Source organism: Streptomyces viridochromogenes, assembly GCF_001270495.1.
Classification (GTDB): domain Bacteria; phylum Actinomycetota; class Actinomycetes; order Streptomycetales; family Streptomycetaceae; genus Streptomyces; species Streptomyces viridochromogenes_A.
Genome location: NZ_LGUR01000002.1, coordinates 2633 through 60303 on the forward strand (window position 1 = coordinate 2633; position 57671 = coordinate 60303).

The window sequence follows — 57671 nt, forward strand, 5'->3', positions numbered from 1 at the left end:
CGTCAACATCACCCGCAGCCGCCTCGGACGCCTCACCCGCCAAGGCTTCCTCACCCAACCCGGACGAGGCCGCTACCAGAAACGGACTTAACACCCACTGAGAGGGCGGTATGAGACTAGATAGGAGTTTTGTCGTCACCTGAATGTGTGGCGGTGTGGCATCCCGGCCGGTCGGCGGCCATGGGCATGTTGGGCTGGGCACCGTGAGCGAGCGCAAGCCCTACAAGACCGACGTGAGCGACGAGCAGTGGGCGCTGGTCGAGCCGGTGATCGCCGCGTGGAAGGCCGCGCATCCCTCGGTCAGCGGCCATCAGGGCCGGTACGCGATGCGGGAGATCGTCAACGCGCTGCTCTACTAGGGCCGCACCGGCTGTCAGTGGGAACTACTCCCGCACGATTTTCCGCCGGCCGGCGCGGTGAAGTACTACTTCTACACCTGGCGTGACGACGGCATCGACCAGACCATTCACGACCTGCTGCGCTGGCAGGTGCGGGAAATGGCGCGTCGGAAGGCGGACCCGAGCCTGGTGGTGCTCGACACCCAGAGCGTGCACGCGGCGGCCGGGGTGCCCGCGCAGTCGACGGGGCGTGATGCGGCAAAAAAAGTACCGGGCCGCAAGCGCGGCCTGGCCGTTGACGTTATGGGACTGGTGATCGCGGTAGTCGTGGCGGCCGCCTCTGCGCACGAGAACGCCGTCGGCATCACACTGCTGGACAAGGTCGCTGCCGACACCGACACCGTGCAGAAGGCCCTGGTCGACCAGGGCTTCAAGAACGCCGTCGTCGCGCACGGTCAAAAGGTGGGCATCGAGGTGGAGATCGTCGAGCGCGATCCCACGCAGACCGGGTTCGTTCCCCAGGCCAGGCGGTGGGTCGTGGAACGCGCCTATGGGATCTTGATGCTGCACCGCAGGCTGGTGCGCGACTAGGAGCACCTGCCCCGCAGTTCGGAGTCGCGGGTGTACTGGGCGATGACCGCGGTGATACTGCGACGGCTGACCGCGGCGACCATACCCGCCTGGCGCACCGCATGACCGGCGGGGAGCTGACGCTCGGCGCAGTGCTGGCACGACTGGAGGAGCGGGAACGCGAGATCGCCGCGCAGGCCGAGACGACGCGGGAACAGATCACGCAGCTGACCGCCCAGCTCGACGAACTCGGCCGGGCCGCCGAAGAAGTCCGGATCACCCGCAAGACGCTGCTGGCGCTGCCGGACCCGCAACCGCCCGCGCCGCCGGCGCTGAAACTGCCGGACCACCCGGCCTACCGGCAGATCATGACGGTGTTCACCGCGGCCGACCATCCGCTGCGTGCGCGGCAGGTGTGCGAGGCGATGGACCTGGAGATCGCGCCCAACAACGTCCGCCTCAAGCTCAAGCGGCTGGCCGACCGCCGAATCCTGGCCGAAACCGAGCCAGGACTGTTCACCAGACCACGACAGCAATCGCCCGGAATTCAGCCCTGACCAGCACGCCTACTCGAGGGCCATGGCCGAGTCGGCCGATGCCTCACAGCCCATCGCCTCGGACGGCGCGGTCTTGATGCTGCCCGGAGCCCAGCCGAGGAGTTCCTCGAAGCTTCGGGCAACGGTCGGGGTGGGCAGGTCCCCACGGCCGCGTTCGAAGGTCCTGATGGTCGCCTCACTCAGCCAGGTGCGGCGCGCGAGTTCACGCTCCGAGATGCCTTCGGCTTCACGGAACTCGATGAGGGCTCTCGCCAGCCGTGTCGAATCCTCTCCACTCATGACCGCAGTATGTCGCCGAACCCGGGCCGGGATGGCCCTCTTGCTCGGTCCCATGCCAGGGCACCGGTCCGCGGCAACACGCCCACCAGGCCGAATCCCAGTCGATTTTTTCGCCCTCGCCTTGCAACCGGCACTCGTTAACAGCCCTGATCTGCACGCCAATCCCCTAGCAGAGTAGATACAAGGCAAAAACTCGCATACCGCCCTCTAAGTGGGTGGTTCGTAAGGCGATGTCCTTTTCTGGCTGAGGTGGGAGCAAGGCGGCTGGTGGAGGTTGTGTCGGCTATTGCTTCCGGGTGAAGTTGCCGGTGTCGGCCTCGGCAAGGATCCCGAGTTTGACCAGGCGTTTCAGCTTGGCGCGGGTGCCTTCGACGTTCTTCGGCAGCAGTTCGTGGCCGAGGGCTTCGCAGACGTCCTTGGCCCGTAGCGGCCCGGTCGCGTGGTTGAAGGCGGCGAGGATGCGGGGGTAGTCCGGATGCTCGGGCAGCTCCGGCGCGACGGCCGGGAGCCGGTCGGCGAGGCCGGTGACGGTCTTGCGGGTGATCGCGAGGTGCTCCAGGTGGGTCTCGGCCTCCCGCAGCCTGGTCTGCAGGTCGTCGATCTGTGCGCGGAGTTCGTCGGCCAGGGCCCGGGCGGCGTCTTCCTGGAGGTCCAGGGCGTCGAGCAGGGGCCGGAGGTTCACGCGGGCACCGCCTGCGGCTCGCGCCAGGTGGGTGCGTTCGCGCCGGTGAGGCGTCGGGTCATGACGTGGGTCATCGCCCAGTAGACGCGGGAGGCGGAGGAGGATGAGCGGTGCTCGTAGTCGCGGACCAGGCGCCGGTGCAGTATCAGGATCCCGTAGGTCTGCTCGACCCTCCACCGCTTCGGCTGTGGCACGAACCCCTTGACCTGCGGGTTGCGTTGGACGATCTCGACGTCGATCCCCAGGCCGGCGCCGTGTGCGACGACCTGGTTCTTGAAGCCCTGGTCGACCAGGGCTTTGCGGACGGTTCCGCCGGCGTGCTCGGCGACCTGGTCCAGCAGGAGATTTCCCGCGGCGTTGTCGTGGGTGTTCGCAGCGAGGACGACGACCGCGATGACCAGGCCGAGGACGTCCACGGCAAGGCCCCGCTTGCGGCCGGGCACCCGCTTGGCCGGATCATGGCCACTCGTGGAGACGGGGACCCCGGCGGCCACATGGACACTCTGGGTGTCCAGCACCACCAGGGTCGGGTCCTCTAATCGTCGGGCGCGTTCGCGGACCTGGCAGCGCAGGAGTTCATGGATGACCTGGTCGGTCCCGTCGTCCCGCCAGGCGGCGAAGTAGTAGTACGTCGCGCTCTTCTGCGGCAGGTCGTGCGGGAGATAGGCCCACTGGCAACCGGTCCGTCCCTGATAGAGGATCGCGTTCACGATCTCCCGCATGTCGTAGGCGCCCTGATGGCCGCTGACCGAGCGGTGCCGGTCCTTCCACGCGGTGATCACCGGCTCGACCAACGACCACTGCTCGTCCGATAAGTCACTCGGGTACGACTTGCGTTCACTCACCCGGCCACATCAGCAGATCACCAACCGCGGACCGGCAGATTCCGCCCCGCCGCCACACGATCAGGCGACAGCAGATCCCATCAAAGACTCACGAACCGCCCACTAAGACCACCAACGCCAACACCACGAACAACACACTGCTCTACGAGTACGACGACCTCGGCCGCAAGACCGGCATGTGGCAGACCGACAAAACGGATACCAACAAGCTGGCGGCCTGGACATTCGACACACTCGCCAAGGGACAGCCAGACACGTCCGTCCGTTACGACGGCGGATTGGCAGGCAAGGCCTACACCCAGAAGGTCACCGCATACGACAACCTGTACCAGGCCACCGGAAGCCAGCTGCTCCTGCCAGACACCGATCCACTGGTGACCGCGGGCGTACCCAAGACGCTGTCCTTCACCACGGGCTACAACCTGGACGGGACCGTCAGCCAGTCCGGCGCACCGGCTGCGGCAGGCCTCGCGGCGGAGACCGTCTCCTACACATACAACGCCCTCGGGCAGCAGCTCACTTCCAAGGGCAACACCGGCTACCTCCAGGCCGCCGCCTTCTCCCCCCAGGGCGACCTGCGCCAGCTCACCCTGGGCATGGACGGCACTACGTCGGCGAAGAAGGCGTACCTCACCTGGATCTATGAGAACGGCACCCGCCGCCTCACCCGGGCCCAGACCACGGACGACGTCCACAGCTACCCGATCCAGGACCTGAACTTTACTCAGGACGACGCGGGCAACGTCACCTCCATCTTCGACATCACCACCCTGGGCGGCACGGCCAAGGCCGACTCCCAATGCTTCGCCTACGACGGCCACCGCCGTCTGACAGAGGCTTGGACCCCGAAGACCGCAGACTGCTCCGCCTCCGGCCGCGTGATGTCCAACATCGACGGAGTGGCTCCGTACTGGACGTCGTTCACCTACAACGGGGCCGGCCAACGCACGACGGAGACGCAGCACAAGCCCTCGGGCGACGAGCTCACCACGCTCGCGTACAACGAAGCGACGGACAACAGACAGCACACGCTGGACAAGACGACCGGTGCCCGATCCGGAAGCTACATCTACGACAACAGCGGCAATACGATCTCCCGCCCCGGTCCCAGCGCCGAACAGACGCTGGCCTGGAACACCGAGGGGAAGCTGAGCAAGCTCGTCGAAAGCACGAAGGAGACCAACTACCTCTACGACGCGGGCGGCGAACTGCTGATCCGTAGGGCCAAGGGAGATGGCGACACTGTCCTTTACGTGGGCGGCACGGAGGTGCGCCTGACGGTCAAGGGCACGACGAAGACGCTCTCCGGAACGCGTTACTACACCGCCAACGGACAGACAATCGCCGTGCGCACGGCCGTCTCGGGCACGTCGGGCACCAAGCTGAGCTTCCTGGCCGCCGACCACCACGGCACATCCAGCGTCGCTCTGGATGCGAGCACGTACGCGGTCACCAAGCGCTACAGCACGCCGTTCGGTGAGTCACGAGGCACGAAGGCGACGAACTGGCCCGACGACAAGGCATTCCTGGGCAAGCCGGCCGATGGCTCGACAGGGCTGACGCATGTGGGAGCACGCGAATACGATCCGGCGATCGGCCAATTCATCAGCGTTGACCCCCTGCTTGAGGTCGACAGGCACCAGACGCTGAATGGATACAGTTACGGTGCTCAGAGCCCCATCACCGAGTCCGACCCCACCGGTATGGGACTCGCATGCGGAGGCGAATTCCCGGCCTGCCCGACGCACCCTGACGGGACACCAGGCAACGGCCAGCCCATCGAGACTGTCGACAACGACAATGGTACCGCCGGCACGGCCAGCACCAGCAGCTCCGGGAACACCAACAGCGGCGACGACGCTGGGTGTTGGCCGATTTATACCTGCGGCGCGCAGGAAGGTCCGGCTGACAACGTCAACAACATGGGCAATGGCGGACCCGATATTCCATCCTTCTGGGATAATCTTGCGGCTTCCTTTTCTCAGGGACCACTAGCCGCTCTTCTTTCGGGAGACCCTGATGAGGCTTGGGATCGTCTTAACCCGACGTGCCCTAATCCCGCTGTATGCGAGCCAGCCACCGGTACAGTCGATGTCGGGTTCGGACCCTCACTACTCGCCAGGACAGCCACCAAGGCGACCTCCAAGCAACTCGCAGCGCAGGTAGAAGTCCTGTTCCTGAAGAAAATTGCAGGCAAGGGCCGAGCCGCCCTGGCTGGATCGTTGGAATTGGAAGGAAGATCGCCGATGCTACTGCTGGCGACAAGCGGGACGCACCAGCAGACGGGACTCGTTCCCATAGTAGGAGGGAAGGGAAACCCAGCCCGCTACAAGGCCACTGCTACTGGTAATAACCCCCGCACAAATGACACCGAATATAAGATGCTCACCTACATAGCCAATCAACTGGGTGAACCATCAAGCATCAAGGGCAGTCTCACGCTTCACTCATCACAACAGGCCTGCACATCCTGCACGCCGGTAATCGGACAATTCAGTCAGGAATTCCCGAACATTCGGATAAATTACACATCCGGTAGATCGTAGGGGTCAAATTCTGGAGGTCTCGATCGAGACCTCCAGAATTCATGTATAATGGCAAAGTGACAACAGACATAAAAAACCTGTGGAGCCCTGCTCACCAGGCCGTTGAAGATGGAGACGCGGTCGAGTTGGCTCGACTTTTGGATTCCGGCGTGAATCCGGATGAAGTTTGCTGCGGAATGACGCTATTGGCTCATGCTGTTGACTATGAAGCCGACACGGCCATCCAGTCCGGTCAGGAAATGGAGGTCACCCTTATTGCTATTCTCCTGGCATACGGAGCATCTCCGCGAATTTCGATTGACGCAGGGAAAACTCCCTTGGAGCTGGCGAACGAATATCAGCACGCGGCAGCCAGGAGACTGCTTCAACGCTTCATGTAACGATGTGACCGGTCAAGATGTGGAGCTTGGCCCCGGGTTTGGACCAGTCGATCGCCCCTACGGCGCCCAGCCGGTCGAGGACTTCGTTGTGGAGGCGCCGCCACAAGCCGGCTCTTGTCCAGGCGGCAAACCGGCGGGGCGCAGTGGCCGGGCTCACGCCAAAGCAGGGCGGCAGGCGACGCCAAGCACACGACGTGGTCAGCGCATACACGATCGCGCAGAACACTTTACGGTCCGCCACCGGAGCTGTTCCGCCGCCCTGCCGACGCGGCTGGAACGGTGGTATCAGCGGCGCCGCAATCTCCCACAGCCCGTCAGGAACGAGATCGCGCTCAAGATCCACAGCCATGGTTGGCGATCATGCCTCACAGTGGCTACGCCCGATGTCGGCCCGTCCGAGAGCGGCAGCTGCCCAGCCCGGTCTTCTAACTGGCTGTTCGCTATCCGCTCGCGTGGTCGGCGGGGTTCGAACAGCATGCTGATTCGGGTGAGTTGGCCGGTCGGCAGGCATGGAAGAAGGGCCTCTTGGTAGCTCGCGGTTGTCGAGTCCAGCGAGAAGCAAGAGGCCCTGTTGTCGAAGTGTCGCGTGGTCAGCGTTGCCGGGTCCAGTCCGTCCACTCCTGGGTGTGACTGTCTCGCCCACAGGTTCGGGAACGCGGCCGACCGGCCGGATCGCCGGCCCCGATACGGCTCGGACATGAGCGATGCCGAGTGGTTCCTGGTGCGGGATCTGCTGCCGGTTCCGGGTTGGCTGGCGGGTCGGGGCGGCCGTCCGGAGGGGTACTGCCACCGGCAGATGATCGACGCAGTGCGTTACGTCGTCGACAACGGCATCAAGTGGCGGGCGATGCCCGCGGACTTCCCGCCCTGGCCTCGGGTGTATGCCTTCTTCGCCCGCTGGCGGGATACGGGGCTGGTGAGCGAACTGCATGAACGCCTGCACCAGGCGGTCCGCCGGGCAGAGGGCCGGGCACCGGAGCCGAGTGCGGCGGTCATCGATTCCCAGTCGGTGAAGGGGGATGCCACCGTGGCTTACGGCTCACGGGGCTTCGATGCTGGGAAGAAGATCAACGGGCGCAAGCGGCACCTGCTCACCGACACCCTCGGACTCCTGCTGGACGTAGCTGTCACGCCGGCGTCCACCACCGACCGGGATGCTGCCCGCATCCTGCTGCCCACGGCGAGGAGCCGTTTGCGACGGCTTTCGAAGATCTGGGCGGACGGCGGTTACCGCGGCCACCTCCAGGACTGGGCTGCCCAGCACCTCGGACTCGTCCTCGACGTCGTCCGCCGCCACGAAGACGTCCAAGGTTTTCAGGTCTTGCCCCGCCGCTGGGTCGTGGAAAGATCCTTCGCCTGGCTCCTGCGCAGCCGACGCCTGGTCCGGGACTACGAACGACGCACCGACACCAGCGAAGCCGTCATCCGGTGGTCGATGATCGCACTCATGAACCGCCGCCTGGCCGTCCGACAGCGTCAGCATCCTGGGTCTGCTCCGATGCCGACAGCGTGAACCGTCCCGGCTTCATCTCCACCAGCCGGCCCCGTTCCACCAGCCTCTTCAGACGTGCTCTCGCGCCCTCGACGCGGGAAGCGGACGCGCTGTCCCAGCCGAGCACCACCGCTGCCCGCCGGGCACCGAGCCCATCGGCTCCCGCGTCCCCCGCGGCGGCCATTACCGCCTGGTAGTCCACCGACAGGTCCTCGACCCCGGCCGCGTTCTCCCGGTGCGGCACCGCCCGTCGCGGCCCGACCGGCCTCCTGCGCGACACGACGGTCACCTCCGCGGGCCTCTCCTCCTCGGCCAGTGCCTCCAGATACTGCTCGAGACCGATCACCCGGCGCCTGAGTGCGTGTTTCTGATCCCCAGGTCCGAGTGACCTTGGGTCCTACGCTGGCGTGGTGTCCGAGGACGCCAGACAGACCGGGGAGAGGATCTGCGGTGGCTGCGGTGAACGGCTGAGGCCGGAAGCCCAGCCCCGGGCTGTCTTCTGCTCGTCGGCCTGTCGGGCCAGGCAGTGGCGGACTGCACAGCGGTTGCGCAGGCGCCTGGCGGCCGTCCGGAGCGGTGTCGGCGAGGCGGAGTGTCCGGAGTGCGGAGTGCGGTGGGTGGCAGAAGTCGATCGCCGATCGGACGCCCTGTACTGCTCGCCACGGTGTCGTACGAGGGCTTGGCGCAAGAGGCAGGCTGCGTTCGCGTAGGCGTCACCGTGACGGCTTCGCGAACGCCGCACCGGAGACGTCCTGATCGTCCGTCAACTACCTTCCAGTAAGGCTTGTTTAGCCGGAATCGGAGGGTCCAGACTGGCGCCACTTCGCATGCCGGTGTCACCGTCGGCGTCAGCCGCCCCCGGCATGCAGGGGTGGTGATCGCCATGCCCAGCATGATCGGGTCGGTCAGCCAGACCCGCTACGAGCAGATCGTCGCCGAACTGCGTGAAGTCGTCGAACAGCAGAGCCGGGGCTCGTTCACGATCGGTGACCGCGCCCTGGAAGTCGAGCCGGTCAGGCCCAGCGGGGGCGTCCCGGACGCCGAATGGACGATCAAGCAGTCCCTGATGCGGCTGGCCGAGGACATCGGCCTGACGTTCAGCACGGTCAAGAACGCCAGGTGGGCCGCATCACGCTGGCCGAAAGAGCAGCGTCAGACGGGTGTGTCGTTCTCGATCCACCGCATCCTGGCGCGGATCGAGGATGACGAGGAGCGGTTCGCAGCGGTCAAGACCCCGCCCGAGGGCAGACCACGGTGGACAGCAGACGACGCGAAGCGGCGCGTAGGGTGGACGGTCGACAGCCCGGAGACGCCACAGGAGAAGATCACCGCCATTCACCACCTGGCCCAGGACGAGGAAGTGGCCGCGACGGTGACCACCGATTTCCTGAAGCGTCCGCAGGTCGCGGCGAAAGTCTCCACGGAGAACAAAGTCCGGGCGGTGGAGGAGTTCACGCGGGACGAGAAGGTCGCGGCGACCGCCGCGACCAGCCTGCTGCGCAGGCCCGACATCGCGTTCAAGGCGATGGGCGACGACACCGCCCGCTACCAGGTCAACCATGCCCAGAACGAACGCAGCCGACAGGCCCGCGAGGACTTCGACCACACCAGCCCCGTCGCTCCGGCGGTGAGGCACATCGAGCGGAGCATGGAGTTCCTGGACCTGGTCACGGCCCTCCACTCCTTCGTCGCGGCCGCCGGCCGGATCGTCCCGAGCCTGCGCAACCACGTCTTCGGCGACGACGAGCGCACGATCGTGCACGAGAACGTCGCCCGCTGCCGCGCGACCCTCGACTGGGTCGAGACGGCCGTGGACACGGGCAAGGTCGACGTCGATGACGAACTGGCGCGTCTGCTGAAGGATGAGTAAGCATGCCCCGCGCCTCACGGCGGCGGGGCGACGCAGCCAGACGCCACGCGGACACCGTCCGGTTCGTGCTGTTCGAGGCCAGACCCGTCGGCCTTGAGTTCCGGCAGCTGGTGCGCGCCAGCGACCTTTCACCCAGTCAGGTCCGTGCCGGACTGGCGGCGTTGAAGGAGCAGGCGGCGGAGAAGGGCTGGCCCCCGCTGACCTGGACCAGGGAGGCCGGCTACCAGCTGGGGGCGGAGCAGGCGGTGCTGGAGGCATACGAACGGGCGGTGGTCAGGGAGAAGCTGACCGAGTTCCGCAGGTTCATCACCGGCACCGTCGTCCCGCACGCTGCCGCTCACCCGGGCGACAAGTGGATCCGCCACATCGTCGCCCAGCTCAACTCGATCGAGTCCACTCTCGACCTCATCGCCAGCTCCTGACCTGCGGTGGGGCGTCCTGCGGGCGGCCCCGCCGCACTAGTTCGAAGGCACCCTGCCATGCGTCGCCGTCGCTACCCCTCGGACACCACCAATGCCGAATGGGCATTGCTCGAAGGGCTGCTTCCCACCCCGGCCTGCGAGACCAGCAGGGGCGGCCGGCCGGAGAAGCATCCCCCGCCGCGAGATCGTCGACGCGATCCGCTACGTCGTCGACACCGGCTGCAAGTGGCGGGCCCTTCCCTCCGACTACCCGCCCTGGCGCACGGTCTGGGGATTCATGGCCCGCTGGGCCGCGGCCGGGATCATCGGCCAGATCCGGGACCAGTTGGCAAGCCGGATCCGCCGGGACATAGGCAAAGGCCCCCGAGCAGTTGCCACCGTCATCGACTCCCAGAGCGTGAAAGCCGCCGAGACCGTCTCCAAGGCCACCCGCGGCTACGACGCAGGCAAGAAAATCAACGGCCGCAAGCGCCACCTGGTCGTCGACACCCGCGGCCTGCCCCTCATGGTCATGGTCACCCCCGCCGACCTGCACGACGCCGCAGCCGCCAAGGAAGTCCTCTTCCGCCTGCGGCTGATGCACCCCGAGATCACGATCGTTTGGGCCGACTCCGCATACGCCGGAAAGCTCGTCGGCTGGGCGAAACAGCACCTCAACCTCACCATCAAACCCGTCAGCCGCCCCAAGGACGCCTCCGGCTTCGTCGTGCTGCCCCGCCGCTGGGTCGTCGAACGGAGCCTTGCCTGGATGATGCACGCCCGCCGCCACGCGAGGGACTACGAACGCCTCATCCAGCACTCCGAAACACTGATCACCTGGGCTGCCATCACCCTCATGACCAGGCGTCTCGCACGCAAAGGCGCCACCCCGAGCTGGCCGAGGAACCATGCGCCGACCGACGTCTGAGCGAGTTCCGATTCCTGGTCAGGAGACCCATGATCTCGGCGCTGCATTTCGTCCCGGACGCAAGCAGCCGGGCATCCAGACCGGGAGGGAGCCGGGAAGGAACTGTGGTGAGCTGATCACCTCGAGACTCCGCAACTCTGCGCCAAGTGGCGCGGTGGAGGTGTAGCACCCGCGAGCGCCGCCGCGCCACTCGGCATGGCGTTGGCGACCGTCAAGCGCAGCGACGACCAGATGGGCTTCGTCGTGCTGCCGCGCCCAGACAGTCGATGTGGCCGTCGACCTTGACCGGCCTTTCTTTAGCTGCCACATTTGTGCTGCATTCCATAATCCAGCACAGTGTGCCACAATCCGGCACGGAACTTTATGGGAGGAATGTTCGTGGCAGTCACGGCAGGCCCCGCCGGGTGGTGTCCTGCTCACCCCGCAGCGGTGGCAGCCGTTCTTCGTCGGCGGCGCCAGCCGCATCCGGGCGTGTGCAGCGGGGCACGCCGGGCGAACCTGGCTCTCCTCAAGCAGCACCACCTCATGGGGCGGGGCACCGAACTCCAAGGCATGCACCACGCAGTCCAGATGCTCTCGACCCGTCCACTGGTCGCCGGAGTACACCGCGAGCCCGGGTTACCCGTCAGCGTCCGCCTTCGATCGGACACGCCAGCCCTCGCCTGAGTGCGGGCCGCCCGTCCTGATCCGCGTCATTCACGACCATCCCGCACATAGGCACGCAGTTGAAGACGTGCACGCCTGTGTCGCCGCGATGCACACCCCTCGATGAACAACAGCGCACAAAGGCTCGGAGACATGTCCCGCTTGACTCATCTGACCAGCCCCTTCCAACTCGGGAAGCTCACAGTGCGCAATCGCATCGTGAGCACCCCGCACACCACGCGCTTTCCTCGGGATGGCTACATCACCGACGACTACATCGATTACTACAGGGAGAAGGCGCGCGGCGGTGTTGGCCTGCTCCAGTGCTTTGGCAGCATGACCGTGCACCCCTCCTCCCCGTACCAGGACTGGGGCACCGTCAAGAACTGGGACGACTCCTCGCTGCCGACCTTCGAGAAGTTCGCCGAGGAGATGCACCGCTGGGGCGCGAAGGTGATGGCCCAGATCACACACCGCGGCCGCCGTGGCAACGGATCGGTCACGGAGCAGGCGCTGGTGGCCCCCTCCCCCGTTCCGGAGAAAGTCAGCCGTACGGTGCCGAGAGCCCTGCGGGTCGACGAGATCAGGGAGATCGTGGCCGCGTACGCCGCAGCCGCCCGCCGGCTGCAACGGGCAGGGTTCGACGGCGCGGAGATCTCCGGCTACGCCAGGCACCTCATCGACCAGTTCTGGTCGCCGCAGATCAACCAGCGTGACGATGAGTACGGTGGCTCGTTCGTCAACCGGATGCGTTTCGGCGTCGAGGTCATCGAATCGGTGCGGGAAGCCGTCGGCAGCGATTTCACCGTCGGACTGCGGATCAGCGGCGACGAGCTGATTCCGGGGGGCAGAGGCATCGAGGGCGCCAAGGAAATCGTCGCCTACCTCGACCAGCTCGGCTGCCTCGACTACTTCAGCGTGGCGGGTGCGACAGGGGAACCGGTGAGCATCGGGCACAGGGTGATCCCCGCGTTCGACGCACCTCAGGGCGTGTACGCCCAGTACGCCGCCGAAGTGAGGAAGGCGACCGACCTGCCGGTGCTCTACACCGGCAGGGTCAGCGACCCCGAGTTCGCCGACAGCCTCATCGCCGACGGCATCTGCGATCTGGTGGGCATGACCAGAGCGCTGATCGCGGACCCGCATCTGCCGAACAAGGTTGCCGCGGATGCCCTCCAGGACGTCAAGCCATGTGTCGCCATGCAGCAGGGATGCGTCGGCCGGGGGCCACAGGGCCTCTACACCGGCTGCACGCACAACCCCGTCATCGGACGCGAGAAGGAACTCGTAGACATCGCACCCGCCCGGACGACCCGGCGTGTCCTCGTCATCGGTGGCGGGCCCGGCGGACTGGAGGCCGCACGGGTGGCGAGTTCGCGGGGACACCAAGTGACCCTGCTGGAGGCACGGCCGTTCCTCGGCGGGCGGGTGGCCATCAGCTCACGCGCACCGATGCGCCCCGAGTGGGGCCACTCGATCGACTGGCTGGTGCGCCAGGTGCGCGAGGCCGGCGTCGAGGTGCGCACGGGTGTTGAAGCCAACGCGAGGTTGGTCGCCGAGTTCGATCCCGACGCTGTCGTCGTCGCGACCGGCAGCACGCCGCACCTCCCGCAGCTTCCAGGCGCTGATCTGCTGGGAGTGATCACCGCCGAGGACGTGTTCGCCCATCCGCCGCAGCTGGCCACGGGCGCATCCTGCCTCGTGATCGACCTGTTCGGGAACGCCGAGGCCGGCCTGGCGGCGCACGCACTGGCCGTCACCGGCAGCCGCGTGCGCATCCTCACCCCGTATCACATGATCGCCGAGATGGAGGAGAAGTCCACGCGCGAACCTGTGTACGACAACCTCTGTCGTGCGGGCGTGGAGATCATCACTGATCAGGAAGTCGTCGCCATCCGACCGGGCGACTCGCTCACTGTGGATCTTGAGCAGGTCTACACGAGGGACGCCGGCAGCATCGAGGGACTGGAGCTGGTCGTTTTCAGCGACGGCGCCAGGCCGCGCGATGGTCTGTACGAGGAACTGAGGCCAGGGCCGTGGGAAACCCATCTCGTCGGGGACGCCGTGGCTCCGCGGGGCATCCTCGAAGCGATGCTGGAGGCGACCAGGGTCGCGCGCCAGCTGTGACATGCGGTGCCCCAGGCCGACACGGATATCTCTACGGCCGATGCGTGGCCCGGTATGTGCCTGGTGCCGTGAGGTGTGGCTGGGCTGAGGCCGAAAGCAGGTCGCGGGTGGTGTCGTGGGAAGGCTCGTTGTCAGACCCCGCGCCTAGCCTTACAGCTACAGGTCGGTTTCGGCGCATGGGGGTTGCGTGGCATTCGACGGTGGGCGGGTCGCTGCTCGCGGGTTCCAGTATCAGTATCTGCGCACGGTCGAGGCACTGCTGGCCAGTGTGCGCACCGGCAAGGCGGCTGTCTGCCGCATCGAGGGGCCCGGGGATACGGTGTCGCTCCAGCATACGGATTCGGTGGATTTTGATCTGACCGACGCCGATGGCCGCTCGCTGATGGCGGTCCAGGTGAAGAGCGCCGGAGCGGGACGGACTGTGCGGGCACGCGAGGCGGCGGCGGTGCTGGTGCATCTGGTCACCGGGATCGACGCCGAGCAATACCAGCTGATCACCTCGGCCGTACCGGATGAGGGATGTCTGCGGCTGGCCGAGCTGTTGCGCCATAACCGCGGTGACGTGCCACGGATCAAGGCCGAGCTGAAGAACCTTCTGGTGAAGGCCCCTGCTGCGTGGGGTATCTGTCAGGCGCTGCCGGAGGAGCATTGGGAGCGTCTGGCGCGTGCGGGGGTCGAGTTCGATGGCCGCAGCGACGGGCAGCTGCGTGCGGATCTCAATGACGCGCTGCGCGCCGAACGGGGGCGTGCCGGGCAGGGATTGTCGCGTAGGGCCGGAGGGCTGGTGCTGGGTCATTTGGTGGCCGAGGTCCTGCGCCGTGCGGCCGACCCTGGCCTGGCGGACTGGGATGTGCGGGATTTTCACCGGTCGGTGCTGGTCGGCGACGAGGAGTTGATTGCGGCTGTCGGCCGGCAGGAATTCGGGATCGTCTACGGACAGCTGCCGCCCATTCCGGAGGTGGTGCGCGCGGACCTCGTCGATGGGATCGGAGAGGTTCTCTCTCCCGGCGAGGAGGGCGCTGGGGGTGTGAGGACGTGTGTCGTCACCGGGCTGTCGGGGTTGGGAAAGTCGAGCCTGGCGGCGGCCCACATTGCTGATCAGGCCTTCCGCTATGACGCGGTGTTCTGGGTGGATGCCGAGAGTGAGGAGGCCTTGGTCGGGTCGTTTGCCCGCGTGCTGGCGCATCTGAACGGCAGTGAGGAACCGGCAGAGGTGCGGGATCCGCGGTTGGTACGCGAGCGGGTGCATGCCGCGTTGCAGTCCCTGCCGGGGCGGTGGCTGATGGTGTTCGACGATGCGAGCGCGCCCCTGGCCAGTGCCTGGATCCCGCGTCGCGGGCAAGGTCGGGTCATTGTCACGACGCTGGGCGGGCACTGGCACGGTGTGCAAGGGCGCATCGATCTGAGCCCGATGAGCGGTGAGGAAGCACTCTGCTTGCTGCGGCTGCGACTGGGCTTGAGTGAGAGCGAGGTTGAGCAGTACGCGGCGTCGCTGTCCCGGCTGGCCCAGGTACTGGAGTGCTGGCCGCTGGCGATTGAGGTGGCTTGTGGCTATCTGGTCAGCTGCGGTATCGGCGTGGACCGGCTTCCCGTCTACACGGATACGCTGATCCATCGGGCCGCGGACGATGAGCGGTCGGTGCCTGCCGGGTATCCGCGGACGCTGGCGGCGGCCGTGGCGCTGAGCACCGAGCGTCTGATCAGCGGCGCCCGCTCACGTGGTCTGCTGCAGCCGACCCTGGCGACGGTGGCCGCACTGTGCTGGCTTGCCCCTCGCCGGGCGCCGGTGCATCTGGCGTTGGCGAGTGCCTTCGTCGGCCCCAAAGTCCTGCCGCCGGCTCCCGGTTGGGTGGTGTTCGACGAGGCGCAGGTTCCGGTGCGCGAGGTCATCCGGGAACTGACCGATGTCTCCCTGGTGCGGTATGACGAGCCCCTGCCAACCCGCAAGGAGGCTTTTCCGGGCAGTGACGACACGGTGTCGATGAACGCGGTGCTGCAGGACATTCTGGCCCGGCACCTGGGGCTGTCGCAGTCGGATGTGGCGGCGGGTCTGTCGCATGTGGCCTGTCACACTGACCGCTGGCTGCGCGGGGCCCTGCTCTCCGGGCAGGCGGAACGGACCTGGGAGCTGGCCCAGCACGCCACTGCGTTGGTCGGGCACATCCGCTCCACGCGCACAGCCGACGGGTACACGGCCCTACTCATGGGCAATCTGGCGGCGTTTCACCATGCCCACGGCCAGTACGACGCCGCCCACAGCCTGCTGGAGCTGGAGCTGGAGTGGCTGGGCCGTGCCGGCGACCCGGACGAGGGGCTGGCGGCCCAGGCGCACACCCTGCTTGCACACCTTGCCCAGCTGCGCAAGCAAGCCGACGCCGGCCCCCGTGTTGCCGCCCATCTGCGTCCCGTGTTGTTCTACCTCCGCCAGCTCGACGGGCCGCCGCCCGAGCCCGTCGCCAACCTCGCGGCCGAGGCGTCACGGATCCTGCAAATGCGACTGCGCGACCAGCCGGACCCTGCGCTCGCGCAACTGCTGGAGGACTTCCGTGCCCTGGCCGACGTGCTCCCCACCAAGACGACACAGGCGGTAAAGGACCTCCTCGCCGTCCAGGACCTGTTGGAACAGAGGGAAGCCGAACGCGCCGAACATACCGCCACCGCAGCCTTGGCCAGGAGCACCGATCCATGGTCTGCCGCCACGGCCGACCTCAAACGCCTCCTGGTCGAGGCGCTCGTCCTGCAGGACAAGTGGGAGCAGGCCGATGCTGCGCTCAGCGACTTTCTGCCTTATGCCGGCCCGCGCACGCTGTACGGGTTCGCCCTTCACCACCTGGTGCACAACGTCGGCTGCAGCTGCGCCTGGACGTGGGTGACACAGGGAGAGCAGCGTGCGGTGGAACTTTTGGGACGGCTGCTGGAGGAAACCGGCATCGCCGAGAATCCGGCGCTCGAGACGGCCACCGATGAGGCCCGGTTCATCCTGCTGCAGGTGGTGCACGACAGCTGGCGGGCCATGAACGGAAACTCCCAGTATGGGGAGTTCCTGGAGCAGATGAGCCGGCTCAACGACAAGACGTTCACCGAGCCCTACGACCCGGACAGCGTGTGGGAGCGGATCTACTCCGGCTTGATGCCGCGGCTGTCGGCCGTGATGGGTGAGACGGTGCACCGCAACTACCAGGAGGAGGGAGACGCCATCCTGGCCACCGGCCTGCCCTCGCTTGATCGGGATCCAGCGGTCAAAGACGCCTACGCGACTGCCCGCTGCCACGCGGTGCTGTCGTTGTCCACAGATCCGGTCTACGGCGGCCTCGCCGGACGCTCCACCATCGACCTCCTCCTGCCGGAAGCCCGAAAGTTCCTGCCCGGTCCGAAAGCTGTGGTCATCCTGCAACCCCACAAGATGGTCGGTGCCACCTCCCCCGACACCGGCAAGTCCATCGAGCTTCAGGTCCACCGAGCCTGCGACAAGGGCCTGCGCCGCCTGGTCGGACCGCAGTCCACCCTCATCTCCCCCCAGCACCTCACCCTTGTGCTGACCGGCCAGCAGCTGACTCTCGAACACGACGACGGCGCCGTCATCGCCCGCGCGACCGTACGAGCCTCCAGCCAATGGCGACAGGCGGCCCGCACCCGCCACAGCGCGGTGGTCTACTTCGGCTACGGCTTCGCCCTCCACGACTCCCCCACACACCGGCGACTCATGGCCTCACCCACCGAACTCGGCCGCCACATCAACAGCGCCAGCGACAACGGCCTCCTCGCCGCAGGACTCGTATCCGTCCGCCTCCAACTCGCACCGTCCGTACAGCACCGGCCGCCGGCTACAGCCCGCCAGCAACCCCGCCGGTCGACCCGCGCCCGACGGAGGAAACCTCACAGGTAAGCGCAACTGCCACGCTACTGGCGACCCAAATCCACCTATCGGTCGGGCAGTTCAGGCCGAACCACGATAGGCAACCGCCGCCAGGCAGCGGCCCTCAACCCGCACGGTCAGACCATGTAAAGTGAACAAAAAACGCCTTGCTGATCTCCAAAACCACAAGTGAGCAAGGGCATTCCCCACACGTGTGGGGGTCTGTCCACGGATCTGCTGGTGGTCGGCTTCGACCTGCGGTCTTCCCCACACGCGTGGGGGTCTATCGATCCCTCCGGCGAACTGCTCCCGCTGCCGCGAGTCTTCCCCACACGCGTGGGGGTCTCTCCATGTCTTCCGGCTTTTCTCCAGGCTTGAGGAATTCTTCCCCACATGCGTGGGGGGTCTGTCCTCACATACGTGGGGTCTGTCCTCATAGGTAACTTCCCATCGGGCCATGGGCACGTCTTCCCCGTACACGCGGGGGTTTCTCCCAGGTCTGGGATACCGACCACCTGCAGACCCGTCTTCCCTGCACATGTGGAGGTCGGCCGTTCTCGTACATGCGGCGAACCTTGATGCGGTCGCCCTCCCCACAAGCGTGGGGGTCTGCCTGGCTGATGGATCTGGTCTCGGTGATTCCAGGAACACTCCCCACATGCCGTGGGGGTCTGCCAGGCGCCTATCTCTCCGCCCTGAAGACCCATCTGTTCTCCCCACCGACGTGGGGGTCTCACCCCACCAGGCAAGCGCTTGCCGGAGGACGCATAGGCTTCCCCACGCGTGTGGAGGTTTGTCCATTGAGGCGATCGTCTCTGGGGCTGCAACAACGTTGCCTACAGCTGGGCGGTCGGCGTGGTGGCCGCCGCCACACTCGGCCTCGACATACGGCACCACTACCAGCAGGCGCGGCGGCCGCGCGAAGGCACGCAGCGCCACGAACCGAAACTCATCAGCCACTCCCCCACTGTGGCGAAACATCCCTCACCCAGGCAGCCGAGCTATCCCCACGTGCGGCACGCTCCCGTTCCCGCGATGCCTCGCTCGGCCACCAGCAGGCACAACCCGACCCGGGTCTTCCGGACACCGCAGCACGCGACACCTGAGCTGGCCACGCAGCGAAGGACCAGCGAAAACACGCCACTCGATGCCCCAGGGCACCGCCGGAGACCAGCCACCGAACCGAGCATCCAATACAGTTGGGACAGAAAATTGCAGGTCAGACGGATACTCCTATGGGCTTCTCATTTCAATGCGCTGGAGATTCTCAATCGATGTCACCAACCCTTCTCGTTTGATGTCAACGGTTCTGCGCTGTGATCAGTCGAGATGCATGGCATCCAAGTGAGAACTGATGGTGACACCGAAGTGAGAGGTCGCAGTCGCGGCCGTCCGGGGCGGAAGCGCCATCACGGCCGGATGGGTACGGGACGCGCGGGTACGGGACGCGCGGGTACGGGACGCGCGGGCCTGGCGTGGTCAGCGCGGCCAGGGAAGCAGGGGTGCGCCAGCCGGCCGAGGGCGCGGCGGGCGGGACGAGGTCCGGCATCGCGAGCTGAGCGAGGTCGGTGCCGGCAGTCTGGGCGAGTTCGGCCTCGGCCTGCGCGGTGGTCAGCGCGCCGAGCCGCTGAGGTGCCGCGGGCTGGATGGCGGCGGCGTAGCGCTCGCGCCGGGAAGCCTCCAGGTCCTCCTTCAGACGGCGGCTGCGGGCCGCCCGCGCTTTTCCGTACAGCGCTGACCTGTTGCCTCGGTGGCCTGGTCAGCCAGGTCCGCGGGACCCAGGTAGCGGCCAGTGGCCGCGTGGTAGACCTCGATGCGGTGGTCGTGGTGGAGCATGAAGCGGAGGCGGACCTGGATCCCGGTCTGGCCGGTCATCCACGACCCCACGTCGTCGCGTTTCCTGAAGCGGATGCCGCGGGTGGTCAGCGTGCGGGTACCGGCGTCCTCCAGGGTGAACGTCCACAGATCCGTCGCGGGCACGTCCCGCAGCGGGGTGGGACCGCCCTGCCACGCCTCAAGCGGAGTCTTGCCCCGCAACGGCGCCGGGCAGTGCTCGGTGTTCCACCAGAGCGTCCAGGCCAGCAGCCGGGCGGTGAAGTCCTCGAAACCGAGCAGCACTTCGTCCTTCGGGCGGGAGGAGCATTTGCCGGGGCGCGGCTGGCGGGCACAGCCGGGCAGCGCGGCCAGGAACATGCTCTCCACCGCCCGGTTCAAGCCCTCCACGGTGCCCTTGAGGTCGGGGGCGCAGGCGGGCAGGTCCTCCACCGTCACGTCCAGGAGACCGAACGCGGCGGTCACCGTCCTGGACAGGAAGTCCTTGCCGCAATTCCATCCGTACTTTCCCCGGCAGGCCACCGAACGGACCGTAGGATTCCTCACGCAGGACCGCGCAGCGCGGCCAGTACCGACTCCCGCGACGCATCCCCCGGCGTGACCGCGACACCGGTGATCGCGTTCGTCGCGCAGTCGGTGAACCAGGTGATCCACGGCCTGCGCGCCTCGCCCTCGACGTCGACCAGCACCGGCGCCTGGACGTAGCCGGTCTCCCCCACCTGGTTGCGCCAGCCGCGCGGCCGGGCCAGGAACACATCATGCTTGCGCGCCGCCCGCTCCCCTCCCGCAAGCCCCGCCCGCTCCCCCCGGCATCAGATCACGGCGGATCACCCGATGCAGCGTCGCCAGCGACGGTGCATCTGCAGGCGGAGACTGCCTGGCAGCGCACAGGACCAGCTCACGATGAACCGCCCGCACGTAGCCCTTCCACAGCGCCAACAGCTCACGGACTTCAGGCGTAACGGTGAACCCCGTTCCCCGGGGACGGGCGCCGGGGGTTCACGGCCGCGGCCTCACCGCACTCAGCGGCTGCCAGCCACCGCCAACCGCGCGCTCCGACACCCCAAGCGCATCCGCAGCCACCCATACATGACCTGCAGTCAGCTCCTTTCCCCGCCCGCAGTGCGAGCAGCCGCCGCACAGCAGGACCGCGCAGCGCAGTCCTCGACACCCCAAGCGCATCCGCCGCCAACACGGACGACGCCTGCGTCCTCCATCTCAGCTCCCCTCGCCCGGTAGGACGTGTGCTTACCCGGCGGCCGGGAGCATGCCCTCGCCCTCCCGTCCCTTGCAGGAACGCTCCGTTCACACTGACGGCGCGACCCCCTGGAACAGCCAACCTCAGCAAGGCCCGGTCAACGGATGCGTCAGCGGTGGCAAGCAACGCGTTCTGCAGGTGCCCAGTCAAAGCGGCCACGTGCGCAACGTGCCATGCGCGCACGACCGGTCGATCCACGCCAGATCCGACCCCGAGACAGTGCGCCACACCGGACGGAAGCCGCTCACCACACACGCCACTTCCGCTCTGCCCAAGCGAGAAACCTCCCACTTCCGCTCTGCCCAAGCGAGAAACCTCCCACCATGCACCGATACACGATGCCACCCACGCCAGCCAGCACAGCACCCACTCACCGCCCGCCCCACACAGCACAACACAGCACCAGCACCAGCGTGATCCGGATACCGCGACAGTCCCCACAAACTGCGCGAACAGGACACAGGATGCTGCGTCAAATCACTGATCAGCAAAGTCGGAAGGCCCGAGAAAACGCCTGACGGCCCTAGGCATTGCTCCGCAACCACCGACGCCCGCCTAGCGGCCGTCCAGACCAGTGGACGGGGCGACGTCACGCAGGGGCGCCGAGCGGCGGATGCTCAAGCACGCGGGGCTTGTACTCGACCAGCTGGATGCGGCCGTCGAAGGTGCGGTGCTCGATCATCTCGAGGGCAACATCCGGATAGCCGTCGTAGATGCGTTCTTCGCCCGTGGCCCCGGTGATCACCGGGAACATCACGACCCGGAAGCGGTCGACGAGTCCGGCTCGTAGCAGGGACCGGCACAGGCTGAGGCTGCCGATCGTGCTGAGGAGCCCCGAGCCCTTCGACTTCATGGCGCGGACCGCCTCGACGGCGTCGTCGCGGACGAGCGTGGAGTTGGCCCACGTCAGTGGCTCCTCGAGTGAGGAGGAGAACACCACCTTGGACGCTTGCGTGAGCTCGTCGACGGACGCCTCTTCTTCGGGCCTGAACTCGTCTTGGCCATCCGGTACCTCGCCCGCGGCGAAGCCCGACATCAGGCGGTAGGTGTTCGCTCCCATCAGGTAGGTGGCCTCGGGCTGCTCGCCGAGCCATGCGAGGTACTCCGGGCCCTCGAGGCCCCAGAACCCGGGCCATCCCTCTCCCGATGCGTGGCCATCGAGGGAGGTGATGAAGTCGACGAGAAGCTCCGACATGGCGGTGTCCTTTCCTAGGTGTCATGAGCTTGGACCCGCCGGGAGCCACAAACTCATCGGCCGCGCTGTGGAGTAACGAAAAACCCATGACGCTGCAGCCGATCAGGTCGGCGGAGCGGCACTGCTTCGGAGGGCCCGGAGGGCCGGTTCAAAGATGGGTTCTCAGCCGAGCCGTTGGGCGCCCCGGCCCCCGGCCCCGGCACAAAACCAGGAGTGCACTGGTCGCCGCTCCTCCGCGTGCCGATCGCCAGGGCCGCGGGGTACGTCTACAGGTCGAATTCGAGATGCTCGATGTCCGTGAAGCGCACCTCCTCCAACTGGCCGGCGCGGCGGCCGCCGTCCTGGAAGTACACCTCCTTGAGCGCTTCGGCGGCGATCTCCTTGAGCTGTTGCTCCGTGGCGCCAGCTTCCTGGGCTTCGAAGAGACGGGCGGCGTAGCGGGGCGGCAGGGCGACGGTCAGGTGCCGGATGCGGTCCTGGTCCGTCGTCCCGATCGGCGCGGTGTAGCCGAGCCGGGCGCGGGTGTCGATGACGATGCCGCCGGTCGTCGCAGCCTTCTCGCGGGCCTTGGCCCGGATCTGCGGCTGCCACCGGGCCTTCACCTCGCGCTCCAAGCGCGCGGCGAGGTCCGGGCGGGGCTTCTTGATCTGGTCCTTCACGTACCGCTCGACGGTGCGCTGGGACACCCGCAGCATCTGGGCGACCGCCTTGGTGCCTTTGAGCTGCTTGACCAGGTACCGCATCTGCGCGGGCGCGCTCTTGGGCACCGGGCGGGTGAACGCCTTCTGCACCGCGGCGTCCAGGCCGTCCCCGAACACACTCATCGCCTGCTACTCCCCGTTGTCGACGTCGGTGACGGTGCCGTCCTTGATGTACCGGGCGAGGTTGAGCTCCGGAGCGTTGAACCGCTCCCGGACCTCCTCACCCCACAGGACGGTCTGGGTGCCCTCGTGCTTGACCAGGCCCGGGTTGATGCCGAGCTTGAAACCGCCGGGCAACGGCTTGCCCTCCCGGTAGGGCAGAAAGTCCAGCGGCGAGGGCCCGCCTGCCGCGTAGACGACGCAGTCGGACAGGATTGCGACCGGGTACTGCCCGGTGAACGCCGCGTGCTTGACGATCTTGCGGTGCAGGTTGATCCGGGTGCGGGAGATGACCGCCGCGCGGATGTCCGGCCGCCACGTCGGCCGGGACAGTGCCCGCCATGGCTCGCCGGGCTTCCAGCCCTCGCCCCGGGGCCGCTCGCGCAGCTTGCCCAGGCCGCCCTTGACCGTCGCCTTGATGGCGTCCACGACGATCGCCAGCTGCGGGTCGCGTTGCCGCCAGCCCTCCATCGCCGCGAGGAAGTCGGCCGGCGACAGGTCCGCGCCGACGCCGAGGTCGGCCATCGTGGCGAGGTAGGCGTCACGCAGCCGGTTGTACCAGGTGTCCAGGTAGCGGCCGTTGTCGTGGCGCACCCACGCCTCGATCGGCGTGACGTCGAAGCCGAGTTCCACCGCGTACGCCACGGTCGGCGTCGCGTACCAGGCCGGGCCGGTCGGACGCTCGCCCTTCGGCGTGAACGGGGAGGGCAGCAGGGAGCCGTCCAGCTCCACCCACTCCTTGCCGACCTTCACGCGGGACAGGTCGACATGGCTCAGGTCCACCAGCCACGAGCCGGGCAGCTTCGGGTCGAAGACCGGGTTCGTGACATGCGTCGGGGCTCCGAGGCCGACGTTCAGGCCGTTCGCTCCGGCGGCGAAGGCCATGTTGACGTCGATGCCCACCAGGTGGCGCAGGGTGCACTCGGCATCGGTCATCGGCCGCGCCCAGTCGTACGCCTCCTCGAACAGCTTCTCCGCAGGTCCCCGGACGTGGAAGCGCGGCAGGTCCTTGAGCAGCGGGTGCCCGTCCGGGGCCTCGCAGGGCGCGCAGTCCACCGGGTCCTTGCCCAGGGAGCCAGGGGTCTTGTCGTCGGCCTGCCGCAGGACGCCGGTCTTCTCGTCGCGCACGGCGTACGTCGGCGGGTGCAGGGCGGTCATCAGCTCCAGCCCGGTGACGGCGGTCGATCCCCGCGGCGTCATCACCCGGGACGCGTACACGCCCAGGAGCCGGGCGAGTTCCGCCGGCGGAAGCTGCCCGGCCTCGCCCCAGTGCCGGGTGCCCAGCGCGTGCCACGACGGAATGCACAACTGGACGCACTGACGGTCCGAGCCCTTGGCGGGCCGGTAGATCCGGGCCCACGGCCCGAACCCGCGCTTCGTGAGCTGCCACTCGGCGCGGGTCAGCTGCTTGATGACCTTGTGGCCCTCCGGGATGCGCCCGGCAATCCGCTCCTCCTGCGTGAGCGTGGGCGGGAGGCCGTAGCGCTCCAGGGCGGCCTCGGTGAGCACGATCAGCGGGTCGGCGTCCTTGCCCGGCCCGGAGAGCTTCGACTGCCCGAGCTTCGCCTCCTTGAGCGTCCAGTCCACCAGGGTCGGCAGCGACTTGGCGGGCACGTCCAGGACCAGGCCGCCGACGCAGTACGCCAGCACCTGACCATCTGCGTCGACGTCGACGACCGCCAGCGGGCCGTTCTCGAACCGCGAATCGACGCTGCCCGCCGGGGCGTTGGCGGGGGCAGCCTTCCGCGCGGCCGGGCGGCGCGACGTCAACGACGTCCTGGTCGTGGCGGGCGGGCGGGCCGGGGCTTTCGCGGCAACTGGCGCCGACGGAGCCGGGGCGGGCTCGGCCGTGAACGTGTCCGGCACGGCGGTCTCGGGGGCCGCCTCGTCTGCGGGGGCGGGGAAGCGTTCGGCGAGACCCTCGAGCAGCCGGGCATAGGCGGCGCGTTGCGGCGGCCGCGGCTCGGTCCTGCCCGACTCCCAGTTCCCCACCGCTTCCCGGCGGGTGCCGGTGGCCTTGGCGACCTGGGTCTGGCTCAGCCCGGCAGCCTCGCGCAGCCGCTTGCGCTCGTCGGGCGGCGGCAGGTCGTCCTGGGCGACTTGCTCCAGCAGTGCATCGACCGCACTGAACAGCTCCTTCTCCGTGGGCACAGAGCTCACCTCCGATGACACCCTACACCAATCGCGCATTGAATCGCTCATTATTTCGCTCTTCAATCGCTCAAGGAGCTAGGTTGATCGCGGCCGTGCAGGCCAAACGCTCGGGCCGGGTGACAGGAGGCGTGGTGGCGGCAGGAGGCAAGGGCTCGGTCGTGCTCAGCGAGCAGGAGCGCTTCGACGTACGGCACCGAGTAATCCTCCCGGCGGCCGTGCGCGACGCTGTCCCGCAGCAGCGGCCGGTCGTTGTCGTTGTGGCGGGCCAGCCCGGCGCAGGGAAGACGCGGCTTGCCGACCTGGTGCAAGCAGTCCTGGACCGACGCGGCGGCGCCGTGCGCGTCGGAAGGGATCTGCACAAACCCGCGCACCGGCACTACCGGGGCCCCTGACCACCGATGTCCGTACCGCCGGAGCGTTGGTCCGCCCGGACACCGCGCGCTGGCAGGCCGCGGTCGAAGCCCGCGTCCGTGACGGGCGCTTCGACGCTGTGGTGGAGTCCGCGCTCGCCGACCCGGCGGATTTCCGTGCCTCCTCGCTCGCCTGCCGGGCAGCCGGCCACCGGATCGAGGTGATGGTGGTGGCCACCGCGGAGGCCCTGAGCCAGCACGGCATCCTGGACCGCTTCCTCACCGACGCCGCCAACGGCGGGGGTCGCTACGTGTCCTGGGAGAACCACGACACCTGCGCGAAGAACCTGCTGACCACGCTGTCCGTCATCGAGACCGAGCAGCTCGCCGACCGCGTCACCGTCGTACGGCACGACGGCACCGTCCTTTACATCAACGAGCTCACCCCCGAGGGCACCTGGCGGCACCGTCCGGCCGCGCAGCGGGTGGAGCGGGTGGAGCGGGCGCGGCCGTGGAGCGCACCCGAGACCGCAGCCTTCCGCCGCCATCTCGCCCGCACCGACCGTCGCGTGCACACCGAACTCGCCGACGAGGACCGGCGCCTGGCCGTCCAGCGCGACACCGAGCACGCGGCCGCCTGGTCCGAGCCGGTACGCCGCACCGCCCAGCCCACCGCGACGCCGCCCGGAGTCGCCCACCACCGGCTGTCCGCGTCCGAGCATGACTGGATCTTCGACGAGCTGATCACCCCGACGGCGCTCGCAGGCGTGGTGCGTCGGGACGATCCGCGCGCCGTGTACGTGATCGGGCAGCCCGGGGCGGGCAAGACGGCGGCCACCCGGATGGTGCGCCGTGCCATGAGGTCTGGCACCACGCGCCTGCGCGACGACTTCAAGTCCGCGCACCCGGACCACCGGCAGTTGCTCCGGCAGGATCCCCGCGGCGACGGCGCAGCCATCCGCGCCGACTACAAGGCGTTGTTCACCCGCGTGGAGGCCTTCGTCCGGGACCGGCGCGGCGACCTGCTCATCGAGACCGCCCCCGGCCACGCCGACGACGTCCTCGGCAGCGCCCTCGCCTGCTCCGAGGCCGGCTATCCGGTGGAGCTCGTGGTACTGGCCGTACGGGAGGCGGACAGCCGCCTGTTCCACCGCGCTGCGCTACGCCCGCCCACATGCAGTCGTCCCGGATCGGAGTTTCCCGCCACGCCGTTCAGCTGCTGCCGGTGCCCCGGGCGGGCTACGACTCCAACTGCCTCAGCCGGGCCGCGTAGAGCTCAGCAAGGCGGTCTTCCTCCTCCGGGCCGGCCTTCTCCAGTCGCTGGAGGTCCTGGTAGATGGCCGTGCGGTCGGCCGTCAGCTGCGCGATCCGCTCATCGTCGAGCAGCGGCGCCCGACGCTCGGCAGCGATCCACGATCCGCTCGGTGTACCACCGGACCACCTCCTGCACGATGTCGATCGCCTGCTGCGCCTCGCCCTCCTCCAGGCCGGAGACGTCGGGCTCATCTGGTGTGCCGGACATGGCAACCCCCTTGATCTTGATCATGAACGGGAGTGGCCGTCGTCCTCCGGACGGCCGCTTCGCAAGCTTTCCCGCTCACCCGCCGTACAGGGCGCGCAGCTTCCTCTCCCTGCGGCGGTAGTTGATCCGCCATTGCCAGTCCCGGATACGGCAGTGGGCCCGGCTGATCCGACTGTCGATCACCTGGTATTCGGGGTCGGCCAGGCGGACCAGGTCCTGGTCGGCCCCCAGGGAGATGCCGAAGAAGCTGCCGTCCTGCACTTCCTCATACAGGGCGATGCCGCTGGTAACAACGGTGTTGATCGGTGCGCTCGCCCGGTAGGCGGCTTGCCTGCGAGGCACAAGGCGCGTGCGGGAGTCGTCCCCGTCGTCGAACCAGTCGAGGGCGGGAGGAACGGCGTTGTAGCCGACATCGTTGACACCGACGTACCACGATCGGTAGCCGCCTGGATTGCCGAAGTAGTGGTGCTCCCGGTACCCGAACCGACGGTTGCCGAGCCAGGCGCGGTGCTCGCCCGGGTCGTCGAGGGCTGCGAAGGTGCTCTTCCCCAGCCGGATCAGCGTCTCGCCGATCAGCACGCGGGGCCGGAACCACCAACTGATCGTGGTGAGCCCATACATGACCACGGTGTCGTCGTCGCTCCAGGTGACCAGGTAGCCGAGCCTCGACAAGGGCCACGTCCGTACGGTGATCCCGACTTTCCTGTCGTCCTCGTCGACGTCTGCGGGTTCGTCGGCGAGACGGGTGCATTCCATGGTGGACTGCCACTTCGGCTCGCCCAGCAGGGATTCGACGTAATCGTGCCGCACGCCCGGGGCGATCTTGCGGAGACGGGTAGTGAGGTAGCGCCTGCGGCCGACGGTGCGGCGCCATCCCTCGGTGAGCGTCTTGGTGAGGCTCCAGGTGGCTACGAGCACTCCCGCCAGCTGCCAAAGGTTGAGGGTGGCGTTGTACCAGGGCTCCGGATCGGGCTTCATCGCTGAAGAATGCCGTACCACCCTCCGCAGCACAGCAGTTGGCTGCCCCTGTAAGCGGGAGGAGGCAACGTTTGTCGTCGGTTTCGGGCAGTACTTGGCGATCGCAGTGCTCGGGAATGTCGATGAGAATCAGCAACACGGCCTGCTGCTACGGCTGTCGCTGGCTGGCGTCAGGCCCGCGCGAACGGCATCACGGGCGGCATGGCACCCGCGCATCAGGCCGGCCGCGCGTCGTTCGCGGCGAACCCTCCCGCCTCCGTGGCGGAGGGCCTGCCGCTGCCGGCCGTGGCCAACGAGCGGAACCGCATCGGGCGCGGCGAGAACGAGGTGCGCGTGCTGACGGAGGCTGTGTTCGTCAGGTGGCGCATCAACGCACGAACACAGCGGCCGGCACTCCCCCGCCACGGTCCATTGCTTTATGGGATGCCTCGCCCACAGATGGGCGTATTGGGCTTCAAGTTCACAATTGATGATGATATGGGACTGTCCAATGTTCCGCACTCGAACGGAAAACGCCCCGCATGCGCATCCGCAAGCTCCTGACCGTAACCGCCATGGCTGGCGCAGCAGTCCTCGGCAGCATTGGCCCAGCCACCGCCGCAGACGACGACGAGAACAGCGTCAGCATCGTTCAATCCGCTTCCGGGAATGACCAACCAGAGCATGTCGGACATGAAATGCCGAGCTCGTCGCCTAAGCACGGCGTGAATCGAATCGGGGGCATCTCCGACCAACGCCAGACTCCGGCCGCAGAGAGTCCTGACCAAGACGCAGGCGAAAGCCTACTGAGCAGGCTGCTCGGCTGAGCGAATGGCGCGGAGCTCTGACCTACGCCCGGCACACCCTTGATGTTTGTGGAGCGCCGACAGGGCCCGCGACGATGCATCGTCAGATGCCAACCCCGGCCAAGCGGGTGCCGTCATCGCACGCGGCCTGCGTTCGCCACGCGGGTTCCCGCAGAGTCAGCGGTCGACATAGCCCTCGCGGAGGGAGCCGCCTGGCAGGTCCAGCACATGGATGACTGGGCCGCCAACGGTCCCGGGTGCGTGCCTGGCGAGGGCTGGGGTCCATCTTCAAACGAAGGTCGAGGGCGTCCGGGCTCGCGCTGGCGATGCACCACCAGACGGCCTGCCCCGAGACCAGTTGGGGATGGGTTCCGGTCCGGTGGTCCGGGCAGATCTGCTCATGAACGACTCCGGCCCCCGGCGACGCTATGTCACCGGGGGCCGGATGGTGGTAGCGGGGACAGGATTTGAACCTGCGACCTCTGGGTTATGAGCCCAGCGAGCTACCGAGCTGCTCCACCCCGCGTTGATGCCTCCAGAGTACGGGACGCCAGCGATGCGCGCGGTGGTTTCTGGCGGCCCGGGCGGCGAGCCGCGGAGACCACCCACACGCCGCGTTACCGATAGCCGCAACCATGCCCCTGCGCCGTCCAAGCTCGAGCCCGACGACTCTGCCGTATGAAGGTGCGCCGCTCGGGGAAGAAACATGCGGTCCTTCGAAGGCCACTTTGGGGGAGTAAGGGGGCGGTCGTGAGTGGGATGCGCGATGCGCAGCGCACACGGCAGGCGAGGCAAAGGTTGGCCCGGGGGCGGTCGGCTCCTATTCAGGTGCGAGCCCGCGTGAACACGACGAGCGGCGGGCCGTGGTGGCGTCAGATTCCGTGGATCGCTATCGGCACAGTACTCACCGTGGTGGCCGGTATTGGGACTCTCGGTTTCACGGGCGTCGCAACCTACTACGACGCGCGAGTAGCAGCGGACGCACTCGACCAGTCCAGGGAAGACGCTGCCGACAAGGAGCGCAGTCAGGCAGTTCTTGTCTCTGCCTGGGTCGAGGGCTCAAGCCTCCGCCCCATGTCACTACACGTGATCAATCGGTCGCCCGACCCCGTGAGCTTCGTTTCAATCAGAGTGTCGATTTCATTTCGTAGTAAGGGTGTCAGATATGATGGTCTTTCTTGGTCGGAGACCAGCCTGCCCCCCTGCACGGAACGCGTGTATCGCGGACGTCAACTTGCAACACCACAAGCAGGAGAGGTGGGGCCGGCGCTGCAATTGGGCAGCATATTGTTCGTGGACCGCTATGGGGACGGTTGGGAGCGGACTTGGGACAGCTTGCGCCGGTTGCCGGAACCATTCCAAGGATTCGACAATAGTCAATTTGATACTTACGACCGCAGGTATTTGACCGAGACGCCTCGATATGAGGAGAAGCCTGTCGCGCGATGCGCGGACCTCGGCAGCTGACACCGCCACATAGGCTCTGGTCCACTTCGTGTGGTCGCGTGACCCTCGGTCACGCCAACAGGACTCGTTTGCGCAGGAGCTCGAATCCGGCGCGGCCGAACATCTGGCGCTTGAGCATCTTGATCCGGTTGACGTGGCCTTCCATGACGCCGGAGTTCCAGGGCAGTGTGAGGCCCGCGGTGACGGCGTCGAGGTCGCGTTCGAGGTGTTGGGCGAAGTGCCGGTGGCTGGGCAGGGCGGTAGTGGAGGTGGCCGCGTCGATCCAGGTCGGCAACTGATCGCCCTGGAGGTGAGCGACCCTGTGGCCGAATGAACGCAGCAAGATCGTGTTGAGGGTCATCCCGAGCTGCCGGGCGACGGACCGCTTGCTGTGCCCGGCGGCGAGGAGAGCGTGGATGGTGGCGTGCTTGGCGCGGGTGCGTTCGGCGAACCGGTGTCCTGTCGACCAGGGCGACGCAGCCGGCTCCGCCTCTTCCTGTGGTTCCTCAGGCTGGGCCGGTGTGGGGCGCAAGCAGCCACGGTGCCGGTGGACGCACTTCTCGGCGGCTCGGCCCAGGTCGTGCCAGAGGTGCCGTCGGAAGGGTGGCCGGCGCGTCGTCCTGGTGAACGAGGCCGATCTCGCCGACCTGGGCCGCACGGAAGGCTCCGTCGTCGACCTCGTCAGTGTCTGGTCCGACGGTTCGGAGCGCCGCGCGGACGACTTCCGTATCGTCGCCTATCCCACTCCCCCTGGTTCGTCCGCCGTCTTCTACCCGGAGACCAATGTCCTGGTACCGCTCGACAGCGTTGCGGACATCAGCAACTCTCCGACCTCGAAGGCCGTGATCGTCCGTCCGGAGCGCCCTGAGGAGCGGGGACCGGCGTGAGCCGTCACGGCAGGGGCTTCGGGGCGAATCCGGGCCCCTGCGGCCTACGGGAGATGGTCGCGCGGAAGCGGTCCGCACGCGCCGTTCGACGGTCGGGTTGCGGGCCCCGCCGCTCGGTTCGGATGCCGGCCTCGGGTCAGTGGCCCAGCTCGTCCGGGGGGCGGCACTTCGTTCACCACGGAATCAACGGTCGTTTTCCATGGTCGCGGCACCAAGCAGGCTGTTACGACCAACAGACCAAGAACCTGTTGGCGTCGCATTCGCCGAAGAAGCCGGGCTTCTTCTAGACACCGGAGAAAGGGCGCCTGACCTGGGCGGATGCCCGTCAGGCGCCCTTCGCACCGCCCATCGGCGCCTCCCACCGCTGCGTCGACTCCTCGATGTGGTTCCCGCTGCGTTACGCAAGAGACGTCCGTCGGGTGCCACGACGGTGTCCCGCCGAATGCTGTAGTCACTTCCAGTGGGCCGGCGGGAGGTCCGCGCACGCGGTGAGGTCCGTCGCGGCGTCCAGCAGCATGGTCTTGACCTGGGGGAACTGCCGGCCGAGCCTGTCGGCCACCACGTTCAGCCGGGTGCGGACGGCCTCAGCGGTCGTCTGCGCGAAGATCGTGCGGATGGTCGCGGCGACCCTCTCCGCGGAACCCTTCTGCAGGTCGCCGAGGCAGCCGGGGTGAACATCCGGACTCTGCGCCATTACGAGCGGCGTGGCGTGGGTGCCGCGCGATCTCGGCCTCGATGTGTTCGACAAGGCACCCGCTCAGGCGAGGGTGACCTCGACGGGCAGTTTCTTGATGCCGTTGACGAAGTTCGAGCGCACGCGCGGCACGTCGCCGGCCAGCCGGATGGTCGCCAGGCGCGGGATGAGCTCCTCGAACATGATCCGGATCTCGGTGCGGGCGAGCAGGTTGCCCAGGCACAGGTGCGGGCCGCCCTTGCCGAAGGTGATGTGGTCGTTGTGCTGCCGGGCGACGTCGAAGTCGTACGGGTTGCCGAAGACCTCCTCGTCGCGGTTGCCGGAGGCGAACCACATGACGACCTTGTCGCCCTCCTTGACCCGCTTGCCGCCGAGTTCGACGTCCCGGGTCGCGGTGCGGCGGAAGTGGTAGACGGGCGAGGCCCAGCGCAGGAACTCCTCGACCGCGGTGGGGATCAGGGAGGGGTCCTCCTGGAGGCGGGCGAGCTGCTCGGGGTGCTGGAGGAGGGCCAGCATCGAGTGGGTGATGGTGTGCCGGGTGGTCTCGTTGCCGGCCACGACCAGGAGCAGGAAGTAGTTGTCGAAGTCCTGGGCGGAGAGCGGGACTCCGTCGCGTGGGGTGGTGTTGACGAGCTTGGAGACGAGGTCGTTCCCGTCGCCGCCGCGTCGCTGCCGGGCCAGTTCCCGTCCGTACTCGAAGACTTCGAGGGAGGCGGGCGAGCGGAACGGCAGGTCGCGGTACTTCTCGCTCTCCTCGCTGTGCAGCAGGACGTCGGCGTAGTCGGGGTCGGTGTTGCCGATGATCCGGTTGCCCCAGTCGATGAGCCGCTGGTTGTCCTCGGGCGGTACGTCGAGGAGGCGGGCGAGGACGTTGATGGGGAAGTCGGCGGAGACTTCCTTGACGAAGTCGAAGCTGCCCTTGGTGAGGGCCGCGTCCAGGGTCTTGGCCGTCAGACCGCGCAGGAAGTCGCCGTAGCTGTTGATGACGGCCGCCCCGAACTGCCGCTGGATCACGCTGCGCAGCGCCCGGTGGCGGACGCCGTCCAGCTCCAGGATGGAGGCCCGCTTCTTGATCTGGTCGTCGTCGACCTCTTCGAGGTTGACGAACCTGGTGGAGGTGAAGGTCTCGGCGTCGCGGTCGACCCGGGCGATGTCCGCGTGCCGGGTCACGGCCCAGAACCCGGAGTTGGGGGCGTCCTCGGGCTGCCAGTGGACGGGGTCCTGGTGGCGCAGGGTGTGGAACATGCGCCAGGGCGTGGTGCCGTCCGCGAAGTGGTCGAGGTCGGCGAGGTCCACCTGGTCGAGCGGGAGGGGCTCGGCGAGGGCGGCGCGCAGCTCGGCGCCCGTGGCGGGAGTGGCGGGGCTGGTCATGGGTGGGGAACTCCTGGGCTGGCTCGGGCCTTGAGGGGCTGACTGGGCGGCCGAAAGGGGCGTCCGGCCTACAGGTGGTGGGCGTACTCGGTGAACTCCCAGTCGGTGACGTGTCGCCCGAAGCGTTCGACCTCGTCCCGCTTGTAGGTGAGGAAGGACGTGGTGAATGCCTTGCCGAGGAGGCCGGTGAGGGCGGTGTCCGCCTCCAGCGCGTCGAGCGCGGCGGACAGGCTCATGGGCAGCACGGCCGACTTGCCGGTGTCGTAGCCGTAGCCCTCCAGCGGGGCCGGCGGCTCCTCGCCGGCCTCGATGCCGAGCAGCGCGGCGGCGAGGGTCCCGGCGATCAGCAGGTAGGGGTTGGCGCTGGCGTCACCCAGCCTGAGTTCCAGCCGGGCACCGGAGCCGCGCTCGGGCGGGATGCGGACCATGGCGCTGCGGTTGTCCAGACCCCAGTCGATCAGCCAGGGGGCGAGGGTGTCGGGGCCGAAGCGCTTGTAGGAGTTGACCGTCGGATTGGCCAGCGCGGCGAGGGCGGGCGCGTGCGCGAGGATGCCGGCGGCGGCGTGCCGGGCCTCGGCCGACAGGCCGTGGGCGCCCGCGGGGTCGTCGAAGGCGTTGCGGCCTTCGGCGTCCTCGCACGAGAGGTGGAGGTGGAAGCCGGAGCCACCGGCATCGTTGAAGGGCTTGGCCATGAAGGTGGCGAGGCGGCCTTCCCTGCGGGCCAGTTCCTTGACGGCGGCCTTGAAGCGGAAGGCCCGGTCGGCGGCCGACAGCGCCTCCGAGTGCAGGAGGTTGATCTCGAACTGTCCGCCGTCGAACTCGTGGTTGCCGCTCAGGACCCCGATGTTCAGGTCCCGGACGTGCCGCAGTGTGCGCAGGAGATGGTTGTCCGGGTCGGCACGCAGCCCTGCCGTGTAGACGACACCGGTCTCCCGTCCGTAGCGGCGCCAGCCTCCGGCGGGGTCCGGCTCGCACAGGAAGTACTCCAGCTCGGGTCCGACGACCGGCCGCAGGTTCCGCTCCCGGCATCGGGCGAGGACGCCCCGCAGCAGGTCGCGCGGCGACTCGGGCGCCGCCGATCCGGTGGCCGGGTCGACGACGTCCGCGAGACAGGTGGCGACACCCGGCTCCCACGGCAGTGCGACCAACGTGTCGAGATCCGGTCGCACGGTGATGTCGGGCAGGCCGGCGTCCAGACCGCCGCCGACCGGGACGACGTCGCCCTGCGGGCTGGTGTGGTAGACGGCCCGGCAGAAGGCGAGCCCGTGGTCCATGGCGCGGGGCAGCTCCTCCAGCAGCACGTCACGGGCACGCTCCGTGCCGAGGAGGTCGGGGTAGGTCACCCGGACCACGTCGATGCCGTCGGCGGCGAGCTGCTCCATGTGCCGGCGGATGTCTGGGCTGTCGTGAGCGCTCACCGATTCTCCTCGGGCGGATGGGGTGGGTGGCGGGAGGACGACGGGAGCCGGAGTGTGCGGCGGGGCAGTGGCTCCGAGGAAGTCGTTTGATTCCGAACGGTATGAAGGGTGCTCGCCGTCCGCAAGAGGGGCGCCCTGAAAATTTATCCACCTGGACAGGTATTGACCAGGACCACGCCGCTTCCTATGTTGTTTGAAGCCAAACGAGCTAGGGGCGCAGCTCCTTCGCACCCCTTTGGCCGAGGGGCCTGGTCGCAGCGCGGTCGGGCCCCTCTCCCCCTCGCCCTGCTCCGACGCCCTCACCCTCTGGAGGAACGGCCATGAAGGTCGTCGTCGACATGAACAAGTGCCAGGACCACGGCCAGTGCGTCTTCGCGGCCCCGGACGTCTTCTCGATGGACGACGACGGTCACCTCGCCTACGTCCCCGACCCGGCCGACGCCCTGCGCGACGAGGTCGAGGAGGCCGCCGACGTGTGCCCGCTCCAGGCCATCCGGATCGAGGACTGAGCACCGTGACCGGACGCATCCTCGTCGCCGGCGCCTCCCTGGGCGGCCTGCGGGCCGCCGAACAACTGCGCGCGGCGGGCTGGACCGGCGCCGTCACGGTCGTCGGGGACGAGCCCCACATGCCGTACAACCGGCCGCCGCTGTCCAAGGAAGTACTGGCCGGCAAGGCGCCGTTCGCGTCGCTGGCCTTCACACCCAGATCAGCCGCGCAGGACGTGGAGTGGCGCCTGGGCACGAAGGTCGTCTCCGCCGGGCTCGCCGAGCGGACGGTCGCACTCGACGACGGCTCGACGGTCTCGTACGACGGACTGGTCGTCGCCACCGGTGTGCGGCCCCGGCGACTGCGCTGCCCGGGGCCCCTGACCGGCCGCCATACGGTCCGTACACTCGCCGACGCCCAGCGCCTGCGGGACGAGCTGACCCGGCCCGGAGCCCGCGTGGTCGTGGTCGGTGCCGGTTTCATCGGCTGCGAGGTCGCCGCCACGGCGGTCGGGCTCGGTGTCGCCGAGGTGACCGTCGTCGACCCGCTGCCGCTGCCCATGGTCGGGCCGCTCGGCGCGCTCCTCGCCCGTGCCCTGCTGAGGCGCCACGAGGAGCGCGGGGTGCGGTTCGCGCTCGGCGTCGGCGTGACCGGCTTCGAGGGCGAGGACCGGGTCACGGGCGTACGCCTCGCCGACGGGGCCGTGCTGCCCGCCGACGTCGTGGTCGAGTCCGTCGGCTCGGTCGCCAACGTCGAGTGGCTGGAGGGCAACGGGCTCGACCTGTCCGACGGCGTGCTCACCGACGAGTTGCTGCGGGTCGGGGGGCGGCCGGAGGCGATCGCGGTCGGTGACGTGGCGCGTTTCCCCAACGCCCGCTACGACGGTGTACCGCGCCGGGTCGAACACTGGTCGATCCCGACCGACACCGCCAAGCACGCCGCGAAGTCCCTTGTCGCCCATCTCAGCGGCAGCGAACAGGAGTTGACCCCCTTCGCTCCCCTGCCCACCTTCTGGAGCGACCAGCACGAGTTCCGGCTGCAGTCCTTCGGGGCGCCCGTCCTCGGTCTGGACGACGTGCGTGTCCTCGACGGTGATCCGGAGGGTGACGTTCTGGTCGGCTACCACCTCGACGGACGGCTGACCGGAGTCGTCGCGCTCGGCGGCCACGCCGTCGCCACGAGCGCCGCCCGTTACCGCGCCCAGCTGCTGAAGCAGCCCGCGCTCACCTCGTAAGGAGTCCTGGCCATGACCACCGTCCACGGTTACTTCCACCCCAAGACGGCGACGGGCGCCTCGTCGCTGATTCCCTCGCCGCCCTGGCACTACTCGGGCGACCTGCTCACCGTCGAGTACCGCACGGATCCCGCCCGCGTGCGTGAACTGCTGCCGGAACCACTGGAGTTGGCCGAGGAGGACCCCGGCGCGGTGGCGCTGATCTGGGCCGACTGGCAGTCCTGCTCGGGGTCCCAGGAGGAACTGCTGGATCCGGTGCGCTCCCAGTACAAGGAGGCCTTCGCCGTCGTGCGCTGCTCGTTCCGCGGGCGGACCTACTCGCGCTGTGTGTACATCTGGGTCGACAAGGACTTCGCGATCGCGCGCGGGCTGCACCAGGGCTATCCGAAGAAGCTCGGGTCGATCCATCAGACACGGCCGCATCCGTACGGGCCCGCTCCGCGAATCGCGGCGGGGGCGCGTTTCGGGGCGACGTTGGCTGCGGCGGACCGGCGGCTGGCCGAGGCCGTGGTGACGCTGCGGGAGCCGTCGGAGACGAACGGGTTCGTCAACGGGCATCCCATGGCCCATCACCGGTGGCTGCCGTCCATCGAGAAGGGCAAGGGGCTCGCGCTGGACGAGCTGATCGAGACGGGGGCGGCGTCCTTCGAGGCCGGGCAGGCGTGGGTCGGCGAGGCCGAGTTGTCGCTCTTCGACGCGCCTACGGAGGAGTTGGCGCGGCTGGAGGTGCGTGAGCCGATCGCCGCGTATTACCGCCAGGTCGGGGTGGTGTGGGACGGGGGGCGGTTGCTGGAGGCCGGTACGTCGTCCGCGTCAGCCGGGTGAGGTCGGTGGTCGGCCGCGGGTTCGTCGTGGCCGGTCGCGCCCACGCGGCGGAGCCGCATATCGATACAGCCCCGCGCCCCCAGGTGGATCAGCCTCCCCTCGTACAAAAGGAATTCTTCTGATGCTTGACAAGATCACCGTCGCCGGAGTTTCCGTCGACACCCGGCACTGGATCGGCGGCGAACGTGTCGCCTCCAGCGACACCTTCACCGACGTCTCGCCGATCGACGGCAGCGTGCTCGGAGAGATCTCCCGGGGTACCCCGGCCGAGGTTGCCGCCGCCGTCTCCGCCGCCAAGGCCGCCTTCCCCGCCTGGGCCGCCACCCCCCGCGCCGAACGCGCCCGCATCCTGCACGCCGTCGCCGACGGGGTCGAGAAGCGGCTCGAAGAGCTCGCCGTCGTCGAGACCACCGACAACGGCGCCCTGCTCCGCTCCCACCGCCGTGGTGTGATGCCCCGCGTCGCCCACAACTTCCGCTTCTTCGCCGACTGGTTGCTGCGACTGGACCACGAGGACTTCGCGACGCGCGGCCACACCAACCACGTCAGTTGGGACCCGGCGGGCCCGTGCGTGCTGATCACCCCGTGGAACGCCCCGCTGATGCTGGCCACCTGGAAGGTCGCGCCCGCGCTCGCCGCCGGCAACACCGTGGTCCTCAAGCCCGCCGAGTGGTCGCCGCTCACCGCGTCGCTCCTCGCCGACATCGCGGCGGCGGCCGGGCTGCCGGCCGGTGTCCTCAACGTCGTGCAGGGCTACGGCTCGGAGATCGGCGACGCTCTCACCTCCCACCCGGGCGTACGCCGGATCAGCTTCACCGGTTCCGTGCCGACAGCGCGGCGGATCGCTGCGTCGGCGGCCGCCAACCTCACCCCGCTGAGCCTCGAACTCGGCGGCAAGTCACCCCTGTTGGTCTTCGCCGACGCGGATCTCGATCTGGCCGTCGATCTCGCCGTCGAGCAGTACGACAACGCCGGGCAGGTCTGCCTCGCCGCGACCCGTCTCCTGGTCGAGGAGACGGTCGCCGAGGAGTTCACCCGCCGGTTCGTCGAGAAGGCCGCCCGGCTCACGCAGGGCGACCCGCGCGACGAGGCCACCGACATCGGCCCCACCATCCACCCCCGCCAACTGGAGAAGATCGACGGCTTCGTGCGGCGGGCGACGGCGGCCGGAGCCCGCGCGGTCATCGGCGGCCACCCCAGGGACGGCCGGTACTACGCGCCGACACTCCTCACCGATGTCGCCCAGGACAGCGAGATCGTCCAGGAGGAGGTCTTCGGGCCGGTGCTCACCCTCCAGACCTTCGCCACCGAGGAGGAGGCCGTCCGGCTCGCCAACGACACCCGCTTCGGCCTGGCCGCCACCGTCGCCACCGGCGACCGCGACCGCGCCGACCGCGTCACCGCCCGGCTCGTCGCCGGCACCGTCTGGGTCAACTGCTTCTTCGTACGCGACCTCCAGGCACCCTTCGGCGGCTCCCGCCTCTCCGGCGTCGGCCGCGAGGGCGGCACCTGGAGCTTCGACTTCTACTGCGACCTCAAGAACACCGTCACCGCCCCGAAGGGATGGCAGGACCATGGGTGAAATCGTCGGGGCGGGCCTGCTCGCCCACGTCCCCACCATCGTGCTGCCCGAGGCGGACCGTCTGGAGCTCAACGAGGGCAAGGAGATCACCCTCGTCACCGGCCTCCGGCAGCTCCGCAGGGAGGTCTTCGAACGCGACGACTACGACACCGTCGTCGTCCTCGACTCCCATTGGGCCACCACAGTCGAGTTCGTCGTCACCGCGCAAGCCCGCCGCGCCGGTCTGTTCACCTCCGAGGAGCTGCCGCGCGGCATGTGCCGCATGCCGTACGACTTTCCCGGCGACCCGGAACTCGCCCACAACATCGCCTCGTTCGCCGACCGGCACGGCACCTGGATCACCCCGATCGAGGACGACTACCTGCCGATCTACTACGCCACCGTCAACCTCTGGAAGTTCCTCGGCGAGGGGCTGCCCGACAAGCGGTGGGTCACCATCGGGGTCTGCCAGACCGGCGACATGGAGGACCACCTGCGCCTCGGCCGCGCGCTGGCCGACGGCATCGCCGCCACCCCCGGCCGCCGTGTGCTGGTGATCGCCTCCGGCGCGCTCTCGCACACCTTCTGGCCCCTGCGCGAAATCCGCGACCACGAGGCCAGCGACCCGGTCCACATCCGCACGCCCGAGGCCCGCGAGGCCGACTACGAGCGCATCGCCTGGTTCAAGGAGGGGCGCCACGACAAGGTGCTCGCCACCATGGACGAGTTCTGGAAATACAGGCCCGAGGCGAAGTTCTTCCACTACCTGATGATGGCCGGCGCTCTGGGCGAGCAGGCGTGCACCGCAAAGGCCCGGCAGTACGGGGAGTACGAGAACTCCGTCGGCACCGGCCAGGTCCACCTATGGTTCGACCGCCCCGCGGACGGGTGGACCGGCACCGGTCTCCCGACGTCCCCGACGCCCCGCACCCCGCACAGCCGCGACTAGACGCCCCCGAAAGAGGTCCGCCATGCCCGAGTACCGCCGCATCCTCCTGGACGGCGCCGTCGTCCAGGTCACCGTCGAGGGCGCAGAGCTCGTCGCCGGGGACGGCCGCCGCGTGAAGATCGAGGAGGCGCACCATCTGCCCCCGGTCGTCCCCTCCAAGGTCATCGCCGTCCACCTCAACCACCGCAGCCGCGTCGACGAGTTCCGCATCGACCTCCCCGACACACCCACCTACTTCCACAAGCCGACCTCCGCCCTCAATTCCCACCAGGGCGCCGTCGTCCGCCCCGAAGGCTGCAGGTGGCTCAACTACGAGGGCGAGGTCGCCATCGTCATCGGCAAGACCGCCCGCAACATCTCCCCGGCCGAGGCGGGCGAGTACATCGCGGGCTACACCGTCGCCAACGACTACGGCCTGCACGACTTCCGGGACACCGACGCCGGCTCCATGCTCCGCGTCAAGGGCTCCGACACGCTCTGTCCGCTCGGGCCCGGCCTGGTCACGGACTGGGACTTCCACGGCAAGCGGCTGCGGACCTACGTCAACGGCGAGGTCGTGCAGGACGGCTCGACCGACGAGATGAAGTGGGACATGCACTACCTCGTCGCCGACATCGCCCGCACCATCACCCTGTACCCCGGCGACGTCCTGCTGTCCGGGACGCCGGCCAACTCCCGGCCCGTGCAGCCCGGGGACGTCGTCGAGGTCGAGGTCGAAGGGCTCGGCAGGCTCACCAACCACGTCGTCACCGGCCCCACCCCGGTCCGTACCGACGTCGGCGCCCAGCCCACCGAGTCCGAGGAGGTGCTGTCCACGGCGCTCGGCGGCGACTGGGAATTCCGTGGCATCCGCGCGCCCCGGCGATGAGCGGCTGCGGCGTGGCGCCGTGCCGGCGCGCGTCGAGGAGGCGGGCCGGTACGGCGCCGCGGCGCCGTCCTCGGTGCGCGGACGGGCAGGTAGGGTCGCAGCCATGACCGAGTCCGCGCCGCTGCCCGAAGGGCGAGAGCCACGTCGGCGCATGAGCTACGGGGAGGGGCGGGAAGCCCTGCTCAACGCCGCAGTGCGGGTCGTGGCCCGCGGCGGACTGCGCAAGCTCACCTACCGGGCCGTCGCGCAGGAGGCGGGGGCCACCCACGGGCTGGTGGTCCACCACTTCGGCTCACGGGACGCGCTGATCGAGGAGGCGCTCGCGCACGCGATCCGCACCTCGCTGAACACCAGCGCACTCGAACCCGGCACCGGCGAGGTCGCCGACTTCTCGGTCGGACTGTCGGAGATGGTCACGGCCGATCCGGACATACAGGCATTCCAGTACGAGCTCCTGCTCGAGTCACGACGCCGACCCGAACTGCTGCCGCAGATCCGGGCGTTGTACGACGGCTACTTCGACGCCACGGAGCGCGAGCTGTCCCGGATCCTCCCCCGCGACGCCGGTCACCCCCTGACCCGACTGGTCTTCGCCGCCCTGGACGGGCTCGTGCTGCACCAGCTCGTCTTCGGCGAGCCCGAGGTCACGGACGCGGCCGTCGAGGAGCTTCGCCACCTGCTCCGGTTGCTCCAGACCCCCGAGTCCACCGGACGGGAATCCGGCCCGCAGACCGACGGCTGACCAACAGAACTGGTCCTGACGCAGCCCCGGACGTCTGTGGTCCAGGGCTTCTCTCGCGCCGTGCGGTCGTCAAGGGAATCCTCACCCACCCCCTTGCCAAACGGATAGTTCCCGCCCACCATGAGGCAACTCGTTTGGCCCTAAACGACCCTTCCCCTCCCTGGCAGGTGATCCGAGTGGACAGTCAGACAGCGGTCGACAGCCAGACCGCGGCCGGCGCCTCCACCGCAGGCAAGCTCAAGCCCAACTCCCTCGGCGTTCTGGGCATCCTCTTCTTCGTCCTCTCCGCCCAGGCGCCGCTCACCGGCATCGCGGGCTCCGTCCCCATATCGGTCGCCATCGGCAACGGCCCCGGCACCCCTGCCGCCTACACGGCGGCCGGCGTGATCACCCTGCTGTTCTCGGTCGGCTTCGTGGCCATGGGCCGCCACGTGGTGAACGCCGGCGCCTTCTACACGTACATCGGCAAAGGCCTCGGCCGTCCCCTCGGCACGGGAAGCGCCGGGATCGCGCTGTTCGCCTACTGCGCGATCCAGGCCGCCATGTACGGCTTGTACGGAGCGACCGTGAGCGGCCTGCTGGCGGATTACACGGGGGCGAACGTGCCCTGGTGGGTGTGCGCGGTGGTCACGATGGCGGTCGTCCAGATCCTGGGGGCTTCGGGGATCGAGATGGGCGCCAGGCTGCTGGCGGTCCTGGTCCTGGCCGAGTTCAGCATTCTGGCCCTCTTCGCACTGGTCACCTTCTTCAAGGGCGGTGGATCCGAAGGGCTCGGATTCACGCAGTCGTTCTCGCCGGGAGCAGCCCTGGACGGGGCACCGGGTGTGGCGCTGATGTTCGCCGTGGCCTCGATGGTCGGCTTCGAGGCCACCGCGATCTACGGCGAGGAGGCGCGCGAGCCACGCAGGACGGTGCCGCGGGCCACCTACCTGGCCGTCGCACTCGTCACCGGCTTCTTCGCCTTCACCTCCTGGATGCTGATCTCCGCTCACGGCGCCTCGAAGGCGACCGCGGCCGCCGGGCAGGCACTGGGCAGCGGCGACTCGACGGCCTTCGTCTTCGCGCCGATCGCGGATCAGTTCGGTGGTTGGGTATACGACGTCCTGCCCTTCCTGCTGGCCACCTCCCTGTTCGCCGGCATCCTCGCCTTCCACAACTCCGCCAACCGCTATCTGTTCTCCCTCAGCCGCGACGGGCTGCTGCCCCGCCGACTGACGTCGATCAACCGCCATCACTCCCCCGGTGTGGCGGGCTGGGTGCAGACGGCCATCGCCCTTCTCCTCGTCGTCCCGTTCGCGCTGGCCGGCAAGGACCCGGTCCTGACCCTGTTCTCATGGGGCAGCGGAGTGGCCGTCCTGGGGATCATGCTGCTGTACTTCCTGACCTCGGTCTCCGTGCTCGCCTTCTTCCGCCGGGAACGCCTGGACACCCGGCCCTGGAACACCCTGATCGCCCCCGCCCTGGGCGCCCTCGGCATCGTCGGCGCGATCTGGCTCGTCGTCGAGAACTTCACGACGCTCATCGGCGGGGAACGGAGCACGGCCGTCTGGCTGGAACTGACCGTCCCGGCGGTCCTGCTCGCGGGAGTGGTCGCGGCCCGGCTCACCCGCGGCAGGGCGACCGCCGACGGCTGACGACCGGACCGGTGACGGCTGACGGGCATCGTCCGTCGCGGCCGGGCGGGGGCCGGCGGGGGCGACGCCGGCCCGCGAGCCCTCAGTCGGCTACGTATGCCACCCCGTCGAGGAAGCCGTCGACGAGGTGGCGGGCGTTGGCGCGAGCAGCCGGTTCCATGGCACGGCTGCGGGCGAGCAACTCGTCGGGGTCCAGGCCCTGTCGCACGCACTGCTCCGCGCCACCCAGCGCGAGCCAGCCGCTCAGCATCCGCGTGGTGATCTCCGGATGGAACTGCACCCCCATACTCCGTCCGGCCCGGAACGCCTGCACACACACCTCGTTGCGGGCGACGACCTCGGCCTCGGGCGGCGGGACGCAGCGGTCGTAGTGCCACTGGAGCCAGGGCCCGCGGCCCACCAGGGAGGGGTCGTGCGTATCGACCTCCGTCCAGCCGATCTCGGGGCGTGGGGACGCCTCGACGGACCCACCGAGGGCGGTGGTGAGCGCCTGAGCGCCGAAGCAGACGCCGAGCACCGGGACGGCGAGGTGGTGAGCCTTGCGCAACAGGGCCAGCTCGCCGTCGATCCAGCCGCCCACCGCCGTCTCGTCGTAGACCGACCAGGGAGCGCCGAGCGACACGATCAGATCCCAGTCCCCGGCATCGGGGAAGTCGAAGGCCACGTCCGGTGCGTGGTGGCGCCCCTCGGGCACGACGGTCACGGCGGTGAGGTCGTATCCGCGCTCCGCGAGCCGGGCCCCGACCAGACCCGGCTCCGTCACGTGGTCGTGCTGAATGACGAGTGCGCGCACGGCGGCCACTCCTTCCCGGTCCCCTGGACCTGCCCTACGGCTCGCGTGGCCCCTTGTGGCGGCCTCACCACCGATCATATCGTTTGACTTCAAATGTCTTTCTGGAGGCCACACATGCTGGACATCGCCCATGACGAGTGGCTGCGCCGGGCCAAGGCCCTGGAAGTCTCCGGCGCCCATCACATCGACGGCGACGACGAACCCGGCGCAGGAGCGACCTTTCCGGCCGTCTCGCCCCGGGACGGCCACGTACTGGCCCGGATCGCCGACGGGGACGCCGACGAGGTGGACGCGGCGGTGGCGGCCGCCCGCCGGGCCTTCGACACCGGGCCGTGGCCACGCCTGGCGCCCGCCGAGCGGGGCCGGATCCTGGCACGGGTCGCCGAGCTGCTGGAGGAGCGGCGGGAGGAACTCGCCCTGGCCGTCAGCCTGGAGATGGGCAAGCCCATCACGGACGCGTACGAGATCGAACTGCGGGCGACCATCAACACGTTCCGCTGGTACGGGCAACTGGCCGACAAACTCACCGACGAGTCCCCGCACACCGCCCCCGACGCCCTCGCGCTCGTCACCCGGGAACCCACCGGCGTGGTCGGCGCGGTCGTACCCTGGAACTTCCCTTTGACGCTGGCGGGCTGGAAGGTGGCCCCGGCCCTCGCGGCCGGGTGCACCGTCGTCCTGAAGCCGTCGGAGAACTCACCGCTGTCCGCGCTGCTGCTGGCGCGGATCGCGACCGAGGCCGGGCTGCCGCAGGGTGTGCTCAACGTGGTCAACGGCAAGGGGCCGGTGGCCGGACGGGCGATCGGGCTGCACCCCGACGTCGATGTGCTGGCCTTCACCGGCTCCACCGCCGTCGGCCGCCACTTCCTGCACTACGCCGCCGACTCCAACCTCAAGCGTGTCTGGCTGGAACTCGGAGGCAAGTCGCCCAACATCATTCTTCCCGACGCCCCCGACCTGGACCGGGCCGCCGCCACCGCCGCCTGGGGCATCTTCTTCAACCAGGGCGAGATGTGCACGGCTCCCTCCCGGCTGCTGGTGCACTCCTCGATCGCCGAACGCGTCACGGAGGCCGTCGTGACCAGGGCACGCGAACTGCGCGTGGGCGACCCTCTCGACCCCGCCACCGAGATGGGCGCGCTGGTCGGCGAGAGCCACCTCGGCCGCGTCCTGGACCACATCGGCACTGGACGGGAGGAAGGCGCCCGGCTGCGCACCGGCGGCGAGCGCATCCTCACCGGCACGGGAGGCACCTACCTGGAACCGACCGTCTTCGACGGCGTCGATCCCGGCATGCGACTGGCCCGCGAGGAGATCTTCGGCCCCGTCCTGTCCGTGCTCGCCTTCGACGACCTGGACGAGGCGGTACGGCTCGCGAACGCCACCGAGTACGGCCTCGCAGCCGGCCTGTGGACCTCCGACCTCTCCACCGCGCACAGGGTCTCCCGGGCGTTGAAGGCGGGCACGGTCTGGGTCAACTGCTATGAGGAAGGCGACCTGACCGTCCCCTTCGGCGGCATGAAGCAGTCCGGAAACGGCCGCGACAAGTCCGTCCACGCCCTTGAGAAGTACACCGAGCTCAAGACCACCTGGATCCAGCTGTGACCCGTACCGCGCCTCGTCCCCTGATCGCGATACCCGCCCGCTTCTCCGCCACGACCTCCGCCCTGCGATACGCCGCCGAGGTCAACGCCCGCGCCCTGATCGAGGCCGTGTGGCGGGCCGGCGGCGAACCGGCGAGCATCCATCCGGTGGACAGCGAGGTCGCCGCCCGGCTCGCCCGCTTCGACGGGGTCCTGCTTCCCGGCGGCGGAGACATCGCTCCCCACCGGTACGGCGCTGCCGACACCCACGACAGCGTCTACGACGTCGACGACCTTCAGGACGCCTTCGACCTCGAAGTCGCCCGCCACGCCCTGGAGTCGGGCCTGCCCCTGCTGGCGATCTGCCGTGGTCTGCAGGTCGTGAACGTCGCCCTCGGCGGCAACCTCGACCAGGACATGGGCGGACCCGAGCGCGAACACCGGCACGTCGTGCATCCGGTGGCGATCCGACGCGGCACGCTGCTGGAGCAGGCCACCGGCGCGGAGAAGACGGAGGCCTCCTGCTACCACCACCAGCGGGTCGACCGCCCCGGCACGGGACTGGAGGTCACCGCGCGCGCCGCCGACGGCACGGTAGAAGGCGTCGAACTCCCGGGCGGCCGCGGGTGGTTCACGGCCGTGCAGTGGCACCCCGAGGACACCGCCCATGAGGACCCCGCTCAGCAGGGGCTCTTCGACGCCCTCGTACGGGCCGCCCGCGACAGACGCTGACGGAGTGGCGTCGGACGGGGGCAACCGGCGCCCGGCGGCACCGCGGGCGGGTTTCAGGTCTTCGCGCGGCGTCCGCTGCGGCGGGGTGCGGGCGCGGCGCCGTCGAGCAGAGCGGCCCGGCGCTCCTCGCCCTCTTCCTCGACCTGCCGCACGACCCTGCGCAACCCGTCCGCGACGCCCCGGCACTCCTCGTCGCTGAGCCGGCCCGCGACGAATGCCTCCTCCTCGTTGAAGGCCGGGAACAGCCGCCGCATCAGCTCCTCGCCCTCTTCGGTCAGGCTGAGCAGCACCAGCCTGCCGTCGGACGGATGGCCTGCCCGCCGCAGCAGCCCCCGTCGCTCCAGCGTCCGCGAGACCCCGGTGAGCGTGCCCTTGGAGATCCCGGCCTCCTCCGCGACATGCCGGGTCTCCGACTCGCCCCACACCCAGACCACCCAGAGCACGACGAACGCCGTCCAGGTCAGGTCCGCCCCGCGCAGCACGGAGTTCTCCAGATGCTGCCGGACCGCCGAGGCGGCGCGGTAGATGTTGGAGACGACGGCCATCTGCTCCCGGCGCAGCGGGATGCCACCGAGCTTGGCCTCGGCCAGTTTCTCGGCTTCGGCGATGGATCGCTGGCCCGGCATGGGCACACTCCTTCGGCCACGGGGGCGTGGATCGCGGATGTTGTTCGGACTCAAATTGTACGAAAGGGCAGACCGGCCAGGCGTCCGCTGCCCGAGTCCGCCACCCGCGCCGTCAAGCAGTGAGCGCTGCCACGCGGCGCATCACCTCATGGCAGAACGCGCCGATCGCGTCAGGGTCGTCGATGAACTGGTTCGGCTTGACGCAGAACGTGGTGAAGCCCTGCTCCAGCTGCTCCGGGATACCCGCGAGCGCAGCGCCGAGGTCCGCCGTGGAGTGGTCGTCGGGGAAGGCGGCCTGGGTACCGCCGATCATCTCCAGCTCGGCGATGTCCCGTCCGGCCGCGGCCAGGGCGTCCTTGAGCACCTGCATGTCCTGCGCTGTCGGCCGGCCCAGCGGGTGAAAGCCGTGGCCGTGCCGCACGAGCCTACGCAGCACGGGGCCGTGCAGGCGCTGACCGCCGAACCACAGCCTCGGACCCTCGGGACGGAACGCCTTGGGCTCGAAGTAGACGTCGCGGAACGGGTAGTACTCGCCGTCGTGCGAGATCGGGGACGGGCCCCATGCCTTCGCCCAGACCTCCAGGTGCTCGTCGAGCAGTCGCCCCCGCCTCCCGAATGGCACTCCCAGGGCGTCGTACTCGTCCTTGCTCCAGCTGACCGTGGGCTGCACCAGCAACCGCCCCTCGCTGATCAGGTCCAGGGTGCCCAACTCCCGCGCCATGAGCAGCGGATGGCGCAGGGGTGCCAGTACCGCAGCGGCGGCCAGGCGCAGGCGCTCGGTGACGGAGGCGATCGCCGCGAGCAGCAGCAGCGAGTTGGGCCAGGGGGTGTACGGGTCCTGGTTGCCCGGAAGGGCGTAGTCGCGGGGGTTGCCCATGATGCCGTCGGCGGCCGCGTCCGGACCCAGCACGATGTGTTCGCTGACCATGACGGAGTCGAATCCGGCGTCCTCGGCCTCGCGGGCCCACCGCACGGCGGCGGGCAGGTCGGCCCGGCCGCCGGTGAGGGTCCAGTTCTCGCTGAGGACGAGCAGCATGCGGGGTGTGTGGGTCAAGAGGGGCATCCTTCGCTCACGGTGGGCATCCTTCGCTCGTGGCCGCACCGGCCACGTACTCAACGCTCGTGGACGACGCGTCCGTCGAACACCGTCAGATCCACCTGGGCGTCCGTGATCGCGTGCGGGTCCAGGTCCAGCAGCGGGCGGTCCAGCACGCACAGGTCCGCAACCTTGCCGACCTCGACGGTCCCCTTCCAGTCCTCGGCGAAGTCCTGACGGGCCGGATTGACCGTGTAGGCGCGCAGGGCCTCGGCGAGCGGCACGCACTGTTCGGGCCCGCTCGGCCGGCCGCTGGCCTTCGACTCACGCAGCATCATCGCGGCCACCCCCTGCCGCCAGTCGGGCTCGGTGATCGGCGCGTCGGAGCTGGCGCAGACCGTGACCCCGGCCTCGACAGCGGACCGTACGGGCCACTGGTAGGCGGAACGCTCGGTGCCGACCACCTCGTCCATCAGGTCGGAGATGGTCCACTTGATGGCCGGGTTCATGTTGACGCCGTAGCCGTGCGAGGCCAGCTTGGCGAGGCTGTCCGCGCCGACGAAGTCGCCATGGATGACGTAGTGCCGGGCATCCGGGCGCGGCACGGCCGCGTTCGCCGCGAGGAAGGCGTCGACCACCGTGTCGATGGCCAGGTCACCGGTGACGTGCACGCCGAGCTGGAAGCCCGCCTCGTGGGCGACACGGATCATCTCGAACAGTTCGTCGACCTGCAGCGCGGGGCTCTCGCCGTGCACGCACAGCGCGCCGTGGCCGCCGTCGGCGTACGGTTCGCGCATCCAGGCCGTCCGGTTGGGCGGCACCCCGTCGGCGAAGATCTTCACGCCGATGGCGTTCAGGAGGCGGGGGTCGGCGCTCGTCGGACGGCGCAGCTCGGCCAGGCCCTTGCGCACATCGTCGGCCGAGCCGCCCATCGGCGCGGGCAGGAGGAGGACGCTGACCCGGGCCTGGAGGTCGCCGCTCGCGGCGAGGTCGGCGTAGGCGGTCCAGTTGTCGGTACTCAGCCCGCCGAAGAAGGACGTGGCGCCTCCCGGGCCGAGACCGGGCTCGGTGTAGCTGGTGATGCCGCGGGAGTGGAGTTCGCGTACCACGCCCTGGATGGCCTGACGGCGTTGCGCGACGGTCGGCGAGGGCAGGTCCGCCTGGACGAGTTCCTGGGCCGCCTCCCGCAGGATGCCCGTGGGTTCCCCGCCGGGGTCGGTGTCGATGACGCCGCCGGCTGGTGGCGCGCTGGCCGGGCCGATGCCGCAGCGGCGCAGCGCGGCGCTGTTGACCCAGACGAGGTGGGAGGAGAAGTGGGTCAGACAGACCGGGTTGTCCGGCGCCACCGCGTCCAGGTCGAGGCGGTGCGGGAAGCGCCGGGGGTCGGCCAGGCACTCCGCCAGATAGCCGGCGTCCCAGCCCAGCCCGACGATCCACTCGCCGGGCCGGGCCGCGCTGACCGCCCGCTCCACGGTGGCGGCGATGTCGGCGATCGAGCCGACCGTCGGATGGCCGACGTCCAGAGCGAACGGCGGCTTGGTCATGCCGTACGCCGCCCCGTGCAGATGGGAGTCGTTGATGCCCGGCAGGACGCTCCGGCCGGCGAGTTCGACGACCCGGGTGCCCGGTCCGGCCAGGGCGCGCATCTCGCGGTCGCTGCCGACCGCGACGATGTCCCGGCCGTGCACGGCCACGCCCTCAGCCACGGTGAAGTCACCGTCGACGGTCAGGACCTGTCCGCCGGTCAGGATGAGGGAGGGTGCGCTGTCGTTCATGTGGGTCCTCTCTGAGTGGGGGGTCATCGCGTCAGCCGCGGGCCGAAGTAGGCGAGTGCCGCGCCCGCCACCAGGGCGGTGCCCTGGGCCATCTGCTGCCAGAACGTCGGCACGCTCAGCAGGGTCAGCCCGTTCTGGAGACAGCCCAGGAAGAGCACGCCGAGCAGCACCCCGAGGATCGAACCGGAGCCGCCGGTGAGTGCGACCCCGCCCAGGAGTACGGCGGTGAGCACGGTCAGTTCGAATCCGGCCCCCGAGGTTCCGGCGACCACGCTGTCCAGCACCGACGCCTTGATCGCCCCGGCCAGCGCCGCCGCGACGCCCGTGACGACGAACAGCGCGAACGGTGTCCGGCGGATGTGGATGCCGGAGAGGTAGGCGGCCTCCCGGTTGACGCCGATGGCGAAGACGTGCCGCCCGGACGGGGTCAGCGCCAGGAACAGCGCGCCCGCCACGAGAACGAGCGCGGCGATGACGACCGGTGCGTCGATCCCGGCGATCCGCGATCCGCCGAGCCAGGCGAATCCGGACCCGAAGCTGCTCAGCGGCAGCGGGAAGAGCTGTTGAGCCACTCCGCGCACCGCCGTCAGCATGCCCAGGGTCACGATGAAGGCGGACAGCCCGAGGTAGCAGCACAGGATGCCGTTCACGGCGCCCACCGTCGCGCCCACGGCCAGCGCGCCCAGTACGGCGACGGCGGGCGACTGGTGTTGCTGCCCGGCGAGCCAGCCGGCCACCAGTCCGCCCAACGCCAGGGTGGAGCCGACCGAGAGGTCGAGGTATCCGCTGATGACGAGCAGGGCGAGCGGTACGGCCACGATGGCCAGGGTGGCCGCGTCGGTGGCGATCCCGCGCAGGTTGCCGGGGTCGAGGAAACTGCCTGTGGCCAACTGGAAGACCAGCACCATGAGGGCGAGGACGACGAACAGCGGGTGCCGTCGCAGGGTGCTCAGTCCGCCTCGGGCCAAGGCGCGGGGGCTCGGTGTCGGGCGGCGGGCGGGGGCGGTGGTCGCGGTGGTCATGCCGCTCCTTCCGAGTACATGGTGGTGGTCCCGTAGGCCTCGTGGACGGCCGACAGCAGGGCGGCTTCGGTGAGTTGGGCGCCGCTCAGTTCGCCGGTGATCCTGCCCTGGGAGACGATCAGGCAGCGGTGGGCGAGCGCGACGACCTCCTCCGGGTCACTGGAGGCGAACAGCACGGCCGTTCCCCGCTGGGAGGCGAGTGAGGAGACGACCTCGTAGATCTCCTGCCGGGCGCCCACGTCGACACCCTGGGTGGGCTCGTCGAGGAGCAGGACGTCGACACGGCGAGCCTCGTTGATCCACCGGCCCAGGACGAGTTTTTGCTGGTTGCCGCCGGAGAAGGCGGCCGCCGACAGCCGCGGCCGGGCGGGCCGCAGCCCGACCGCCCGGGACAGCGTGTCGAAGACCCGCCGCTCGGCGAACAGCGCCCGCACCCCCCGCCGGGCGAGCGGACGGATCGTCGGCAGCAGCGCGTTGTCCTGAGCGCTCAGTAGGGGGAACAGGCCTTGTCGGCGCCGGTCCGCCGGGACGAGAGCGATCCCCGCGGCCAGCGCGTCGGAGGGCCGGGCCGCCGTGACGGCCCGCTCCCCCACCCGCACCGTTCCGCCCGAGGCACGGCGCCTGCCGAAGAGGGTCTCCAGGATGCGTGTGCGACCCGAGCCGATCAGTCCGTACAGTCCGACGATCTCCCCCTCGGCGACCTCGATCTCCACCGGACCGAACCCGGGGCCGCGGAACCCGTGCACCGTGAGACGAGGGGCCCGCGGGACGGCGTCCGCGGAGGCGGAGGCGGCGGTCTGCTCGGTCGCGGAGGCGCCCGCCGGCAGGCCGTGCGGCAGGGGTTCCGGTCGGCCGACGATGGCCTCGACCAACTCCCGTCGCGTGTGCCCCGCGACTCTCGAGTGGTGGGCGACCCGGCCGTCGCGCAGCACCGTCACCGCGTCCGCCAGCCGCTCCACCTCGGCCAGCAGATGGGTGACGTACACGATGGCCAGTCCCTGGGTGCGCAGGTCCTCGACGCGTTCGGCCAGGGCGTCACTCTCGGCCCCGGACAGAGCGGCGGTGGGTTCGTCCAGGACCAGGACCGAGGCGCTACGGCTGAGAGCCTTGGCGATTTCCACCAACTGCCGCTGCCCCATGGGAAGTTCACCCACCCGGTCACGCGGCGAGCAGCTCGCCGCGACCCGCTCCAGCAGGCCGGCCGCCAGTTCCTCCTGGGCGCGGCGGTGCACGGTTGCGTACCGGGTCCACTCCTGGCCGAGGAAGATGTTCTCGGCCACCGTCAGGGAGTCGACGACGCTGAGCGTCTGGAAGATGATCGCCACGCCCGCGGCGATCGACTCGCGCGGACTGAGGCGGGTGTGGGACCTACCGCCCACCTCGATCGTGCCCGCGTCCGGCGGAAAGGCGCCGCCGAGGCACTTGATCAGGGTGGACTTGCCGGCGCCGTTGTGGCCGAGGAGCGCGTGCACCTGCCCCGCCGGGACGGTGAGATCCACGCCGTCCAGGGCCCTGACGCCGCCGAAGGACTTGGCCAGCCCGCGTATACGGAGATTCGGATCCGTCATGACGGGCGCCTAGACGTTCTGCGCGAGCAGGTCGTCGATCCTCGCGGTGTCGCCGTGTCCGACGAGCGTGATCGGCACCTGGGCGCTGGGCTTCGCCTTCCCCGCGGCGACCGCGAGGGGCACCTCGACGACGGCGTTCGCGATGTCCTGCGGGGCCAGGGCGGCCGAGGCACGGTAGAAGGTGCCCTGCTTGATGGCGAGGAGGGAGGGGGCGGCTCCGTCCTGCCCGCCGACGAAGGTCTTCGCGTCGGTCGCCTTCCGGCCCGTCTGCTGCAGCGCCTTGAAACCGCCGTACGCGGCGGCGTCCGTGACGCCGAGGATGAGGTTGAGGTCGGGGTGCTTGGCGAGGACGGCACGGGACTTGGACAGTCCGGTGTCCGGGTCGATGGCCTGCTCCTGGGCGACCACGTCGACGCCGGGCGCGTGCTTGGTGAAGGCGTCGATCATGCCCTTGGTGCGCTCGCGGCCGAGCTGGATCGTGCTGTCGGTGAGGAAGGCGACCTTGCCCTTTCCGCCGAGCTCCTCGTTGGCCCACTTCGCGGCGGCCTCGCCGAGCAGCGTGCCGCCCTTGAGGAAGCTGAACTGGATGTCCGCGCTCTGGTGCTCCAGCGAGCCGCCGTACGTCACCCAGATCAGCCCCGCGTCCAACGCCCTCTTGGCGATCGCCTCGGTGGCCTCGAAGACCATCGGGAACGACACGATGGCCGGGACCTTCTGCGTGACCCAGGTGGTGAGGTTGGTGGCCTGGGTGTCGGCGCTGCTCGCGTCGCTCGTGGTCAGCAGGGAGACGTCGCGCTGCTTTGCGGCGGCCGTGGAGAGCTTCACGAGCGTCGCGTAGAGCGGGAGCTGGGTGAAGGGATAGTCCAGGCCGATCTTCGTGAGGGTTCGCGACGTGTCCGGCTCGCCCGCAGCCTCAGCCGTGCTCACGCCGTCGCCCGGTGCGGAGCAGCCCGCCGCGGCCAGCGCGGTGGTGGTGGCGGCGCCTGCGGAGAGAGCCAGGAACTGCCGGCGTGAGACCGAGGACGAGTAGGGCGATCTGGTCATGGCGGGGCTCTCCCTAGGGATGCGGCCCGATACGGCTGCGTCGGGCATCCGGCTGTGCCGAACAGGAAAGACCCGGGCGTCCCGCACCACCATCCGTAGAAATACCGACTGTCCGAGAGTCCCGGCCGCGACCCGGCGGGAGCCGATCACCAAGCGGCGAGTGCCTTGTCCGGCCCGCCCGAATCCCATATCGTTAGGGGCCAAACGACATCCGTGGTCGTGGGTTTCCGGAGGCCCGTATGGTCAGCCACCACCAGCTCGCGGCAGCGACCCGTATCGGCATGCTCACCCGCGAACGCGACACCGCTTCCGCCTGCACCCAGGCGCTCCACGAACTCGGCCGCGCCCTGCCCCTCGACGCGGCCACCCTGCTCACCATCGATCCGATCACCGGAGCCCACCTGCAGGTCGCGGGCATCGGCTACACCGCGATGACGTCCGAGTCGCTGGCCGCCGAGTTCGTCTCGACCCCCTGGTACGCCAACGTCGTACGGCAGACGCTTCCGCCGTCCATCACCGAGGACGCCGAGGACGCGGCGTCCGTCGGGCAGCGCTTCCGCAACGGCTGGTTCTACGCCGAGCGCGTCCGGCCGGCCGGGTTCCGTGACGCGTTGACCGGCGCCCTGCGCCACCACGGCCGTCTGGTCGGCCTGATCACCCTGTCCATCGAGGGATCGGGCACGTACGACACGGAGGCGCGCTGCCTGCTCGCCTCGGTCCTGCCTGCGCTGGGCGCCCTGGCCGACCCGACGGCCCACATCGGTGACCCGCACGACCTTCCGGCGGACGCGGGAGCGAACCTCGTCACGGCCGAGGGCGTCATCGACCTCCCGGGCCGAAACCCTGCCGAAGTCGTGGGCGACGACGCATTCGGACATCTGGTGGAGGCGTTCGCCGGCTCGGGTGGCCTGCGGTTGCGGGTCCTGTGGCCGGTCGGCCAGAGCTGGAACCGTGTGGTGCTGCGCCGGTGCACGGCTGGATCGCCCATCGCACGAAGGGCGGTCCTGGTGTCCGAGGAGCCCACGCGACTGCCGTACGGCCTGAGTCCCCGCGAGCTGGAAGTGCTCACCCGGGCCGCCAGGGGCCAGACCAACCAGGCCATCGCCCAGGCGCTGTTCCTGTCCCCGCGGACGGTGCACAGCCATATCGAGCACGTGCTCCGCAAGACCGGCTGCGCCTCACGCGCAGAGGCCACGGCCCTCGCCGTACGCGACGGTGTGCTGAGGCCCAGCCCCGAAGACATCGAACACTTCGTCGAACGCATGCCCGTCACTCGAGAAGGCGGAGGGCAGGCACCAGCCGTCGGCACGCATCTCGCCGTCGACACCGGCGCACCGGCAAGGTGATCGACGACGACGGACTCGATCGCCTCAAGGACTTCGACGCCATCTGCTTCGGCGCCGTCGGCCGCCCACCGTCCCCGACCACATCAGCCTGTGGGGCCCGCGCCTGAAGATCTGCCAGAACTTCGGCCAGTGGGCCAACCTCCGCTCACAAGGCGCCCGTGGTGCACCGCTGACTGCTGGAACACCCGCGCTTCCACCTGCACTTCACCCCGACCTGTGCATCGTGGGTCAACCAGGTCGAGCGGTGGTTCGCCGAACTGGAACGGCGCCAGGTTGTCGCAGATCACGTGGACCGCCAGGCCGGGATCGGTCTGGCGGTCGACCTCGTCGAGGAAGTCGCGGAAGTCCACCGCCCGGTGGGGCAGCCCGGGAAGAACCCCTAGATGTGATCCATGAGGCGATCATCCTGTTCTCCCGCAACGCCAGGGTTCTGGCGAACAACATGTACGACGAGCTTTCCTTCGTCGCGTACACGATGCTGTCCGTGGCCCATCCGTCGCGGCCGCGGACCAAGTTGCTGGAACTCACCGACACCGGCCGCGCCTGCCTCGCCCGCGTGCGGCAGCACCAACGCAAGGGGCTGCAGGAGCGGCTCGGCCGGTGGCCGGACGAAGACGTCGAGACGTTCAGCCGCCTGCTGTGGCGGTTCGTCACGGAACTCGACCGACGTGCGGGACCTGCCCGGGACACCGCTCGCGGTGCCGGCGAAGACGAGCACTCAGCAGTGACCACAGAGATGACGGACGGAGACCCGTATGCGACTCGGCACGCACATCCACCGGTTCGTCCCGGTCAGAGGTCCGGCAGGGACTGCACCGGCGCCGGAGCGGCGGTGAGTACGGTGCTGTACGCCGAACACCTTCGACCCGGGGCCGGGTTCGCCCTGGGCAGCGCCAAGATCTCCAAGGAGGAGATCCTCGATTTCGGCCGCCGTTTCGACCCGCTGCCTCTGCACACGGACGAGGACGCGGCGGCCGCGAGCCGCGTCGGCGGCCTCATCGCCAGCGGCTTCCGTGCCACGGCGGTCCTGCAACGCCTCATGGTGGGTCAGCAGGCCAATGTCGTCGGCACCGTGGCCAGCCAGTCCTGGAGGGGAAAGGGAACCCTCAGCCGAACCCTCGGCCGACCCCGCCTCCCACCCTCACCAGCCCCAACTCATAAGCCACAATCACGGCCTGTGCCCGATCCCGCAGCTCCAGCTTCGCGAACAGCCGGTTGATATGGGTCTTCACGGTGTGATCCGTGATCGTGAGCCGGCTCGCGATTTCCGCGTTGGACAGCCCTCGAGCGATCAAGGTGAGCACCTCCGCCTCTCGCGCCGTGAGCTCCCCCACCGAGTGAACCGGCAGCCGCGACGCGCGAGCATGCACGAACTCGCCGATCACCCGCTTGGTGATCTCGGGCGAGAGCAGCGCGTTCCCGGCCGCCACCACCCGCACCGCGTGCAGCAGTTCGGGAAAGGTGGCGTCCTTGAGCAGAAAGCCGCCCGCCCCGGCGGCGAGCGCGTCGTACACGTACTCGTCGAGGCCGAAGGTCGTCAGCATCAGGACCTTCGTCGTGCCCCCGGACCCGGCCAGGATCTCGCGGGCCGCCTCGATGCCGTTCTTGTGGGGCATCCGGATGTCGAGGAGCGCGAGGTCGGGCCGGGTCTCGGCGGCGACGCGTACCGCCTGCACACCGTCCTCGGCCTCGCCCACGACCTCGATGTCCTCCTGAGTGTTGAGGAGGTTCACAAAACCGGTGCGGACGACCGCCTGATCGTCGGCGACCAGTGCCCTGATCACGCCCGCCTCCTTCGCCACGCCGATCACCGGGTCCCCCAGGGGAGCTCCGCCTCCACCAGGAAACCTCCGTCCGGGCCCGCGCCCGCGCTGAGCCGACCGCCGACCAGGGCCGCCCGCTCCCGCATCCCGGTCAGGCCGTGGCCCGCGCCGGAGCCCGGACCAAAACCCGGGCCCGGGCCGTCGTCGTGGATGCGCAGCATGAGCAGCCGGTCGGCGCCGTAGTCGATCTCCACAACGGTACGGGCACCGGGCGCGTGCTTGCGCGCGTTGGTCAGCGCCTCCTGGGTGATGCGGTAGGCGGACAGCTCCCACGCGGCGGGCAGCGACACCCGCTCCCCGGTGATCCTCAGCTCCGCCTCACCGCCCACCGCCCGGTGCTGCTCGACCAGTTCGGCGAGATGGTCGAGGGTCGGCTGCGGGGCGGTGAGGGCCGTGTCCCCCTGGCCCTGGGGGGTGCGCAGGACACCGAGCAGGCGGCGCAGTTCGGCCATCGAGGAGCGAGCGGTGCCGGCGATCTGCTGGAAGCCGTCGCGGGCCTCGGGGGTGAGTCCGGGGGTGGTGTACGTGGCGCTCTCGGCCTGGACGGCGATCATCGACACCGAGTGCGAGACGATGTCGTGCAGCTCACGGGCGATGGCCGCCCGCTCGGCCTCGGCGGCCTGCTGCCGCTCCATGGCGATCAACTGGGCCTGGGCCAGGTTCCGTTCCTGGCGGGTCTCCTCACGGGAACGTACCGCGTCCCCCATCATCACGGCCCCGAAGATGACCACGGTCAGCAGGAACGACTCAGCGAACAGACTGAGCGAGCCCTTCTCCCAGAGCGCGGGCACCGGCAGGTTCATCCGCGACCAGGTGTTGATGTGCACCAGGTTCACGCACAGAGCCCCCAGCGCGGCACCCGCGACGGTCAGCGCGGGGTGCAGTACCCGCTTGCGGCCCAGGGTGTAGCAGCCGATCAGCCCGCTCGCCATGATCGAGACGTACAGGTTGACGTCCCCGGCGAACCCGAGCAGCCCCGCGGCGACCGTGAGCACCGCGACGGGCGGGAACGACCGCCGCCACATCAGCGAGGCGGAGGAGACGAGGACCCCGATCGTGGTGGTCACGGATCCGGGAAAGGCGATCAGCTCCGCCACGGCACCGACGGTCAGGAAACCGCCGGTGGCCCAAGGGTAGGCGGGCGCCGCGATCCACGCGCGGAACCGCTGCTGAAGAGACGTACGCATGGATCCATGGTCCGTGCCGGCGCGGGTACGCGCGTCACCGCACGGGTTGAGCCTGCGGCCGGATGTCATGCCACGGGTTGACTCCCAGGTCCGGAGCCTCGGTTGACGTTCTACGACCTGCGAATTCCTACCGTCGATGGACATGGCTAAGAGTCCTGAACGGTACGCGCAACGCATCCAGTACATACGTCCCGAGCAGTACCAACGGTACGAGCGGTACGCGTGGGCCGGCTGCGCGGTCGCCGCGCTGGGGCTCGCCCTGGTCTCGGATCTGGGGCCGCACCGGGTGTGGGGCGTGGTGGCGGGGGCGGGCTACACGGTCGCGGCGCTCCTGGCCTGCGGTGCGCGCTCCCGCCCCGCTGCCCGGGTGGTCGCGGTGGTGGGGGCCGTCGTGGTGCCGCTCGTCTCGCTGGTGACGGCCGGGCTCGGACAGTTGGAGGTCACGGTCGTCGAGCGGTCGGGGCAGTTGCTGCTCGCGAACGGCAGCCCGTACGTCTCCGACCCCGTGGCCGTCGCCGACTTCAACCCCTACCTGCCCGGGATGGCGCTCTTCGGTGTGCTGCCCGG

General features: G+C 69.1%; 43 protein-coding genes, 1 tRNA gene and 9 pseudogenes (1 of these 53 cut by a window edge). 28 read left to right on the forward strand and 25 right to left on the reverse strand.

The window, feature by feature from the left end; genetic code table 11:
• Positions 1-203: 203 nt before the first annotated feature.
• Positions 204-1034, forward strand: a pseudogene (locus tag ADK36_RS00030) (IS5 family transposase).
• Positions 1031-1465: a hypothetical protein gene (locus tag ADK36_RS00035; protein WP_048579858.1), complete on the forward strand. Its 435-nt coding sequence runs from the start codon at positions 1031-1033 to the stop codon at positions 1463-1465. Before ADK36_RS00030 ends, ADK36_RS00035 begins: the two are co-directional and overlap by 4 nt.
• Positions 1466-1474: 9 nt before the next feature.
• On the opposite strand, the gene ADK36_RS00040 is transcribed toward ADK36_RS00035, so the two are convergent.
• The 3 genes from ADK36_RS00040 to ADK36_RS00050 all read right to left on the reverse strand — a co-directional run bounded on the left by ADK36_RS00040 (position 1475) and on the right by ADK36_RS00050 (position 3271).
• Positions 1475-1744 (reverse strand): helix-turn-helix domain-containing protein, encoded by a 270-nt coding sequence (locus tag ADK36_RS00040; RefSeq protein ID WP_048579857.1) that lies wholly within the window; start codon positions 1742-1744, stop codon positions 1475-1477.
• A gap of 283 nt (positions 1745-2027) precedes the next feature.
• Positions 2028-2426, reverse strand: coding sequence for a hypothetical protein (locus ADK36_RS00045; protein WP_053195844.1), 399 nt, complete (start codon positions 2424-2426; stop codon positions 2028-2030).
• On the reverse strand, positions 2423-3271 hold the full coding sequence (locus tag ADK36_RS00050; RefSeq protein ID WP_053195846.1) for an IS5 family transposase: 849 nt from the start codon (positions 3269-3271) through the stop codon (positions 2423-2425). Before ADK36_RS00050 ends, ADK36_RS00045 begins: the two co-directional genes overlap by 4 nt.
• A gap of 176 nt (positions 3272-3447) precedes the next feature.
• Here ADK36_RS00050 and ADK36_RS51355 point away from each other — a divergent pair, with 176 nt between their 5' ends.
• Both ADK36_RS51355 and ADK36_RS45570 read left to right on the forward strand, forming a co-directional pair.
• Positions 3448-5817: an RHS repeat-associated core domain-containing protein gene (locus tag ADK36_RS51355; RefSeq protein ID WP_078942630.1), complete on the forward strand. Its 2370-nt coding sequence runs from the start codon at positions 3448-3450 to the stop codon at positions 5815-5817.
• Positions 5818-5873: 56 nt separating this feature from the next.
• Positions 5874-6197, forward strand: a complete 324-nt coding sequence (locus tag ADK36_RS45570; RefSeq protein ID WP_234329603.1) for an ankyrin repeat domain-containing protein — start codon at positions 5874-5876, stop codon at positions 6195-6197.
• 10 nt (positions 6198-6207) lie between these two features.
• Here the strand turns inward: ADK36_RS45570 and ADK36_RS45575 are convergent.
• A pseudogene (locus ADK36_RS45575) lies at positions 6208-6546 on the reverse strand (transposase); the annotation flags it as partial.
• A 348-nt stretch (positions 6547-6894) separates the two neighbouring features.
• Between ADK36_RS45575 and ADK36_RS00060 the strand changes: the two are divergent.
• Positions 6895-7710: an IS5 family transposase gene (locus tag ADK36_RS00060; RefSeq protein ID WP_107083623.1), complete on the forward strand. Its 816-nt coding sequence runs from the start codon at positions 6895-6897 to the stop codon at positions 7708-7710.
• On the opposite strand, the pseudogene ADK36_RS45585 reads toward ADK36_RS00060, so the two are convergent.
• Positions 7643-8050, reverse strand: a pseudogene (locus tag ADK36_RS45585) (hypothetical protein); the annotation flags it as partial. The gene ADK36_RS00060 and the pseudogene ADK36_RS45585 sit on opposite strands and share 68 nt — an antisense overlap.
• A gap of 522 nt (positions 8051-8572) precedes the next feature.
• On the opposite strand from ADK36_RS45585, the gene ADK36_RS00065 reads away from it, so the two are divergent.
• The 5 genes and pseudogenes from ADK36_RS00065 to ADK36_RS00085 all read left to right on the forward strand — a co-directional run bounded on the left by ADK36_RS00065 (position 8573) and on the right by ADK36_RS00085 (position 17546).
• Positions 8573-9559, forward strand: coding sequence for a DUF6192 family protein (locus tag ADK36_RS00065; protein WP_048579855.1), 987 nt, complete (start codon positions 8573-8575; stop codon positions 9557-9559).
• 2 nt (positions 9560-9561) lie between these two features.
• On the forward strand, positions 9562-9981 hold the full coding sequence (locus ADK36_RS00070; protein WP_048579854.1) for a hypothetical protein: 420 nt from the start codon (positions 9562-9564) through the stop codon (positions 9979-9981).
• Positions 9982-10038: 57 nt separating this feature from the next.
• Positions 10039-10888 (forward strand): annotated as a pseudogene (locus tag ADK36_RS00075) (IS5 family transposase).
• Positions 10889-11686: 798 nt separating this feature from the next.
• Positions 11687-13660, forward strand: coding sequence for an FAD-dependent oxidoreductase (locus ADK36_RS00080; protein WP_053195849.1), 1974 nt, complete (start codon positions 11687-11689; stop codon positions 13658-13660).
• A 187-nt stretch (positions 13661-13847) separates the two neighbouring features.
• A complete protein-coding gene (locus ADK36_RS00085) occupies positions 13848-17546 on the forward strand; it encodes a hypothetical protein (RefSeq protein WP_048579851.1) in 3699 nt (1232 codons plus the stop codon).
• A gap of 1435 nt (positions 17547-18981) precedes the next feature.
• On the opposite strand, the pseudogene ADK36_RS51360 reads toward ADK36_RS00085, so the two are convergent.
• The 4 genes and pseudogenes from ADK36_RS51360 to tap form a co-directional block, all read right to left on the reverse strand.
• Positions 18982-20453 (reverse strand): annotated as a pseudogene (locus ADK36_RS51360) (Mu transposase C-terminal domain-containing protein); the annotation flags it as partial.
• Positions 20454-21196: 743 nt separating this feature from the next.
• Positions 21197-21802, reverse strand: coding sequence for a dihydrofolate reductase family protein (locus ADK36_RS00095; protein ID WP_048579850.1), 606 nt, complete (start codon positions 21800-21802; stop codon positions 21197-21199).
• Positions 21803-22068: 266 nt separating this feature from the next.
• The gene (tpg, locus tag ADK36_RS00100; protein ID WP_048579849.1) at positions 22069-22626 is read right to left on the reverse strand and encodes a telomere-protecting terminal protein Tpg; all 558 of its coding nucleotides are present in this window, start codon (positions 22624-22626) and stop codon (positions 22069-22071) included.
• A gap of 6 nt (positions 22627-22632) precedes the next feature.
• A complete protein-coding gene (tap, locus tag ADK36_RS00105) occupies positions 22633-24813 on the reverse strand; it encodes a telomere-associated protein Tap (RefSeq protein ID WP_234329625.1) in 2181 nt (726 codons plus the stop codon).
• A 14-nt stretch (positions 24814-24827) separates the two neighbouring features.
• Between tap and ADK36_RS49805 the strand changes: the two are divergent.
• Positions 24828-25549: pseudogene (locus ADK36_RS49805) on the forward strand (zeta toxin family protein); the annotation flags it as partial.
• Between the two features lie 417 nt (positions 25550-25966).
• Positions 25967-26809: a zeta toxin family protein gene (locus ADK36_RS49810; RefSeq protein WP_234329626.1), complete on the forward strand. Its 843-nt coding sequence runs from the start codon at positions 25967-25969 to the stop codon at positions 26807-26809.
• Here ADK36_RS49810 and ADK36_RS00115 read toward each other — a convergent pair.
• Positions 26764-27666, reverse strand: coding sequence for an ETEC_3214 domain-containing protein (locus ADK36_RS00115; protein WP_053195851.1), 903 nt, complete (start codon positions 27664-27666; stop codon positions 26764-26766). The genes ADK36_RS49810 and ADK36_RS00115 overlap by 46 nt on opposite strands.
• A 521-nt stretch (positions 27667-28187) precedes the next feature.
• Here ADK36_RS00115 and ADK36_RS48605 point away from each other — a divergent pair.
• Positions 28188-28472 (forward strand): hypothetical protein, encoded by a 285-nt coding sequence (locus ADK36_RS48605; protein WP_159391068.1) that lies wholly within the window; start codon positions 28188-28190, stop codon positions 28470-28472.
• A gap of 428 nt (positions 28473-28900) precedes the next feature.
• On the opposite strand, the gene ADK36_RS00120 is transcribed toward ADK36_RS48605, so the two are convergent.
• Positions 28901-28977: transfer RNA gene (locus tag ADK36_RS00120), tRNA-Met, on the reverse strand.
• A gap of 314 nt (positions 28978-29291) precedes the next feature.
• Between ADK36_RS00120 and ADK36_RS48610 the strand changes: the two genes are divergently transcribed.
• A complete protein-coding gene (locus ADK36_RS48610; protein ID WP_159029098.1) occupies positions 29292-29918 on the forward strand; it encodes a hypothetical protein in 627 nt (208 codons plus the stop codon).
• A 49-nt stretch (positions 29919-29967) separates the two neighbouring features.
• Here the strand turns inward: ADK36_RS48610 and ADK36_RS49815 are convergent.
• A pseudogene (locus ADK36_RS49815) lies at positions 29968-30495 on the reverse strand (transposase); the annotation flags it as partial.
• 10 nt (positions 30496-30505) lie between these two features.
• On the opposite strand from ADK36_RS49815, the pseudogene ADK36_RS48615 reads away from it, so the two are divergent.
• A pseudogene (locus tag ADK36_RS48615) lies at positions 30506-30784 on the forward strand (hypothetical protein); the annotation flags it as partial.
• Positions 30785-31238: 454 nt separating this feature from the next.
• On the opposite strand, the pseudogene ADK36_RS00135 reads toward ADK36_RS48615, so the two are convergent.
• From ADK36_RS00135 to ADK36_RS00145, 3 genes and pseudogenes are all read right to left on the reverse strand, one after another.
• Positions 31239-31436: pseudogene (locus ADK36_RS00135) on the reverse strand (transposase); the annotation flags it as partial.
• A gap of 105 nt (positions 31437-31541) precedes the next feature.
• Positions 31542-32849 carry a cytochrome P450 gene (locus tag ADK36_RS00140; RefSeq protein WP_048579844.1) on the reverse strand — a complete coding sequence of 436 codons (1308 nt, stop codon included), beginning with the start codon at positions 32847-32849 and terminating at the stop codon, positions 31542-31544.
• 68 nt (positions 32850-32917) lie between these two features.
• Complete coding sequence (locus ADK36_RS00145) at positions 32918-34231, reverse strand: glutamine synthetase family protein (protein WP_425315462.1); 1314 nt, start codon at positions 34229-34231, stop codon at positions 32918-32920.
• A gap of 356 nt (positions 34232-34587) precedes the next feature.
• Here ADK36_RS00145 and ADK36_RS00150 point away from each other — a divergent pair, with 356 nt between their 5' ends.
• From ADK36_RS00150 to ADK36_RS00185, 8 genes are all read left to right on the forward strand, one after another.
• Complete coding sequence (locus tag ADK36_RS00150; protein ID WP_048579842.1) at positions 34588-34776, forward strand: ferredoxin; 189 nt, start codon at positions 34588-34590, stop codon at positions 34774-34776.
• A 5-nt stretch (positions 34777-34781) separates the two neighbouring features.
• A complete protein-coding gene (locus ADK36_RS00155; RefSeq protein ID WP_053195856.1) occupies positions 34782-35990 on the forward strand; it encodes an NAD(P)/FAD-dependent oxidoreductase in 1209 nt (402 codons plus the stop codon).
• A 12-nt stretch (positions 35991-36002) separates the two neighbouring features.
• The gene (locus tag ADK36_RS00160) at positions 36003-36815 is read left to right on the forward strand and encodes an acetoacetate decarboxylase family protein (protein ID WP_053195858.1); all 813 of its coding nucleotides are present in this window, start codon (positions 36003-36005) and stop codon (positions 36813-36815) included.
• A 121-nt stretch (positions 36816-36936) separates the two neighbouring features.
• Entirely contained in the window at positions 36937-38397 is a 1461-nt protein-coding gene (locus ADK36_RS00165) for an aldehyde dehydrogenase (protein ID WP_048579839.1), read from the forward strand.
• Positions 38390-39325, forward strand: a complete 936-nt coding sequence (locus ADK36_RS00170) for a 3,4-dihydroxyphenylacetate 2,3-dioxygenase (RefSeq protein WP_053195859.1) — start codon at positions 38390-38392, stop codon at positions 39323-39325. The genes ADK36_RS00165 and ADK36_RS00170 overlap by 8 nt, the downstream gene beginning before the upstream one ends.
• A 22-nt stretch (positions 39326-39347) precedes the next feature.
• Positions 39348-40193: a fumarylacetoacetate hydrolase family protein gene (locus ADK36_RS00175; RefSeq protein WP_053195861.1), complete on the forward strand. Its 846-nt coding sequence runs from the start codon at positions 39348-39350 to the stop codon at positions 40191-40193.
• A 103-nt stretch (positions 40194-40296) separates the two neighbouring features.
• On the forward strand, positions 40297-40935 hold the full coding sequence (locus ADK36_RS00180; RefSeq protein ID WP_048579898.1) for a TetR/AcrR family transcriptional regulator: 639 nt from the start codon (positions 40297-40299) through the stop codon (positions 40933-40935).
• Positions 40936-41111: 176 nt separating this feature from the next.
• Positions 41112-42569 carry an APC family permease gene (locus ADK36_RS00185; protein ID WP_048579836.1) on the forward strand — a complete coding sequence of 486 codons (1458 nt, stop codon included), beginning with the start codon at positions 41112-41114 and terminating at the stop codon, positions 42567-42569.
• An 82-nt stretch (positions 42570-42651) separates the two neighbouring features.
• Here the strand turns inward: ADK36_RS00185 and ADK36_RS00190 are convergent, their stop codons facing one another.
• The gene (locus ADK36_RS00190; protein ID WP_048579835.1) at positions 42652-43362 is read right to left on the reverse strand and encodes a type 1 glutamine amidotransferase; all 711 of its coding nucleotides are present in this window, start codon (positions 43360-43362) and stop codon (positions 42652-42654) included.
• A gap of 114 nt (positions 43363-43476) precedes the next feature.
• Between ADK36_RS00190 and ADK36_RS00195 the strand changes: the two genes are divergently transcribed.
• Positions 43477-44967, forward strand: a complete 1491-nt coding sequence (locus tag ADK36_RS00195; protein ID WP_048579834.1) for an aldehyde dehydrogenase — start codon at positions 43477-43479, stop codon at positions 44965-44967.
• A complete protein-coding gene (locus tag ADK36_RS00200; RefSeq protein WP_048579833.1) occupies positions 44964-45677 on the forward strand; it encodes a gamma-glutamyl-gamma-aminobutyrate hydrolase family protein in 714 nt (237 codons plus the stop codon). Before ADK36_RS00195 ends, ADK36_RS00200 begins: the two co-directional genes overlap by 4 nt.
• 53 nt (positions 45678-45730) lie before the next feature.
• On the opposite strand, the gene ADK36_RS00205 is transcribed toward ADK36_RS00200, so the two are convergent.
• The 6 genes from ADK36_RS00205 to ADK36_RS00230 form a co-directional block, all read right to left on the reverse strand.
• Complete coding sequence (locus ADK36_RS00205; RefSeq protein WP_048579832.1) at positions 45731-46303, reverse strand: MarR family winged helix-turn-helix transcriptional regulator; 573 nt, start codon at positions 46301-46303, stop codon at positions 45731-45733.
• A 112-nt stretch (positions 46304-46415) separates the two neighbouring features.
• A complete protein-coding gene (locus ADK36_RS00210; RefSeq protein WP_234329606.1) occupies positions 46416-47357 on the reverse strand; it encodes a TIGR03619 family F420-dependent LLM class oxidoreductase in 942 nt (313 codons plus the stop codon).
• Positions 47358-47416: 59 nt separating this feature from the next.
• Positions 47417-49114 (reverse strand): amidohydrolase, encoded by a 1698-nt coding sequence (locus tag ADK36_RS00215; protein WP_048579830.1) that lies wholly within the window; start codon positions 49112-49114, stop codon positions 47417-47419.
• A 23-nt stretch (positions 49115-49137) separates the two neighbouring features.
• Positions 49138-50136 carry an ABC transporter permease gene (locus ADK36_RS00220; RefSeq protein ID WP_048579829.1) on the reverse strand — a complete coding sequence of 333 codons (999 nt, stop codon included), beginning with the start codon at positions 50134-50136 and terminating at the stop codon, positions 49138-49140.
• On the reverse strand, positions 50133-51704 hold the full coding sequence (locus tag ADK36_RS00225) for a sugar ABC transporter ATP-binding protein (protein WP_053195863.1): 1572 nt from the start codon (positions 51702-51704) through the stop codon (positions 50133-50135). The genes ADK36_RS00220 and ADK36_RS00225 overlap by 4 nt, the downstream gene beginning before the upstream one ends.
• Positions 51705-51713: 9 nt before the next feature.
• Positions 51714-52748 (reverse strand): sugar ABC transporter substrate-binding protein, encoded by a 1035-nt coding sequence (locus tag ADK36_RS00230; RefSeq protein ID WP_053195866.1) that lies wholly within the window; start codon positions 52746-52748, stop codon positions 51714-51716.
• 239 nt (positions 52749-52987) lie between these two features.
• On the opposite strand from ADK36_RS00230, the gene ADK36_RS00235 reads away from it, so the two are divergent.
• The gene (locus ADK36_RS00235; RefSeq protein ID WP_078916049.1) at positions 52988-54094 is read left to right on the forward strand and encodes a helix-turn-helix transcriptional regulator; all 1107 of its coding nucleotides are present in this window, start codon (positions 52988-52990) and stop codon (positions 54092-54094) included.
• 379 nt (positions 54095-54473) lie between these two features.
• Here ADK36_RS00235 and ADK36_RS49820 read toward each other — a convergent pair whose 3' ends face one another.
• Complete coding sequence (locus ADK36_RS49820; protein ID WP_234329607.1) at positions 54474-54812, reverse strand: hypothetical protein; 339 nt, start codon at positions 54810-54812, stop codon at positions 54474-54476.
• A gap of 18 nt (positions 54813-54830) precedes the next feature.
• On the opposite strand from ADK36_RS49820, the gene ADK36_RS51365 reads away from it, so the two are divergent.
• Positions 54831-55313, forward strand: coding sequence for a MaoC/PaaZ C-terminal domain-containing protein (locus ADK36_RS51365; RefSeq protein WP_107086811.1), 483 nt, complete (start codon positions 54831-54833; stop codon positions 55311-55313).
• On the opposite strand, the gene ADK36_RS00245 is transcribed toward ADK36_RS51365, so the two are convergent.
• Positions 55201-55878 carry a response regulator gene (locus tag ADK36_RS00245; RefSeq protein WP_048579896.1) on the reverse strand — a complete coding sequence of 226 codons (678 nt, stop codon included), beginning with the start codon at positions 55876-55878 and terminating at the stop codon, positions 55201-55203. The two genes, ADK36_RS51365 and ADK36_RS00245, sit on opposite strands and share 113 nt — an antisense overlap.
• A gap of 23 nt (positions 55879-55901) precedes the next feature.
• The gene (locus ADK36_RS00250) at positions 55902-57104 is read right to left on the reverse strand and encodes a sensor histidine kinase (protein WP_048579895.1); all 1203 of its coding nucleotides are present in this window, start codon (positions 57102-57104) and stop codon (positions 55902-55904) included.
• Positions 57105-57246: 142 nt separating this feature from the next.
• On the opposite strand from ADK36_RS00250, the gene ADK36_RS00255 reads away from it, so the two are divergent.
• On the forward strand, positions 57247-57671 hold the 5' end (the start) of the coding sequence (locus ADK36_RS00255; RefSeq protein WP_199830065.1) for a glycosyltransferase 87 family protein. It continues 733 nt past the right edge of the window; the window shows 425 of its 1158 coding nt (coding positions 1-425); it begins with the start codon at positions 57247-57249; its stop codon lies off the right edge, out of view.

Coding starts and splice junctions, on each gene's coding strand:
- ADK36_RS00035 (WP_048579858.1), top strand. CDS start 1,031: ATGACCGGCGGGGAGCTGACGCTCGGCGCAGTGCTGGCACGACTGGAG.
- ADK36_RS00040 (WP_048579857.1), bottom strand. CDS start 1,744: ATGAGTGGAGAGGATTCGACACGGCTGGCGAGAGCCCTCATCGAGTTC.
- ADK36_RS51355 (WP_078942630.1), top strand. CDS start 3,448: ATGTGGCAGACCGACAAAACGGATACCAACAAGCTGGCGGCCTGGACA.
- ADK36_RS00060 (WP_107083623.1), top strand. CDS start 6,895: ATGAGCGATGCCGAGTGGTTCCTGGTGCGGGATCTGCTGCCGGTTCCG.
- ADK36_RS00065 (WP_048579855.1), top strand. CDS start 8,573: ATGCCCAGCATGATCGGGTCGGTCAGCCAGACCCGCTACGAGCAGATC.
- ADK36_RS00070 (WP_048579854.1), top strand. CDS start 9,562: ATGCCCCGCGCCTCACGGCGGCGGGGCGACGCAGCCAGACGCCACGCG.
- ADK36_RS00080 (WP_053195849.1), top strand. CDS start 11,687: ATGTCCCGCTTGACTCATCTGACCAGCCCCTTCCAACTCGGGAAGCTC.
- ADK36_RS00095 (WP_048579850.1), bottom strand. CDS start 21,802: ATGTCGGAGCTTCTCGTCGACTTCATCACCTCCCTCGATGGCCACGCA.
- tpg (WP_048579849.1), bottom strand. CDS start 22,626: ATGAGTGTGTTCGGGGACGGCCTGGACGCCGCGGTGCAGAAGGCGTTC.
- ADK36_RS00115 (WP_053195851.1), bottom strand. CDS start 27,666: ATGAAGCCCGATCCGGAGCCCTGGTACAACGCCACCCTCAACCTTTGG.
- ADK36_RS48605 (WP_159391068.1), top strand. CDS start 28,188: ATGCGCATCCGCAAGCTCCTGACCGTAACCGCCATGGCTGGCGCAGCA.
- ADK36_RS00140 (WP_048579844.1), bottom strand. CDS start 32,849: ATGACCAGCCCCGCCACTCCCGCCACGGGCGCCGAGCTGCGCGCCGCC.
- ADK36_RS00145 (WP_425315462.1), bottom strand. CDS start 34,231: ATGGAGCAGCTCGCCGCCGACGGCATCGACGTGGTCCGGGTGACCTAC.
- ADK36_RS00150 (WP_048579842.1), top strand. CDS start 34,588: ATGAAGGTCGTCGTCGACATGAACAAGTGCCAGGACCACGGCCAGTGC.
- ADK36_RS00160 (WP_053195858.1), top strand. CDS start 36,003: ATGACCACCGTCCACGGTTACTTCCACCCCAAGACGGCGACGGGCGCC.
- ADK36_RS00165 (WP_048579839.1), top strand. CDS start 36,937: ATGCTTGACAAGATCACCGTCGCCGGAGTTTCCGTCGACACCCGGCAC.
- ADK36_RS00170 (WP_053195859.1), top strand. CDS start 38,390: ATGGGTGAAATCGTCGGGGCGGGCCTGCTCGCCCACGTCCCCACCATC.
- ADK36_RS00175 (WP_053195861.1), top strand. CDS start 39,348: ATGCCCGAGTACCGCCGCATCCTCCTGGACGGCGCCGTCGTCCAGGTC.
- ADK36_RS00180 (WP_048579898.1), top strand. CDS start 40,297: ATGACCGAGTCCGCGCCGCTGCCCGAAGGGCGAGAGCCACGTCGGCGC.
- ADK36_RS00195 (WP_048579834.1), top strand. CDS start 43,477: ATGCTGGACATCGCCCATGACGAGTGGCTGCGCCGGGCCAAGGCCCTG.
- ADK36_RS00205 (WP_048579832.1), bottom strand. CDS start 46,303: ATGCCGGGCCAGCGATCCATCGCCGAAGCCGAGAAACTGGCCGAGGCC.
- ADK36_RS00215 (WP_048579830.1), bottom strand. CDS start 49,114: ATGAACGACAGCGCACCCTCCCTCATCCTGACCGGCGGACAGGTCCTG.
- ADK36_RS00220 (WP_048579829.1), bottom strand. CDS start 50,136: ATGACCACCGCGACCACCGCCCCCGCCCGCCGCCCGACACCGAGCCCC.
- ADK36_RS00225 (WP_053195863.1), bottom strand. CDS start 51,704: ATGACGGATCCGAATCTCCGTATACGCGGGCTGGCCAAGTCCTTCGGC.
- ADK36_RS00230 (WP_053195866.1), bottom strand. CDS start 52,748: ATGACCAGATCGCCCTACTCGTCCTCGGTCTCACGCCGGCAGTTCCTG.
- ADK36_RS00235 (WP_078916049.1), top strand. CDS start 52,988: ATGGTCAGCCACCACCAGCTCGCGGCAGCGACCCGTATCGGCATGCTC.
- ADK36_RS51365 (WP_107086811.1), top strand. CDS start 54,831: ATGACGGACGGAGACCCGTATGCGACTCGGCACGCACATCCACCGGTT.
- ADK36_RS00250 (WP_048579895.1), bottom strand. CDS start 57,104: ATGCGTACGTCTCTTCAGCAGCGGTTCCGCGCGTGGATCGCGGCGCCC.